Consider the following 52952-nt stretch of genomic DNA (forward strand, 5'->3'; position numbering starts at 1 on the left):
AAAGACACTAAACAGGTTCTCAAAGAAAGAACTAGGAGGTCCGGATGTCTGCTTTAGTTTCCACCATATCGAAGCCGGATGCGGCGATCCCCTTGCCGCATACGGTCTGGCGCGCCGATCAAATGGGTTCGTACCAGGCTGCGGCTACCTCTACCGGCCATCGCGCGCTCGATGCTGAATTGCCCAATGGCGGTTGGCCGAGCGCGGTCCTGATCGAATTGCTGTTGCAGCAAGCCGGAATTGGCGAGATGCACCTGCTGCGCCCCGCCTTGAATTCCATTGCGAAAACCCGCCGCATCGCGCTGGTGCAGCCGCCCCATCTGCCGCAAGTCGCTGCCTGGACATCGTGGGGGCTGCCCGCCGATCGCCTGCTGTGGGTCAGGACCACGCGCAGCGCCGATGCCTTGTGGTCGGCGGAACAGATCCTGCGCAACGGCAGTTGCGGCGCCTTGCTGTTCTGGCAATCGCATGTACGGACCGAATCGCTGCGGCGCCTGCATCTGGCCGCGCAAGGCACGGAAATCCTGTTCTGGATGATGCGCCCGATCGCCTGCGCACAGGATGCCTCGCCCGCGCCGCTGCGGCTGGCGCTGCGTCCTGCCAATGGCGGCATCGACGTCGAGATCGTCAAGCGGCGCGGCCCGCAGCGGGATGAAGCGCTGCACCTGCGGCTGGACGAGATGCCGTTTTTTTCCTCCTCCATTTTCGGCCCTGCTCCTCAGAGTCTGGTTGAAAACCGCAGCGAACAAGCTGAATTCCGGCCGGGGAGCGCACGCGCATCAATAGTGCGTCCGGCATCGGAGGTCGAAAATCAGGCTGTGCAGTAGTTTTCGAGCAGACACCCATGCGCACATGGATCGGCGTGCATCTGCCGCTGCTGCCTCTCGAAGCGGTTCGTCCGTGCTGGTCCGATCCGGGCAAGCATGTTGTCGTCGATCGCGAGCGCGTACTGGTGATGAGCGCGCAAGCCGTTGCCGAAGGCGTGCGTATCGGCATGCGGCGCGGCGGTGTGCAAGCCATCTGCCCCGATGCGATCCTGCATGAGCATGACCCCGTTCGCGAGCAGGACGCCTTGAACAGCATCGCGCTGGCGCTGTTGCAATACACGCCGGAAGTCACCTTCGCCGAAGAAGCCAGCCTGCTGCTCGACGTCACTGCCAGCCTGCGCGCATTCGGCGGACGGCTCAAGCTATACCGATTGGTGCGCGCCAGTGTCGGCGTGCTTGGTTTCACGCCGCGCATCGGCATGGCACCGACTGCACAAGGTGCATGGCTGCTCGCGCGCCATCACACGCGTTCGACATTGCGCCGCACGGTCCGCATGGAGAGCATGATGCGCTTGCTCGATGCCCTGCCCTGCATGCTGCTGCCGGCCCTCCGGCCGTATGACGAATGGCTGGAGGGGATCGGTTGCCGCACCCTGGGCGAACTGCGCAAGCTGCCGCGTGCGGGATTGCAGCGCCGTTGCGACAAGAACGTGCTCGATGCGCTCGACCGCGCCTATGGGCAAGCGCCGGAATTGTTCGAATGGGTGCAGGCGCCGAAAAGCTTCTCCGCCAATCTGGAACTGCCCGACCGCATCGAACATGCGGAGGCCGCTCTGTTTGCCGCGCGCCGCCTGCTGCAGCAAATGACCGGCTGGCTGGTGGCGCAGCAATTGGCGGTGGCGCGCTTCGTGCTGTGGCTGCAGCATGAACGCGGCCGCAGCGCCATTGCGCCCACGCCGATCGAGATCGCGCTGGCTGATCCGGTGTGGCATGAAGAACACCTGACCCGTTTGTTGAAGGAACGGCTCGGCCGGATTGAACTGTGCGCGCCGGTGATCGCGATACGTCTCGAAGCCGCGCAGGTATCGGCCATGCTGCCGCCCACCGAATCGCTGTTCCCCGATCCCGGCGGCACGCCTGCCGATTATCATCGTCTGCTGGAGTTGCTGACTGCGCGACTGGGCGACCAGAGCGTGCTTACGCCCTCGCCGCGCGCGGATCATCGGCCGGAAATATGCAACGCCTGGGTTCCCGCTGCGGCGGTGAACCGACCTGCGCCGTCCGTACAGCATCATGCCGAGCGCCCGTTCTGGATACTGGAAACGCCGATTGCGCTGATAGTGCGCGACCATCGCCCGTTTTACGGTTCGCCGCTGCGAATGATCAAGGGGCCGGAGCGGATTGAGTGCGGCTGGTGGGACGGGAAACTGGTAGTGCGCGATTATTTCATTGCGCAGGGGCAAACGGCGACCTGCTACTGGATTTACCGGGAGCGGACAGGCGAGGAAATCTGCTGGTTCCTGCACGGCTTGTTTGCGTGAGCAATGCCAGTCTTCGCAGTAATGTTCCTGCGGATTTTCCGCATGCCATGAAACGCCGTTTTCGCCAGAATAAAGTTGCAGCAGCTTGGTCGAACATCCTTTGTCTTTCGAAGAAAAAAACCCGGATTCTCGCCTTCGCGACAATGACAGGGATCCATGCCCCGCTGAGGCCATCCCCTCACGCTGGCCCCGGCGGCGCTTCCGGCAATGCGCTTCCCGGCATGGTCGTGGTCTGCGTCGGTGTATTGCCTTCCCGCTCGCCGAATACCATCTCGGTCATCCAGTTCACGAGCAAGGAGGTATAAGCGCGCTGGCTGCTTTCATCGGTCAGGCCATGGTCGGCTTCCTTGATGACACGGTAGGTGAGCGAGTGCGCGTGAATGCAGGCGTCGAGATAGCTGGAGATCACGGCGTGCGGTATCGTCTTGTCGAATTCCGATTCGATCACCAGCACGTCCCCCTTGAACGCCATGCAGGCCCGCAAGGCCCGGTTCTCGGCGGCAGGCACCAGGCTGCTGCGATAGGTCCCGAGATCCTGGTCCCTGTGCAACTGGCGCTTGGGTAATTCCCAACCGTTGTCCATGTACAGCGCCGGTACCCGCAAGGCCAGCCACTTCACCGAACGCATGGTCGTCAGAATCGCGGCAAGGTAGCCGCCGTAGCTGCTGCCGACGACAGCGATGGTCGATGGGTCCACGAAGCGATGGCTGGCCAGCACATCGTAGGCCGCCAGCACATCGCGCAGATTGCTCTCGCGCGATACCGTTTCATATTGCGGGCGAGTATTGCCATGCCCGCGCAGATCGAAGGTCAGGCAGACGCAACCCAGTGCCGCGATTTCCCGCGCCCGCGCCAGATACTGCTCCTGGCTGCCGCCCCAGCCATGCACAAACAGCACGCCCGGCAGGCGGGTCCTCGGCGAAACCATGGTTCCCGAAATATGTCCATCGTCGACAGCGATCTTGATTGCATCTTCAAGAGTTGGCATACGGTTCCAGCCTCGCATATTTCGTGATGGGGCCGACGCGTTCATCCACGCCCTGGAAATAGATGTCCGCATCGGCCGGCATCACACAGTCAGCCCCATAGATTTCCGTGGTCGATGCGCAGACTGTGTCCAGCGAGGGATCGTCCCGAAACGCCTCGAACGCCGCGACCTCGGCACCGCTCGCGCCGCCGATACGCCAGGATTGCTCCAGCACTCCGGACTGCCAGCGGCCATCTTCATCGATACCCTGGGCCACGTCATAATTACAACGCGAGGCGAACATCTCGGGAAAAGATTGCATGACCGCCGCATGGTATTGGCGTGCCTGCGAGATGGCCGTCAGCATCTGACTTTCCAGCTTCAACCCAAGCAGCGCATCGAAATCCCCGCGCGCCACGATCAGGCGCGAACCGCCGTACACCTCTTCGCCGGCATTGTTGACGGTCAGCTGCTGCGTGCCGCAATAGGTCACGAGCAAGTCGTCCACGCGGACCTGGCCCACACTCAGCGTCGACACCTCCGGCAGATTCCGTTCCAGCACCAGCCCGCAACGCGCCACTTCATCCGCATCGAGTGCCTGCAGCCGCGCGTCGAGTTCGCCCGCATCGGCAAGCACCCATTGCCCGAGTCCGCCGATCCCGCTCGCCACCTTCAGGCGCACCGCACCCTGCTCCAGCAGATGCCGGCCCGCGCTGCGCGCATCCTCCAGCGAAAAGGCGGAAAACCCTGGCAGCACCACCTCCTGCATGCGCCGCGACAGCTCACGCGACCAGCCATCCGGCGCCCGCGCATGCTCGCCATACAAGGGATGGGTAATCGTCTTGGTCGCGATGAACGGAAAAGGCACCACGCCGCCGAACAAATCCTGTTCGCCGCGAACGCCGAGCCGATGCGCATCATCAAGCGTGACAAAGGTGTCGCTTGGCACGAAATACAAGGCAGCGGAATAATCGCGCGAAGCATCGTACTCGCCGGCAAACACATACCCCTTGATGGCCGCGAGCCTTTGCGCCAGTGCATGGTAAGTCGCACACTCGTGATCGCACAAACTCCGCTGCGCATTGCCGGGATAAACGACGACCAGCCCGGCGCCGGATTGCGCGGCATTGCCCTGCCTGTCGAATGGATGCACCGAACCCATCATTTCACCTCTATTGGCGCCGAAGCAGTTTCATCACAAACAAGGCGCATGCTTGTCCGCCATTCCCGACCCGAAGCAAAAAACGCGCCGCGCGAAACCTGTGTTGGCTAGCTTGCCTTCTCGACATTGGCAGGTTGCAAGCTGTCGAATCGGCAAGTTGCGAAGCCGCCAGCGCTTCGTCATAATGCGTTACGGCATTGCCATCCATCCCAGGGAATCCAGCGTCCCTTCCCTCTTCCTGCACGCGAAAACGAGCTTGTCGAACGATCTTCAGATATCAGCCTGTAGCGATTTACCACGATGATCAAGACACTCGACGATCCTTTTTACTATCTGCAAAATTTTCACCAGGTGATCGCGTGGATCAGCGAGCGTTACAGCGACTTGCTGACCGATGAGGAGCGCAGCTTTGTCGACATTTTTCCCGGCTTGCCGCAGGCCTCGCGCGCGCTGCTTGTCAGGATGGTCATGCGCAAGGGGAACCTGTTCCGCGCCAGCAAATTGCGCTACGAGGAAATCGGCTGCACCCGCACCGCCGCGATGCCTCTTGCCGAGCTTGGCTGGATCGACGATCGTCCCTTGCTCACGCTCGACGAAGTTTTCCATTTGCTGAACAAGGTCGAGATCGCCACTGCCTTCGGCGCCGCCCTGCCCGGCTTGCAGGCACGCAAGGCGGAGCAGCTCGAAGCGCTGCGCGAGAAATATTCCGAAAGCCGTCATTTCGACACCTGGCATGCCGACATCGATGATTGCGCCTATCGCTTGCTGATCGGCCCGCTGTGCGACCGACTGCGCCTCATGTTCTTCGGCAACCTGCATCAGGGCTGGACCGAATTCGTGCTCGCGGACCTGGGCATCTATCGCTACGAGAAGGTCGAGATCTCGGCATCGTCACGCGGATTCCGCGCGCGGGAGGATGTCGATACCTACATGCACCTGTCCGCGTGCCGCGAACGCTTCGAACAAGGCGAAGCGCCGGAGGATATTCTCGGGCAGATTCCCGCCGCGATTGCGGCTAACGACTGGCTGGAGCGCCGGCGCGGAAAATTGCTGTTTCAGATTGCGCAGCATTACGAACGCAGCGGCGAACTGGCGCAGGCGCTCGAGATCTATTCCGCCTGCCCTTATCCCGGCGCCCGCCTGCGCGCGATCCGCGTGCTGGAGCGTTGCGAGCAATTCGACGCGGCTTTTTCCCTCGCGAGAACAGCCAAACAGATGCCGGAAGACGAAGCAGAAAGGCAGCAGCTCCTGCGCATTCTGCCGCGTCTGCATCGCAAGCTCGGGCTGCCGAAAATTCCTGCGACACCAGCCCGAGCCGTGACGCGCATCGACCTGGCCCTGGCGCCGCCCGAAGCTGAATATTCGGTCGAAATGCTGGCCGCCGCGCATCTCGCGCATCATGACGCACCGGTGTATTACGTGGAAAACACGCTGATCAATTCGCTCTTCGGCCTGCTCTGCTGGGAGGCCGTGTTCGCGGCCGTGCCGGGCGCTTTCTTCCATCCCTTCCATGCGGGGCCGGCCGATTTGCATAACTCGGATTTCCATCGCCGCCGCGAGAAGGAATTTGCAGCCTGTCTCGCGCAGCTGGATACCGGCGAATACGTTCAGACGATCAACCGGCACTTCGCGGAAAAGGCAGGCACGCTGTCGCCTTTCGTGTTCTGGGACATACTGGACGCGGAGTTGAAGGACTTGGCGCTGGCTTGCATTCCCGCGATGCATCTGAAGAAATCCTTCCAGCGCATGCTGCTCGACATCAAGGCCAATCGTGCCGGCTTTCCCGACCTGATCCAGTTCTGGCTGCGCGAAAACCACTATCGCATGATCGAGGTGAAAGGTCCGGGCGATCGCCTGCAGGACAACCAGATCCGCTGGCTGGACTACTGTGCGGAGCATGACATGCCGGTCGCCGTCTGCTACGTCCGGTGGGCGGATGAGGAAGCATGAAATACACCGTTGCCGTTCGCGAGCTGACCGAGTTCACTGCCAAGCAAGGCGATCTCGACCTGCGTTTCACGCCCTCGCCTTCGGCGCAGGAAGGCATCGCCGGCCATGCGGTCGTCACCGCGCGCCGCGCTGCCGGATACCAGACTGAAGTCAGCCTCAGCGGCGACTACCAGCATCTGACCGTGCGCGGCCGTGCAGATGGTTATGACCCGGCGCGGAATCGGCTTGAAGAGATCAAGACCTTCCGCGGCGATCTCGATCGCATGCCGGCCAATCATCGCCACCTGCACTGGGCACAGGTGAAGATGTACGGCTGGCTGATGTGCGACAAGCTCGGCCTGGAGGAAATGCATTTGGCATTGGTGTATTTCGACATCGCGAGCCAGAAGGAAACGGCCATTGAGGAAACGCATTCGGCCGCCGCCCTGAAGCAGTATTTCGAAGAACAATGCGGCCGGTTTCTTGCATGGGCCGAGCAGGAGCTGGCGCATCGCAGCGCGCGCAATCAGGCATTGACGGCGCTGCGTTTTCCGCACGCGTCATTTCGTCCCGGTCAGCGTCAACTGGCCGAAGCCGTGTACCGAGCGATGGCGACCGGCTGTTGCCTGATGGCCGAAGCGCCGACCGGCATCGGCAAGACCATCGGCACCTTGTTCCCGCTTCTGAAGGCCTGCCCCGGGCAGGAGCTGGACAAGGTCTTTTATCTGGCCGCAAAAACCTCGGGCCGCGGCCTGGCGCTCGATGCGCTGAGCCTGATCAGGAAAAGCGAACCGGCGCTGCCGCTGCGCGTGCTGGAACTGATTGCGCGCGACAAGGCCTGCGAATATCCCGACAAGGCTTGTCATGGCGAATCCTGCCCGCTGGCGAAAGGTTTCTACGATCGCCTTCCGCAGGCGCGTTCCGCCGCGCTTGTCCATGGCGCGATGGACAAGGAAGCGCTGCGCACGGTCGCGCTCGAACACCAGGTCTGCCCCTACTATCTGAGCCAGGAGCTGGCGCGCTGGAGCGACGTGGTGGTGGGCGACTACAACTATTATTTCGACACCAGCGCGATGCTGTACGGCCTGACGACAGCCAATCAGTGGCGCGTCGGCGTGCTGGTCGACGAGGCGCACAATCTGATCGATCGGGCGCGCAAGATGTACACCGCCGAACTGGATCAGACCGAGTTTCATTTTCTTCGGCAGTCCGCTCCCGCTGCGCTCAAGAAAAGCCTGGACCGCCTCAATCGCGCATGGAATGCATTGCACCGGGATCAGGAGGAACCGTACCGGGTTTATCCGGAAATCCCATTGAAATTCACGACAGCCATGCAGCAAGTCATCGCCGACATCACCGACTTCATGGCCGAGAATCCGACGCATGTGGACAGCAAGCTGCAGCGATTCTATTTCGACGCCTTGCAGTTCTCGCGCCTTGCCGAGACTTTCGATATGCACTCGCTGTTCGATATCACGCTGAAGGCAGACTCGCGGCGAGACGATTCGATGCTCTGCATCCGGAACATCATCCCGGCCCCCTTTCTCGGCCCGCGCTTTGAAGCGGCACGGTCGGTTACGCTGTTCTCCGCCACCTTGAGCCCCTGGCATTTCTATTGCGATACGCTGGGCCTGCCGGAGAACACCGTGTGCGTCGATGTCGAATCACCGTTTCGCGCGGAGCAATTGTCGGTTCGCGTGATCAGCAAGGTCTCCACGCGCTATCAGCACCGTGAAGAATCGCTGTCGCCCATCGCCGATTTGATGGCGCGGCAATACGAAGACAAGCCGGGCAATTACCTGGCCTTCTTCAGCAGCTTCGATTACCTGCAAAAAGTGCTTGAACTGTTCAAGGCGCGTTATCCGCAGATCACGACGTGGGAACAGTCACGACGCATGGAAGAAGCCGAGCGCGAGCAATTCCTCGCCCGCTTTACGCCGGCCAGTCAGGGCATCGGTTTCGCGGTGCTGGGCGGGCCGTTCGCCGAGGGCATCGACCTGCCCGGCGAGCGACTGGTCGGCGCGTTCATCGCGACGCTGGGCCTGCCGCAACTGAATCCCGTCAACGAACAGATCAAGGAGCGCATGGACGCGGTATTCGGCGCCGGCTATGACTATACCTATCTGTTCCCCGGCATCCAGAAAGTGGTGCAGGCCGCCGGGCGCGTCATCCGCACCCAGCAGGATCGCGGCGTGGTCTACCTGATCGACGACCGCTTTGGCCGGCCGAATGTGCGGCGCCTGCTGCCGCCGTGGTGGAAGGTGGACTAATCGTCCAGTGCCAGCCGCGCCATCTGCAGTGCGCCCTCAAAGGACCTGGCCGCCGCGATGAAGCGGCCGTTGTGGCAAAAGACGGCATCGGGCACGCTGGTCACGGCCGCAAGCTCCGCATCCTGCAAGCCCGCCCACGCTGCAGGCAGATCCTTGCGCGCCTCGAAGCTGTCCTGCGCTGCCGGAACGGTGTGGAGCATGTAACGCTGCTCCGCGATGCTGTAGCTGATCACGAACAAGACGTTCGGCATTTCATTGCGGACGATAGTGGCCCAGGGCATGGCGCTGTTCTGCAGGAAGAGCAGCCTGCCGTTTTCAAGCAGCTCCGCATTGCGCACCTGATTCGCCGCATAGAGCGCGCCAACCCGGTACTTGACCGCGTTGATCAGGATGTCGGTCATGAACTCCATGCCTCGTCGAAACTGTGCCTGCCGCAATGCTTCGGCCGCTTCCACGCTGCCGGCCTGCTGGTCATCGAGCCAGGTGGGATTGAAACCGGAAATCACTGCCGACAAGCCATAGCCGCCGGGTGCGTTTTTCGCCGCGCCGGTGTCCGACATGTCGAGGTATTGCACCAGGTCGCTGTCGATGGCGTAGGCCATCTCGCGCGCTTGCTCCTCGGTAATCGCATGGCCGGCATGGGTTTCCGCGATCAGGGCAACGCAACGCGGGCCATGCGTTTTCCACACGAGGCCGGCGCTGGCATACACCACGCCCGACTGACGCGCGCCGGCAAATCCTTTCTGGTGATGGTCGAAGCGTCCGGTTTGCGGATCCCAAATGCCGCCGACGTCGACAGCGAAATCCGCTTGCCGGATCAACTCGGGATCGCGCGTGCGAATGAGCGTGCAACCGGGAAAAACCAGCTCGAGTACGGCAACCGCCCATACGTCGTCGGCGTGAAACTTGCCTGAATGTGTCGCGATAATCATGGAAGGACCAAGGTTAGAAGTGTCGGCATTGTATTCCGATATGCCCGGCGCCTTCCCGATTTGATCCTTGCCGTCCAGATGGTTCCGCCTCAATCCTTTCCGGTTTGCGCATGCAGCAAGCGCACACGACCGGTGCTGCCGTCGACTTCCAGCATGTCGCCGTCCCGCACCTTGCCTAGAATGCCCGGCAGGTTGACCACCGCCGGCAGCGCGAATTCGCGCGCCACGATTGCGCCGTGCGAGAGGTAGCCGCCAGTTTCCATCACCAGTCCGCCGGCCTTGAGGAAGAGCGGCGTCCATGCCGGATCGGTCGAGGGCGCGACCAGGATTTCACCCGGCCTCAGACGCGTTCCCTCGGAGGGATGGAGAATGACGCGCGCAACTCCGCGTGCAATGCCGGCGCCAACGGCGACACCTGTCCATCCATCGCCCGCATGCGGCTTCGGCGTCTCGACGGGAGCGGCCATGCCGCCCTCGTAGATCACGTCCGGCGCATGATGCGTTTCCCAATGTGCACGGAGGGCAAGCCGATCGGCAACGCGCGCGCCAATGCCGGCAGGTGGAATATGCCCGGAAAGCGCACGGCCGGTTTCGCTCAAGGTCAATTCGCACACATGCTCGGCCTGCGAAAGCGCCCCCGCCTCGACCAGCTTGCGTCCGATTTGCAGGAACAGCGGGCGCAATCCGTCCGACAGCGCCATCAGCGAACTGCGCGCCAATTCACGTTGGCTGCCTTCGCGCGCGGCTGCCGCCACCAGCGACTTCAATCCGAGTCGCGCATACCACGGCAACGTCGCCCGAACCGTACGCCAGGCATCGGCTTGTGCCTGCTGCTGGCGCGCACGCACTGCCGCGATATCCATCTCCATGAGGCTGGCGATATTGTCGAGCAAATAACCCGGCGCCTCATGCCAGCGCCGCTGCCGCCAGTAGCTCTCGTAAACAGCTCGATGGCCGTATTTGTCGAGGAATTCCGCGAAGCGGCGCCGAAACGGATGTTCATGCGGCCATTGGCGCCACGCATCGTCGTCCCGCGCAGGATCGGTCAACCAGGCGCGCGTTGCCGGATCGGAAGAAGCGAGCTCCGCAATCGCCATCAGCTCGTAGCCCTGTTGTGCGGTAACGCTGGGCTCGCCGCCGGCCAGCAAGGCAGCCGCCAGTGCATGCGACTGCCCGGGAACATGCTTGTCGAGCTTTTGCGTCAGCATCGATATCGTGCCGCCGGGAGCTTGCAGCAGTGCCAGCTCACTCTGGGCGCCCATTATCCGGACGCGGGAGAAAAGCACATCGCGGCACACAGCGGCATCCTCTGGCAGCGGTGTTTGCTTCCAGCTGCGTGCATGCGCTCGCGCGGCATCGGCGAATTGCTGCGCATTGCGGTGAATGGCTATCGTATTACGCAGGTACCTGACGAAAAGCGGGATACGGCGCAGCTTGTTCCGCATGCGCTCGGGCGGCACACGAATTTCCGGCTGATGACCGCCCGCCATCTGGTTGACGAGCTTGGGTGCCACGCCGAAGCCGTCCCATGCCTCCCACATGATCAGCGACAGGTTCAGGTAGAGCCGGCCGTTGTACAAGGCGGCGCGCTGCGCTCCGGGCAGCAAGGGATAACCGGCGCGACGATAGCCCTGATCGAGAATCGCATTGACCAGCCGCCGTGTGGTGCTCCAGTCAAGTGCCGACTGCGGCAGCGGCATCACGTCGCGCGTATTGCCGTTCGACCAGATCGTCGGCTGATCGGCGATCGCGGCATAGGTATTGCGCGCCATGGCGGTGACCGGACGCGCCTGCACGATCCAGAAGCGCGCGCCATCCCAGACCCACTCGATGTCGTAGAAAGGCCGTCCGAAATCGAGCGCAAAGCCGGCGTCGCGCACCAGTTCGCCCAATTCCACCGCCTGCGCATCGCTCAGGACCGATTGCGACCGCTCCGCGAGAGCGGTATCCACGGTGTGCGTTCCACCCTCTTTCTTCAACATCGTGCGGCGCGCCTTGCCGCCGATGCGTCTCTCGACCAGCTTGAGTTGCGTGTCGAGCGGATCTTCCTGCAGGCGGTATTCATCGCCGTCCGCTTCACCGGCCACCAACGATTCACCCAGGCCCCAGTGCGCATGCAGGATGAGCTGGTCGTCGCGCCCGCTGCGCGGATCGCAGCTGAAGGCGATGCCCGCGGCTTTCGCGGGCAACAGCGGCATGATCACGACGGCCATCGCGGCCTCGTTCGCCGGAATGTCGAAGCGCCGCCGATAGGCATCGGCCTGTGGTGTCCACAGCGAAGCCCAGACCTCGCGCACTGCGGCTATCAGTGCATCCAATCCGCAAACGTTCAGGCGCGAAAGATGGATGCCGGCGAACGACGCCTTCTCGGAATCCTCGGTGGTGGCGGATGAGCGTACCGCGAGGGGTACGTCGCTCCAGCCGCGGTTCTCCAGTTCCTGCTGCAAGAGCACTCTCAGCTCTTTCGGAAAGGGGCATGCCTCGATCTCGGCACGGCATTGCGCAAGAATGCCTTCTGCAAGCGGCGCGTCGGCGACAACCGCAAGCCGCTCGGCGATGCCCGCAGCCTCCATCACTGCGCGGCAGATCGCTGCCGGGACTACAAAACCATCGGGCACCGGCAATCCATACCGTGCCAGCAAGCCGAGTTGCCAGCCTTTTCCACCGGCCTCCTGTCTGTTCGCGGCGGCGGCTTTCCAGTCCAGCATGACGGGGAGCTCGAAAGGCGCGTTCATGCTGCATCCTTCCCGGCACCGGTCAAAAATAGATCGAGCATGGTCATGAGTTCATCCTCCAGTTTGGTGTCCGGCATCCCCACCCAGCGCGTAATCGCCGCCAGATACAGATATTGAAAATAGTGGACCAGCGTCGCGGTATCGCGGTCGCCGCGCAGGCGTCCGGCCCGCTGTGCGTCGCCGATCAGCATGGTGAAAACAGCTTCCAGGCCGCTGCGTTCCTCCGGAGAGCGGCTCGACTGGCTGAGGCGGTAATGCAGATAGTGAGGCCAGTACTGGCGGTGTCGTTCCGCCCATGTTGCGGCATGCCGCAACACCAGCCTTATGCGCTCGATGACATCCGGCGTGCGGTTCAGCCTGGCTCCGATTTTCGGCGCACCGGCGGCAATCTGCTGATGGAAATAATGGCGAAGCAGCGCTTCCTTGACAGGAAAATGGTTGTACAGCGTACCCTTGGCCACATCCGCGGCTGCGGCGATCTGCTCCATGGTGACGGCTTCGTAGCCATGTGCTTCGAACAATTCGACTGCCTTTTCTGTCAGCAGATCAGCGGTTTGCTGGCGCTTTCGTTCACGTCGGCCGAGGGTCGTGTCCATCGCAGGTTTACTCATATTATTGAACGTCGTTCAATTTTAATCTTCGTTCAAAAATAGTGCAAGCGAGCCGATTTCGGCAGACCGGGCAACTTGCGATGGATCAAGGAAGCCGCCGGCCCCGTGTGCCAGCCTGTCAGTACACTCTTACGGGAGCAATCATGGGCAAACGCATTCTCCTGCTGCAAGGCCACCCCGATGCCGGCAAGCGTCATTTCTGCCATGCGCTTGAAGAAGCCTACGCCGACGGTGCCCGCTGGTCCGGCCACGAGCTTCAGCGCATTCATGTCGCCGCGCTCGACTTCCCTCTTTTGCGCAGCCAGGAGGAATGGGAGCACGGCAAGCTGCCAGCCGGCCTGACCGAGGCGCAGGCGGCTGTCAAATGGTGCGAGCACATGGTGCTGTTTTTCCCGCTGTGGCTGGGCGACATGCCGGCACTGCTCAAAGCTTTTCTGGAACAAGTCGCCCGCCCCGGTTTTGCCTTCGCGGGTGAAGGCAAGAATCCGTTGGCCCATAAGGGACTGACCGGGCGCTCCGCGCGCGTGGTGGTGACCATGGGCATGCCGGCCGCGGTGTACCGCTGGTATTTCCGTGCGCACAGCGTCAAGTCGCTTGAACGCAATATTCTCGGCTTTGTCGGCATTGCGCCGATCCGCGAAACCCTGATCGGCATGACCGGCGACCTGCACCCGGAAGCTGCCGCAAAATGGCTCAACCGGCTGCAGAAGCTCGGCCGCATGGCAGCATAGAGAGGATCATCATGGCTCAGCATCACATCATCACGACCGAGGACCGCAACATCCTTGTGCGCGGACTCTTCATGCTGCTACTGGCCTTTGTCTACCAGTTGTCCGGCACCGTGCTGTTCTGCGTCGCGGTCATCCAGTTCCTGTTTGCGGCCCTGAATGGTGCACCGAATGCGCGCCTGCTCGCATTCGGTCGCAATCTTTCCACCTACCTCAGACAGATTGCGCGCTTTCTGACGTTTTCCTCGGAAGACTTGCCGTTTCCGTTCAGCGATTGGCCGTCGGGCGATTGATGCCATTCAGGCGGGCACGAATCGCAGCGAATCCCTCGCGATAGCGTGCCGCCAGTTGAAGGGCCGCATTCCGAAGCTGTTCCCGGTCCGCGGCCAGCGCCACCTCCATTGCGCGCGCGATGTCGTTCACACCCACGGCGGACGGCATGCCGGGTACATCCCAGGTGGAGATGAACGCCTCCTGCTTGGAGGTCCCCGGCGCTTGCGCGACATGCCGAAGATTGATGCGCGGCAGAGCGAAAGCCATGGCCACAATTCTGCCGTGCAGGCTGCTGCCGGCATAGGCGGAACTGGCGGCGATCAGTGCGCAAATATCCCACAGCACAAGCGAGCCGAACAGATGGACCGCTGAAGCGCGCATGCGCTCCGCCACGCGCTGATAGCAGGACAAATCATCATGCCAGGGTGCGGCACCGGCACGGAAAAACACAATGCCCATTCCGCTTCGCTGTGCAAAGCGATCGAGCTGCTCAGCGATCGTCGTGAGCGTCTCGTCGTCGCCAAACTCGGCGCTGAACTGCACGGCAAGATAACCCTTCGGGAAGGCCGACCGAACGCGGGCAACTTCTCCCGCCTGCACATGCTCCCGGATTGTTTCGCCAAACAACTCGACCACCATCACCGCCGGATCGGGAATGAGCCGCGCGGCGATGCCCGTCTCGCACAAGCCGGCTTGTGTGCGCTTGTCGCGCACGCTGACTTCATCGGCCGCCCTGAGATTGGCCAGCACCTCCGCCCGCATCGCCGGATCGCGCTCCATCAGATCCACACCACCGACGGCGTTATAAATGACATGGGCTGCATGGGGAAACATTCCGCGCGATACGGTGTACGGCGCCAGTGCAGGCATGCCCAATTGCGCATGCGCCCATTCCAGCGCCTCGCGGGGATGACGGTCAAGGCGCTGGATGATGGCTTGCGCCTGATCCGGCGCCAGCAGCATCGCGGCCGCCTGCCACGCGTTGCAGGTCAGAAGCTCGCCACCAGCATGGACGATGTCGACCGGGCGTTCACGATAGACTGCGGCAAGTTGCGCGAGTGCCCGCACAGGATGTCCGCCATGACAGCGCAAGTCGCGCTCGGCCAGACCGGCGAATATCAGGCGCTTCCCATCCAGCAATTTCGCAGCGATATGCGGAAACAACAGGTCGCCAAAGTTATGGCGGTCGAACGCACCAAACAAAATCAGCGGAAGGCCGCTTGCCAAATCGTCGTTCATTCCTGCCTCGTCCGATTCAATGCCGCAGCAGTTCGATAATACGTAGCGGGAACGATCAGGCACAGAATTCGCATGCGCTACCCATCCGCGTGCCATAACAACAGCGCAAAAAAATAACATTTGGCGCGTTTCATTGTCTCATCAACTTGCGACCGATCGCATGAAAGATGACCACGACTTTGACACGTCTCCTCGCAGTTGCATTTCTTGCCTTGCCGATGCTGGCGCAAGCTGCGGTCCTGCGGGTGGTTACCGATGACAATTATCCGCCCTATCTGTATCGCAATTCCAATGGAGAAGAGGAAGGCTACGTCGCTGACATCTGGAAATTGTGGGAGGAAAAAACAGGCATCGAGGTGAAATTGACGGCGACCAACTGGGCGGACGCCCAGCGCCAATTGCTGGATGGGAAAGCCGATGTGATCGACATGATTTTCCGCACGCCGAAGCGGGAGCCCCTGTACGATTTTTCGGAACCCTACGCACGCTTGCCGGTGGCAATCTATGTCGATTCTTCCATATCCGGCATACACAATATCGCGGACCTGAAGGGCTTCGAAGTCGGCGTCCAGCGCGGCGACGCCTGTGTGGAAAAATTGCAGGCCGCCGGCATTTCAAACCTTCGACTGTTTGCCAATTACAGCATTCTGATCTCCGCCGCCTCCGCTCAGGAGATCAAGATATTCTGCCTCGATGAATACCCCGCCAACTACTATCTGTACCTCTTCGCAAAGCAAAAGCAGTTCGTCAAGGCATTCGACATGTACAAGGAGGAGTTTCGCTGGGCAGTCAGGAAGGGAAATGCCGAAACCTACAAACTTGTCGAGCAAGGCATGACGCGCATCAGCGCGGAAGAGAAAGAAGCGCTGAAAAAGAAGTGGCTGGGCCAACCGGCTCCGTTCTCGCAATACTCGGAATATGCCGGCATCTTTCGCAAGATCCTGGCAGCACTGTCCTTCGCCGTCGTCGGCCTGATCATCTGGCTCAAGTCGCTGCAGAAGGCTGTCGAAAGACGTACCAGGGAACTCGAACAGGAAAGAGCCCACTTGCATGCGCTGGTGGAAAACAGTCCCGACCTCATTTGGCTGAAAGACGCCAACGGAACCTATCTGACCTGCAATCCGAAAGTGGCCAGACTGTTTGGCAAGACATGTGAGGAGATTATCGGCAAGACAGACTTCGATTTTTTCAATCAGAAATCGGCGGAATTTTTTCGCACCAACGATCTCCTTGCGCTAAAAGCCGAACAACCCAGGGCTCATGAATCATGGGTGACCTACCCTGACAACGGCGAGACACGGCTGATCGAAATCCTCAAGACACCGGTGTTGAAGCCAAATGGCGAAGTGCTCGGCGTACTTGGCGTGGCGCGCGACATTACCGAGCGCAAGCGGGACGAAGAGAAACTCCGCGAGCAGGACGAACTGCTCAGGCAAATGAGCTCCATGGCCCGCATCGGCGCCTGGGATTTTGATCCAGCCACCGGGCAAGTCACCTGGACGGACGAAGTTGCGTCCATTCTTGATGCTGCCCCCAAAGCGGGAACCGATGAGTCCTATGGATTCAGCTTTTTTCACGGCGAGAATCGGACGCTGATCGAAGCCGCGTTCAAGGAGGCGGTCGCCCATGGCACCCCCTATGACCTCGAGTTGAAACTGGTCAGCGCTGCCGGCAAGCACAAATGGGTCCGTACGATTTGCCGCCCGATTCTGGTTGACGGAAAGGTGGTCAAGCTGCGCGGCGCCATTCAAGACATCACCGATCAGAAGCTAAAGGACGAATTGATCTGGAAACAGAACAACTTCGACGCGCTGACCGGGTTGCCGAACCGGGGTCTTTTCCGTGATCGGCTCGAACAGGAAATCAAGAAGGCGTTCCGAACCGGCAAATCGCTGGCCTTGTTGTTCATCGATCTGGACCGTTTCAAGGGAATCAACGATACCCTGGGACATGCCAAGGGCGATGCACTGCTGGTCGAGGCAACCCGGCGCATCACAAAGTGCGTACGCGAGACCGACACCGTGGCGCGCCTGGGTGGCGACGAGTTCACGATCATCATGAGTGAATTCGATAAGCGGCCGCAGCTTGAGAGAGTCGCACAGAATCTTATCCAGGTCTTGTCGACCCCGTTCGATCTCGGTGACGGCGACATGGGCTATGTATCCGGCAGCGTCGGCATCACCCTGTATCCGGGCGATGGCGACGACATCGAAGCCCTGATGAAAAATGCCGAGCAGGCCATGTACCTCGCCAAAAAGGAAGGACGCAGCCGCTTCAGCTATTTCACGCATTCATTGCAGCAGGAGGCGCAGAGCAAGCTGTTGCTGACCAATGAACTACGGCAGGCGCTGGCTCGCAATGAACTGCATGTCTATTACCAGCCTATCGTCGACACCAGGACCGGACGCATCACCAAGGCCGAGGCTTTGCTGCGCTGGAAACATCCCGTGAAAGGCATGATCGGTCCGGCCATCTTCATTCCCCTGGCCGAGGAATCGGGCCTGATCATGGAGATCGGAGAATGGGTTTTCAAGGAAGCGATTTCCAGCATCGAGCGATGGCACAAGAAATTCGCAAGCATCATTCAACTGAGCGTGAACAAGTCCCCTGTGCAATTCGAAAAAGCGGACCATCACGCGTGGCTGGACAGGCTCGTCCAATCCGGTCTTCCCGCCAGCTGCGTCACGGTCGAAATCACAGAGGGTTTGCTCATCAATGATTCGGCCAGGGTCAAGGCCCGCTTGAACGAATTCCAGGATAGAGGCGTGGAAGTGTCGATCGACGATTTCGGAACAGGATTTTCAGCGCTTTCCTATCTCAAGCTGTTCGATATCGATTATCTCAAGATCGACAAATCCTTCATCAGCAACCTCCCCGAAGATGAAAGCGACATGGCGCTGACCGAGGCCATCATCGTCATGGCGCACAAGCTGGGCATCAAGGCCATCGCGGAAGGCGTCGAGACCGAAGCGCAGCGCGACGTCCTGATCGCATTCGGCTGCGATTACATCCAGGGCTATTTGTATTCCCCGCCGGTTCCGCTGGAAGAATTCGAAGCGCTGCTGGAAAAACAGGGCCTCGGCGAGCGCTCGCACATCGAGCAAGGCTGCAAGTAGCCCGCAAATCAGGAACCGGCAGCCTGCAACTGCTGCGCCAGCGCTTCGATTTCGCTTGAGACTGGCGTCCCCAGCACGCTCAAGGCGATGCGCCGATAGCGCCGGTAGACCGCCAGCCCCTCGGCGTAACGCCCCATGTCCAGATTGATCCGCATCAGCGTCTCCGTCAAGGACTTGCAATACGGATCGGCTTCAATCGCATGCTCCAGCAACGTCGTGGCTGCGTTCATGTCGTCATTGTTCGCCAGCAGGCGACCGGCTGCGCCGAGCACACGCGCGATACGGCTGCGCCACAGTTCGCGCTGCGCCAGCATCCAGGTCGCGCTCTCCCCCGCCAGCATCTCGCCGCGATACAAGTCCAGCAGGCGATTCGCGGCGTCGGCGACATCGCCCGTTGTCGGATCAGCGCGTTCGATCGTCCGCTCAAGCAAGGACAATTGGTGCTCCAGCGCGGAGGTGTCGGTCCAGCAGATATCGCGATTGAAACTCAGCATGCCTTGCTCCAGGCGGATGGTATCGGCACCCAGCGTGCCGCGCAGTCGCGACAAGGTGGTTTCCAGCGCATGCCGCGCGCTGTCACCGTCGGAATCCGGCCACAAGGCTTCGGCGGCGCGATCAAAGGGCAGCGGCGCCGGCGCATGTGCAGCGAGCATGCGGACCACGTCAAGTTGCCGATGCTTCGACTTGCCCTGCGAGCGGATTGGCTCGCCATCGAGTTCCAGGCGAAAGCCGCCGAAGCAATGGATCCTTACCGGCCACGGCCAGGATTGCGGCGCGTCTTCAGGCGGCGTAAGGCGGAAGGCACGAATCAATGTGCAGGCCGTATCAGTTTCGATATCGTGACGCAGCGCGTGGACGCATAAGGGTTGCAGGATGCGCGGGATGGCGAACGACAGATAGCCGCCGCCCTGCCCTTTCAACTGACCGAACGCGCGCTGCACGAAACGCGAGGCGTCGCTGACGTCGTCGCACGACGCGCCGTCCGACAGCAGCAGCCAGGCGTCAAGCAGATCGGCATGGATTGCTGCGACCGGATAATTTGTCTGCTCGCCCAGGCGGCGCAGCGAGACAAGCTGTGCCCGGCATGCTTCGCGATCCAGCACCGCATGGGCAACGCACTCAGCCACGCTGGAGCACAACTCGTAGGGTACGCAGCCGAAGCGCCGGCCGGCCTCGCGTGCCAGGCGCGCATGCTCCAGCGCCGCACGCGCATCGCCCATCCAGCTTGATGCCCATGACCAGGTAAGGTGCACATGCCCGGCAAGATTGTGATGACCAGGCGGCGTCGAGGCAACTACCTTGTCGAGAATGGCCCGGACCTTGACGTGTTCACCGCGAAACAGCAGTCCGGTGGCATGGATCAGCGCGTAGTGGCTGTCCATGATGCGGATGCCGCTTTCTTCGGAGGAGCGACAGGATCCCGCGTAGCTGTCGATGAGGCGCGCATGGTCGAGCGAGACCAGGGCGTCGTACAGCCGGATCAGGTAAGCGAGATAACGCGCATAGGACGACCAGGATGCAGATTCCGGAAGCGCGCCGATCAGTGCGTGCACGGACCGGACCTGATGGTAACGTCCGGACAGAAAGTAGTGCTGCGTGAGCATCGTCGACAGACGCACCTTCAGCGTCGCATCAGCTGGCTGCCGCAAGGCGTCGAATGCGCGCTGCTCCCACAAGGGCATGTCGGCATGGCCGGGCTCGACGGTGAACAAGCCGCTCCAGACACTGTGCGTCAAATGCGCCTTGAGCGTCGGGTCCGGCAACAGCTCGTAGTCGCGATGCGGATCGACGTGGCGATTCAGGAAATCACGCAGCGGCTCCCGCGCCGCGCCGTTGAAGAAATACGAGCTGATGATGGCGCTCAGGGCCAGGAAGCGATATTTGTGATTGCTCTGTGCGGCAAACGCCTCGTGCGCCTTCAGCAGCGCTTCGCGGGCGCGCGCCGTGTCGGTCATGAATACAGCCAGCCCGAGCCAGTAGTAGTGCCATGGACCGCAATGCTGCGCCGGCAAGGCATCGATCCAGCGCGTCAGCGTCTGATGGCGCGCGGTCGCGAACAATTCCTCCGCGCGCAGCTCGATCAAGGGTGCAGCGCATTGCGGCAGTCCATGTTCCAGCGCCAGCTTGATCGCCGCATCGAGGTTGCCCGCCGCTTCCAGCAATGCGACGCTGCGCTCGACGCGCTGCAAGCGTTGTGCTGCATCGTGATGCGCCTCTGCCCAGTTGCGCAGAAAGCGCCGGAACAGCGGGTGCAGCATGTACTGCCGCCCCGGATATTCATAGATGAGCGCGCCGTGCGCCGCCAGCCGCGCCGCGACGTCGGCTGCGCCCGGCATGCCGGACAGGCTCACCGCCCACGCGCCGTTAAAGTATGGCAGCCAGCAGATCGCCAGCAGCGTTTCACGCTCGGCGTCGCTGAGCGCGGAAAACATTTCCTCCGCCAGATAACCCGCCACCGCTTCCGACATGATGTCTTCTGTTTTCAGCGCGGCTTGCGGTCGGCGTTTGAGCCAGGCGGCAATGAGCGCAATTCCCGCAGGCCATCCCCGGGTGATGCGGAATACCGCGTCGCGCAATTCGGTCGCGCGTTCGACCCGCAGCACATGCAGCAGCACTTCGGTCTCCTCGGGACTGAAAGCAAGCGCGCTGACCGGCACTTCCTGCATCATGCCGTGCGCCAGCAGACGTGCGCAATTGGCCGGCGCCGGTGCACGGCTGAGCACCAGCAGCCGTACGCCGGGCGGCAGCTCCTCGACCAGGATTTCCAGGAATTGCTTGAAGAATGGCGCTTGCTGGCAGCGATGCGCATCATCCATCACGATACAAGCTTCGGGCGCGATCGCGCCAGCGAGCGATCGAATGAAAAGCCGCAGATAGCCCTGCAAGGCCGGGAGGTGTTCACGCAGCAGCGCGGGCGGCTGCCAGCCCGGCGCGACCGAGCCCGTCACGATCGCTTGCTGGAAATACATGAGGAAGCTGGCCGGATCGGCATCCGCCTCGTCGAGCCTCAGCCACGCCGTCGGACCGGTACAAGCCTGACAGAATTCCAGGCCGAAACTGGTCTTGCCGGAACCGGCGGGCGCCACCACCCAGGTCAGCGGAACCGGCAACGGGCAAATGGCCTGTACCGCCGCCTGGCGGCCGATCAGTCGTGCAACCGGACGCGAAATTTTCGCGAGAGAGGCCATCGGTTTTTCTCCTCATGCTGAAGCGCCATGTGGCGCGATCGTCGTTTCCGCCCGCCGTTTAGCGCGCGGATTGCAAAAAATGCAACGACTGCAATCATCGCATAAATTGTCATTTGGACAACCGTTTGGAGAATTGGAATATGCTTCGATGCTACGAAAAAACGACACCGGGCGGCCATTGACCGACATGCCGTCAGAGCCAGCCGAGACCGCCCCCGAGCGCGAGCATGCCCGCCCCTGCAGTGCCGTACACCGCGCCGAGAACCTTCAGCTGCTGCTTTCTCGACTCGAGGTCATAGACGAAGTAACAGACCAGGAAAAAAGTGGAATAACCCAGCAGGACGATCAACCATGGCGTACCGCGATTCCACCAGCTATAGTCCCAGGTGAGCACGCCGATGGCATTCAACTGATATTCGACCAGGACGCAGACGATCGATCCGAGCAGGGCAAAGAACAGCCGGTTCGGCATGCCGAGTATGCGCAGGTTGCGCTCTTTCGGCAGCATCTTGCAGGCGACGATGCCGAGGATGGCGAACATGAAGCAGATCTCGATGTTCAGCCCCACCATCACCAGGTAAGCGGTCTTGCCGGGTGCGCCCCAGACGGGGGCGTAGCCGCTGATGTGCAAGATCGCCGAATTGATGATTTCATTAATCCAGTCCATGCCCCAAAATGCGAGGCCGGCGAGCACGAGGCTCCAGTTCCGGCGTTCCACTTCCACCGAATAGACGTACAAGACCAGTACCAGCAATGGCACCACGTACCATTGGTATTGATTGCCATCACGCAAGATGGAGAGCGCTTGCTGCGCAGCCTGAGTCAGCATCAAAATAGCTCCTTTTAATAAGAGAATGAACAGGCGAGGATTGTAGGCACGCAAACGCGCAACGCCGTTGTCGGGAACGGCCATGCGGCTGTTGTATCCGGCCATCTTTCGGTCGCCATCAACAACATGGGAAAGGAGATGCGGAAACCAGGCGCGTGCAGCGCCGCGACAGCAACAGGTTTCCCGCGGATGCAATGAAGCAAGCGATTGCAGAACACCAAAAAAGTAGAGAAGGCGGTCCGGAAGGCAGCGTTTCGTCAAGCTATGTGCGCACGCTACTCGATGTGGTGGAGCAGCGCGGCGGATGCGCGGCCGCGCTGATGCGCGAGGTCGGAATCTCCGACGACATCCGGCGCTCACCGGAAATGCGCCTGTGTGCGCCCAAGGCCATGCGCCTGTTCGAATGCGCGGCAGCCGCCACCGGCGACGCCGATTTCGGCTTGCACATGGGCGAATCGGTGCGCCCGGCGACATTCAGCGCCCTCGGCTATGCTGGCATGAGTTGCGACACCCTCGCGGAAGCACTGTCCCTGATCCCGCGCTTCGAGCGCCTGGTGACGGAACTGGGCACAACAGAATTGCGGCGCGAAGGCGACTGGGTGACGTTGGCCTGGCGTCCTGCCTTGGACGCAACCGCTGCTTCGCGGCCGGTACAGGATGCGATCGTTTCGGGCTGGCTGAGCTTTGGGCGATGGATCACCGGCATCGACGGCCACCTGCGGGAAGCGCGGTTCGCCCACCCTGCCCCGTCCGACGTCGAGGAATATGAACGAATCTTCCGCTGCCCGCTTCGTTTTGCCGCGCAGGAAAACGCCCTGGTGTTCCACCGCCGTTTCCTCGACCAGCCGCTGCTGGCCGCAGACCAGGGCTTCCACGCCCACCAGCGAGCGCGGGCACAGGCACTGCTGGTGCAACTCGACGCGCAGCCTGACTTCACACGGCGCGTGGCCGCCCTTATCCGACAGAGGCTGGTATACGGTGCGCCAAAGCTGAATGACATCGCAGAGGCCGTGCATGTCAGCGAGCGCACCTTGCGGCGCAGGCTACAGGCGGAAGGAAGCGGATTCCAGTCGCTGCTCGACACCATCCGTCATCAGCAGGCGCTGCTTTTTCTCGACGATCCGCAACTGACCATTCTCGATATCGCCCTGCTGCTCGGTTATTCCGAGCCGACCGCCTTTACCCACGCATTCAAGTCCTGGACGGGCGCGAGTCCGCAACATCACCGGCAAAACAGGCAGCAAGCGTAGCAGCCTGTCCAGGTCGCAAAAAACAAACCGCCGGAACATGCGTCCCGGCGGAAAGATCGGCGGGGGCCACGCCCGCCGTCAGGTGACGCCACGCGCAGTTCAGCTCTGGTCAACTTTGTTGGTGAGCGTGAAGTGCGCCTCGGCGTAGTTGTCGCCTTCGACCCACAGCCACCAGGTGCCGCTTTGCCCCGGCTTGAGGACAAAGGGATCGAGCTTCCATTCGTCGTAGTCGTCGGTGTCGTCGGTCGACGAGTCATAGCAGCGGATGGTCGCCTTGACCTGCACCACGTCCTTGTCGAGCAGGTCGAAGGTGAGGATCAGGCGGCCCATCGCATCGTCCGCCGTGCGGTCGAAATGCTTGACGACATGCGTCGACGAATCGGGACCGAGTTGCGCCACACCGTAGAAATCGCCGACGCTGTGCGGATAGGCCGCGGCAGCAAATTCGTAGTCGGTGGTGCTCATCCAGCCGTCGATCGTGATGCGGCGGAACAGATGCGACGGCAGCTGCAGATCTATCGTCACGCTTGATGTCTGGTTCGCCGCAACATTGGTGCTGACTTCGGCGGTCAGATTGTTGCCGCTGCCATCGACCTTCTGCGCGTCGATCAGCACCTTGCCGACAGGGACGCCGGTCAGCGTGAAGCTGCCGTCCGCCGCCGTGTGGGTGAACTGGTTCTCGGAGATCTGCACATTGACGCCGGCCATCGGCTTGCCCTGGAAGCGCACCACCCCCTTGATCGTGCCGGTCTGCACCACCTTCTTCCAGCGGTAGATCGTCACCTGCTCCCAGCGCGCCGGGCGATAGATCACCGGCTCCATGTAGCCATACAGCGGTGTATCGTAGAAGGTCAGGTTCTCCGGACTGACTGCATTCGCATCGCCGGTCTGGCGCCACTTGTCGGAATCCTTGGAGTCGGTATCGGCCCAGTCGGAGGCAAAGGTGTTCAGGATCTGATTGGCAAAATCGTCCGACACATCGGTCAGGAAATCCGCAAACGAGGATGTCGATTCCAGCACGATTTCCTTCACCCGGTCGAACAGCACTTCGCCGGCGGCAAGGCGTTCGTCCGCCTGGTACAAGTACAGGCCATCGGGCGTGGACGGCACGATCTGCGCGCCACGGGCCAGGTCGGATTGCTCCAGTGCGCCTTCGATCTGCGCGCCCGACTGGCGGATCGACATCCAGATCAGCGAGGAGCATACCGTCGGGAAGGTATTGGCTGCCCACTTGGCCTCGGCCGGCGCCTTGTCGATCAGGCCGACTTTCGGATCGGTATAGCAGAAGAAGCGGTAATGGCTCTTGCCGGCCTGCTGCGCGGCGAAGTCGGCAATGCCGTGCAGCTTCTGCCGGAGCTCCGGCGTTTCATTCAGCGGATCGGGCTTGACCACCATCATCGGCACCAGCTCGGAAGCGACGCCGCCCAGGTCCATCTTCGATTCGATCGTGCCGAACCCGCTCAGGTTGTAGGTCTTGCCGGTTTCCGGATCGACGAAATCCTCGCCGTTGACGGCATGCTCGATGGTTTGCGTGATGACGCCCGGCCACAGGTACTTCAAGACATCCGGCCGTGCGCCGTCGGCCCCGACGAAGCTCGACAAGCGGTCTTCCGATGCGGTCGAATGCGTGATCTCGTCACGATTGCGCGTCATGATGCCCGAATGCGAAAAGCGCTGCGGCGGGGTCACCGTCATCAGCACGCTCGAAATCAGGCTGCCGTTGCCGGGGCTGAGGATAAGGTCGCCCTTTTTCGCATTCATGAAACGGGCCGGCATCTGCACCCAGCGCTTTTCCTGCGTCGGCACGCAATACATGCCCTCGGGAATATGGTCCGGCAGGTTCCACGGATCGCACTCCTCGCCCTCCACCGGGAAAGGTGCCGGCATGTGCGCGTCGAGCGGCCTGGCGAGCGTCGGCTTGAGTGCCTGCAGCACGGAACTCGCGTTGAGATTCAGACGCGCGCCCGCGGTCGACGGCGATGCCTCCAGCATGTCGTGTCGCGCCAGTTGTGCCACTTCCGTGAAGCTGATCGATTTCGGATTGGCGACCAGGCCCTTGACGACCAGGTTATCCAGCACCGATTGCGCGGCAAGGTCGACCAGGAATTTCTTGTGCATATGCTGCGGCACGTCGAAATGCGCAGCGACACGAACCGGCAGATTGTTCGGTCCCTTCCCTTTGTAATGCACCGTGAACGCGGTCGCCTGCTTCGGCAACTGGTTGTTCGGAATCGCAACATTGATGCGCGTCTGCGTCTTCGCCTTCAGGACGACGCTGGTGGCAATTGGCAATTTCATTTCGAACTCGCGCGGTGCATCATCGTAATTCAGTTCCAGCTGCCAGCTTGTCAGCGTCATGTCCACCGGTTCCGGATTGAATACGGTGAAGCTGGCGCGATAGGCACCGTCAACGAAGAAGGCGCTCAAGTCGGAATCCACGACCGCCGGCTGCAGCACGCCGCGCTGCTTTGTCAGGTAATACGGATTGGTGACGGTGACGCTGCGCTGAATGATGCGCGGCGCTTCGCCCGGCGATTGCACCGTGGCCTTGACGTGAAACACGGAGTACGGGCGATTGGGGTCGAGCTGCGGGCCGAAATCGTGTTCAACGCTCGGGTTGGTGGTGCCGAGCAAGATGTTGGTGCCGAGGCTCCAGGAATACACCGGCTGCGTCAAGCCGCCGCCGAAGGAAACCGGGATGCGCGCGGGCTTGGGTGCTGCCGTCGCCACGTGCGCTGTTGCGGAGACGATGGTCTGTGCCCGGATGACCGGCTTGATGGCAGGTGCGGCGAGAGGCTTCACCACGGGCGCGCCCGGAACCTGAGAGAGGGGCCGCTTGCCCACCGGGCGTCCGGTCGTTTTCGGCGGCGCGGTATGCAACAGGGACAGACGCAGACGGGTTGGCTGGTCGGGCGACGTGCGCACCTGCAGCAGCGGTGGCTGCTTGCCGTCGACCGGCACGGTGATCTGCACCGACGCATTCATTTTTTCGATGTGGCCACGCGTTCCGGCGACCACCCGGATGTTCTTCATGCCGGCGCGGTTCCAGACGAGGTATTGCCTGGAGCCGGGCACGCCGTTGATGGAAATCGGCACGGTCTCCGTGTTGTCGTAGGCGTGCCCGTCAGGCGCGCGCACTTCAACGCATACGCTTTCGCCGATTGCCGCTGTCGGCGGCGTGCAAATGATTGATCCGAGCAGTTTCTGTCGAATTTCTGGCATGTCTTCTCCCTTGTCTGGAATGGTGTTTGAATGAATGGAGGATGCTGCCGCACCAGCGGCCCTGCCATGGGACGGCGTGGTGAAAGCGGGACGAATTATGGCAAGCGGGTCCGCACAAATTCCTCACAAATGCTTAACAGAAATGCATTTGTGCCAGGCATGGCGCGAACTGCATGCCATGGCGTGCCCGATTTCATGAACGTCGAAGTGCGCTTCGCTTTCCCATTTTCCGGAACGGGATTCGCAATTTCCGGGAAACCCGGAATGCCTCTCGACACGCTTTAAACCTGCGAAAGGCGGATCAATGCGGACTTGGGGCGTCGCTGCGTGTTGAAGACGGCTGTTTCCTGGCCAAGTTGGAAATTTGTGGGCGCTCCAGCCTGCCCGCAGGAACCTGGCCCGGGATTTGCTCAAGGTGTGGCATGTCTCCTCCATCCTCAACAAGGGAAGGATTTAGCCCGTGACTGGCAACGGTCACGGGCTTTTTTTTGCGCAGTTCGCGCCTCCCGGAAAGCGCATATCGGCAAGGTCGGCAATATAAAACCGGCCCCACCAACCAATCGTTGCACAAAGCCCACAACCAACTATCAATTTTCTTGATCCATGTTAAGTTAAAAGCGCTTACTCCAAAGCAACAATGCATGAGATCTTGTCGTCGTTGGATTTGCCGGTAATCGTCGCGCGCATAGACTGCTTCTGGCGAACAGCTTGCCCACGCCCGGCGGAAAACACCTCTCCAGGGAGCCCGCAGTGAAGATCGCAAACATGAAGATAGGAACGCGCCTGGCGCTGAGTTTCGGCGTCATGGGAGTATTCCTGGTTCTGGTTCTCGTTTTCAGCGTGTCGATGTTGAGCCGTGTCCATGATGGCACTGAGCTGATCGTCAACGATCGCATGCCGAAGATCGAGGCCGCGAGCGAGCTGCAGACGGAAATCGATGACATCGCCATTGCGCTTCGCAACATGATGCTCAATGAAGACAAGGCGGACCGGCAAAAGCAGATGGCCGACATCGAGGAATCCCGGCGCGTCGCCAAAGAACAACTTGAGTTGCTGCAGCGCTCGCTTCGTTTTGCGAAGGCGAAGGATTTGGCGCAGCGGATGAACGAGGCCAACGACAAATATCTGAAAGGCCAGGACGAACTGATCCGGCGAATCAACAGCGGTTCACCGGAGGACGCGAAAGCCTATTTGAGCAATGAGCTGCGCCCTGTCCTTGCCGCTTACAAGAAGCTGATTGGCGAGCAGCTCCAGTTGCAAAAACAATTTGCGCAGGAATTTGCCGAATCGGCTGCGCAGACCTATGCCAACACACGCAATCTGATGATCGGCCTGGGCGCCCTGATCCTCGCTTTTGCGGCGGCGCTTGCCTACATCATCACTGTCTCGATTACGCGTCCGCTTGCGAAGGCGCTCAAGGTGGCAAACACGGTCGCCTCGGGGGATCTGACCAGTCATATCGATGTCCGCTCGACCGACGAAATGGGGCAACTCTTGCACGCGCTCAAGCTGATGAATGAAAGCCTGGTCGATACCGTCGCCATGGTGCGGACCGGAACCGAAACGATTGCCACCGCCTCGTCCGAAGTGGCGTCCGGCAGTCTGGACCTGTCGAGCCGCACCGAGGAACAGGCCAGCTCGCTGGAGGAAACCGCGTCCTCCATGGAGGAACTGACATCAACGGTCAAGCAGAATGCGGACAATGCGCGTCAGGCCAATGCCATGGCGGAGACCGCATCGAACGTCGCGGCCAAGGGCGGCGAAGTCATCGCCAAAGTGGTTGTGACGATGGACGAGATCAACAGCTCTTCCACCAGGATCACCGACATCATCAGCGTCATCGACGGCATCGCGTTCCAGACCAATATCCTTGCCTTGAACGCCGCAGTGGAAGCGGCGCGCGCCGGCGAGCAAGGACGCGGCTTCGCGGTGGTGGCGGCAGAAGTGCGCAACCTCGCGCAGCGATCCGCAGCGGCCGCCAGGGAAATCAAGACGCTGATCGAAGATTCCACGGCAAAGGTCGAGAACGGCGGCAAGCTGGTGAATGAAGCCGGCGCCACGATGCAGGAAATCGTCAGGAGCGTCAAACATGTGACCGACATCATGGCAGAGATCACCGCCGCCAGCCTGGAACAGACGACCGGCATCGAACAGATCAACCAGGCCATCAATCAGATGGACGAGGTCACCCAGCAGAATGCCGCCTTGGTGGAGCAAGCATCGGCGGCATCCGAAGCCATGCAGGAACAGGCAGCGAAACTGGCGCAAACGGTCAGCATCTTCAAACTGGATCTCGGTGTGATGCAATCAAGGACGTCCGTTGTCATGCCCTCGCCTTCGCAGCCCATGCAGGCCAAGGCACCTGCATCGGTATTGCGGCCTGCGAAAAGAGCCAGCCAGGCAGCGCCGAAACACTTGCTGGCGGCGACTGCGGATTCCTCCGATGACTGAGAAGAATTTTAACGATCAAAGCGCGGCTTTCTCGTTTTCCGGAATACCTCTTTCAATTTCCGAGAGCCGCGGCAGCGATGCAAGGGAACCAATACGAGGCGAGAACCACATATCCGTCGAAATGACGGTTTTTGCCGCCCGAACCTCGAAGCTGGTTGGATTCCGGGACAGCCAAGGAGCCTGGCCCAGGACTTGCTTTAGTGAAGAGATGTCTCCTCCATCCTAAACAAAGGAAGGATTTAGCCCGCGTCCGGGAACGGTCGCGGGCTTTTTTTTCGCTGGTCGTTTTCGGCTTTTGTCCGAGTCACCTGCCGGCTGGGAAATGTTTCCATGACGAAAATTGAAATAGATCATATACTGTGTTTTTATACAGTATATGCTTCACTGCATGCCCCCGCGTTCCATCCCTCCGCAAGTCCTGCCCGCCTACGCCGAACTGCAATGCGTATCCAATTTCACGTTCCTGCGCGGCGCATCGCATGCGGAAGAACTGGCGGAGCGCGCCGCCAGGCTCGGCTACACGGCACTGGCGATCACGGACGAATGTTCATTGGCCGGCGTGGTGCGCGCGCATGTCGAGGCAAAGAAACTCGGACTGCACCTCATCATCGGCAGCCAGTTCCAGCTGGTGAATGAAGATGGCAGCCCGGCCTTCTCGCTGATCCTCCTTGCCGTCAATCGCGAAGGCTACGGCAATCTGTCCGAGCTGATCACGCTGGCGCGCACGCGTGCGCAGAAAGGCACGTACCGCCTGACGCCAACCGATTTCACCCAGCCGGAGCGTGGCTATGCGCATCTGCGCGGGCTACTGCATTGCCTCGCCATCCTGACACCCGCGCATGGCGTTGACGCCGATCGCTTGAAAACACAGGCCGCGTGGCTGGCGGATACTTTTCCGGATCGCGCATGGATGGCGATGACATTGTTGCATCGCGCCCGGGATGACCGGCATCGCGCCGTGGTCGAGCACATCGCGCAGGAAGCCGGATTGCCCATCGTCGCCACGGGCGATGTCTGCATGCATGTGCGTTCGCGCAAGCCGCTGCAGGACACGCTTGCCGCGATCCGGATCGGCAAGCCGATTGCGGAATGCGGCTACGATCTGGCGCCGAATGCGGAGCAGCACCTGCGCTCGCGCCTGCGGCTGGCGAACCTGTATTCGCCGGAGGCATTGGCGGAGTCGGTACGCATCGCGGGGCTGTGCACTTTCTCGCTCGACGAGCTGCGCTATGAATATCCGGACGAACTGGTGCCCGAGGGCGAGACCCCGACCAGTTATCTGCGCAAGGAAACCTACATCGGCGCGTCGCGGCGCTTCCCTGCCGGCATTCCCTTGAAAGTGCAGGAGCAGATCGAACATGAGCTGACGCTGATCGCCGAGATGGCCTACGAGCCTTACTTCCTGACGGTGTTCGACATCGTGCGCTTCGCGCGCAGCAAACACATCCTGTGCCAGGGGCGCGGCTCGGCGGCCAATTCCGCCGTCTGCTATTGCCTCGGCATCACCGAAGTCGATCCGGCGCGCAGCCATACCCTGTTCGAACGCTTCATCTCGAAGGAGCGCAACGAGCCGCCGGACATCGATGTGGACTTCGAACATCAGCGGCGCGAAGAAGTCATCCAGTATGTGTATGAAAAATACGGACGGCTGCGCGCCGCGCTGACAGCGGTGGTGATCAGCTACAGGCCACGCAGCGTGTTGCGCGATGTCGGCAAGGCATTGGGCGTCGATCTCGCCATCGTCGACCAGATCGCCAAATCGCATCGCTGGTGGGATGGCAAGACCGGCTTGTCGGCGCGCTTCACCGAATGCGGGATGGATCCGGAGTCCCCGATCGCGCAGCAGTGGGCGGACATCGCGGAAAGGCTGATGCGCTTTCCGCGCCACCTGTCGCAGCATCCCGGCGGTTTCGTGATCGCACGCGGCAAGCTGTCGCGCCTGGTGCCGATCGAAAATGCCGCGATGGCCGACCGCAGCGTGGTGCAATGGGACAAGGACGACCTCGATGCGCTCGGCCTGCTCAAGGTGGACATCCTCGCGCTCGGCATGCTCTCCATGATCCGCCGCGCGCTCGACCTGATCAGCGAACAGCGCGGCGAACCGTTCAGCATGCAGGACATTCCCGCAGAAGATCCGGCCACCTACGCGATGATCAGCGAGGCCGACACGGTTGGCGTGTTCCAGATCGAAAGCCGCGCGCAGATGACCATGCTGCCGCGCCTGCGGCCCGAGAAATTTTACGATCTCGTGATCCAGGTCGCGATCGTGCGGCCCGGGCCGATCCAGGGCGGCATGGTGCATCCTTATCTGCGACGCCGCCAGAGACTGGAGCCGGTGACCTATCCCAAGGATGCCATCCGGCCGGCGCTCGAGCGCACCTGCGGCGTACCGATCTTCCAGGAACAGGTGATGCAGATCGCGATGCTGGCGGCGGACTTCAGCGCGGGTGAAGCCGACCAGTTGCGCCGCTCGATGGCCGCGTGGCGGCGCAAGGGTGACCTCGGCAAGTTTCAGGAAAAGCTGAAGCTCGGCATGGAGAAGAACGGTTATGAAAAAGCCTTCATCGACGCCATCGTGCGCCAGATCGAAGGCTTTGCCGAGTACGGTTTTCCCGAAAGCCATGCCGCCAGTTTTGCGCTGCTGGCCTATGCCAGTTCCTGGATCAAGCGCCATGAACCGGCGGCCTTTCTCGCCGCGCTGCTCAACAGCCAGCCGATGGGTTTTTATGCACCATCGCAACTCGTGCAGGATGCGCGCCGCCATCGCGTCGAGGTGCGGCCTGTCGACGTCCGCGCCAGCGATTGGGAAAGCAGGCTCGAACCAACTGCGGGACAACAGCCCGCGGTGCGCCTCGGCTTGCACATGGTGCGCGGGCTGTCCTGCGAAGCAGGATGGCGGATCGAAGAAGCGCGTGCGATCCGCGCGTTTTCGGATACGACGGACCTCGCCCTGCGGGCGCAGCTGACACGTCACGACGTGCAGATGCTGGCCAACGCCAACGCGCTCGAAGCCCTGGCCGGAAATCGCCGCCAGGCGCTGTGGGAAGCGGCGGCCAGCGAGGCGGACAAGGGTTTGCTCAGGAAGGCGCCGGTGCGCGAAGAAGCGGTGCAACTGGCAGCGCCCACCGAAGGCGAAAACATCGTCGCCGATTATCACAGCCTTGGCCTGACGCTGGGCCGCCATCCGCTGGCGCTGCTGCGGCCCATGCTCACGAAAAAACGTTTCCTGCCGGCCGAGGTGCTCAACACCTTCGCCGATCGCCAGATCGCGCGCGGCTGCGGCATCGTCACCGTGCGCCAGCGTCCGCAAACCGCCAGCGGCACCATGTTCGTCACGATCGAAGATGAAACCGGATTTGTGAACGTGATCATCTGGCCTGCCCTCGTCGAACAATATCGCAAGGAATTGCTCGGCTCGCATCTGCTGGGCGTGTATGGCATCTGGCAATGCGAAGGCAAGGTGCGCCATCTGGTTGCGAAGCGGCTGGTGGATCTGACGCATCTGCTGGGCAGGCTGAGTACGCGCAGCCGGGATTTTGCATGAAGGGAAAGCATGCGCTGCGGAGGTCTCTTTCCATCGCATCATTTCTTTCGGCCAGCTGTGCATCCGGACAATTCTCCGACGCCTTTCTTGCCTTCGAACGGTGGTCAACGGCAGCAACTTGAGAAGCCTCAAGCAGCGCGCGGGCATCGTCAAAACCGAACGGCAGCTTGTAACTCCAAGTAGAAGCTCGCACGCGCTTTCCTTACTGGAGCAGAGATCATGTCACGCAGCTTGACCCGGCAGTTTCAGGCCATATCGATCATCGGCCTGCTGATGCTGATTACCGCATGCGGCGGCGGCGGAGATTCCAGCACAGCAAATTCCGGCTCGGTCACTCGCCTGCTTCCCACAATCTGGACTTCGGAAGGCAGGGCCGTCAACAGTTGCGTCCTCAGCCCGAGCTGCTCCGGCAATCCCTACGCGCCCTTCTTCGCAGCGGTATCGATGGCGCCGGCGAACGGTGCGGCACTGAGCGGCGTCGTGCGCCTCGAAGTGCAAGGCAACGAAATGGCCAACATCGAATTGTTGCCGGCCAACGGCTACACGCCCAGGCTGGGCGTCTTCAACATTACGGGAGACAGGACCTTCGCATGGCTGGACCTCGACACCACCACGGTGCCGAACGGCCCCTTGAGCCTGCGCATCAGCGCGTTCAATGTACCCGCCGGTCAGCCGGGCGCGAATGAAATCGTCGCCATGCCGGCCCGCACCTGGACCATCAACAACCCGTCCGTGCCACCGACTGCATTTGCCGCCACGCTCACTTCCGCACCCGCCGATAACGCCGTCGTCAGCGGCATCACCCGGCTTGAGGTCCACGGCAGCGGCATTGCCAATGCCGAACTGCTGCCGGCCTCCGGCTATGCGCCGCGCTTTGGCGTGTTCAATGTATCGGCGGACAAGACAATCGCCTGGCTGGACTTCGATTCCCGATCGCTGCCAGACGGCGTCACGGATGTCAGGATCAGTGCCTTCAATGTGCGGGAAGGACAACCGAACGCTACGGAGATCATCGCCATGCCGGTCAGGCGCTGGGATCTGAGGAACGGCACTGCGCCACCGCCTGCAACACCCTTCGTCGCATCGGTGACGATCGCGCCGCCGCACGGCGCCATCGTCAGCGGCCGCACGCGGCTTGAAGTGCGCGGCAGCGGCATCCGGAACGTCGAACTCCTGCCGGCCACCGGCTATACGCCGCTGCTCGGCACGTTCAATGTGTCATTTGACCAGACCTTCGCTTGGCTGGACCTCGACACGACAACGCTGCCGAACGGCATTCTGGAGGCACGCATCAGCGCATTCAATGTGCCGGCCGGACAGCCAGGTGCGGTCGAAATCATTGCGATGCCGACGCGACAGTGGGACTTGAGGCATTAGCACACGCGAGGCGTTCTTCTCCTGTCCATGCATCGTCGCGACCCGATGGACACGCCGGTCAAGAATGCATCAAGTCAACCTAGGTCGGGCTCTCGATCGGCACGTCATTTTATCTTCACGGATTATGAAGTAGATCATCAAATGCGTTCCTTGCAAGCTCTGCGGCGACGCCCCATTGCTATGATCAGTATTGTTTGGGCCCCTCGCCGGGGCCTATTCCCATCGTTCAATAAAGGGCGAGGCAGGAATGGCTAATACGACAAATGTATCGCTTACTCCAAGAGATCGCTCCGGCGCATTTTTGCAGGGAGATATCACTCCTGCGCAACGCGAGCAGATGATCCGGGAGGCCGCCTATTTTCAATCTGCACGACGTGGCTTTGCGCCAGGGCATGATCTTGACGATTGGCTTGCAGCCGAAACCGAACTCTTCGGAGAAGAGTTCAAGGAAGAGTTCAAGGCGCCGGAGCCGGTCGACGCAACGGAATTCGAAGTCCAGCAGGGCGGTCCCCGTGGCGCCCGCCAGGACGATGCCTTGAAGCAGATCGTCAGGCAGCATCCGCAACGAGGCATACCGCAGGTGGAAGGTATCGAGATCCAGGAAGCGCCGCCCAGGGAATAAGCCCGCCGGCGCGCCGCTGAATCGCTTTTATCAGGAATTCCCGGCAATTCAGCCGCGTGATCGCCGCGTGCCGCATCTGTTTGCGCAGGTCCGCATCCCACGCTTATCAGGAGGCAGAAATGAGCGATCACCTGGTCCAGGTCGGTGCCCCGGATCCCGTACTCAAGACATCCCCCATCTTCGACGAGTACGAGGAAGTTTCGCTCGACATGGAACTCGAGGCAGGCGCCTGCTATTTCAACAATGCGTCCTATCCCATTGGCCAATATGTGCTGAGCGGCAGCGAGTTGCTGCATTGCGAAGAGCGCGGCGTTTGGGTACGCCGCGGCGAAAAGCGGACCGATTAGCTCCGCAACTATCGCTTCGGAGCGGGGCTGCGGGCGGGCCCCGATTCGTCATGAAAATCGTGCATTCACTTCGCCCTGCTGTCCACTTCCGAAATCCACCGCGCGATCACCTCACCCGATAGCGACGGTGCCCCCATGTGGTTCGAATTCAATTCGACGAATTCGTTGAGCGGATGAGGAGGCAGCGTGTCAAAGGTCGGCTTTCGGAACTTGAGCAAGCCCGGGTAATCGTCCTTTGGCGAAATAAACAAAACCGGCGTCTGGGGACGCATGTTCCTGACCGAGGTTTTCATTGCCATGGCACCCTCGGGATCGAACCAGCTCAGATAGGCAGACGCTGTACAGACAACCGGAAACGTTCCCTTGGAACCCTCCGTATCGAAGAAACGTGCCGTTTCGCTCCCCTTCCCCTCGGAGATCATTTTGCGCGCCAGTTCAACCGACTCGCCAAGCTCTCTCCGGAATACCGTGCTACCAACGTCGCCGCCCGGCGCAATCGCAATCACGCCGTCGAGCGCATGCTTGCTGCCGAAGTAGAGCGCGAACACGCCGCCCTGACTGTGTCCCGCGACAAACAGTTTCCGGGCGCCCTTGCTGCGCAGCGCTTCGAGCGCCGATTCGACTTCTCGTTCGCCCGCGCCGACGTCCACGTCATACTGGCGTCGTCCCGACCACGGCATCTCTAGGTTCGCGACGAGATAGCCTTTTCCTTCCAAAGAGCGCTCGAGACTGCCCATGTGCTTCGACGGCGAACCGCTCTTGCCGTGCATGATCACTATGCCGATCGTCGACGGTGGCGTCTCGCCGATGCCGCGAAGCGGCAGGATCGCCGCGCCGAGCGCCATGGCAAGCGCGATGAACTGACGACGCATCGAAATCATGATTGTTCTCCTTCATGAGGGATGAATTTTCCTCTTGTTTCCGTACAGTATGCCTGTCGAGCAGCAGGCGTATCAACTCTTTCGGAAGCACGTATCATTGCTTATCGTTCCCCGCACGGAGCCCCCATGAAGCCCACGCCCGCCATCGCCATCCATCTGCTCCATCGTGCCGAGTCCGGTGCGCTCGCGACCCATGCTTCGCAAATGCCGGGTTATCCATTCGCCACGGCTCTGCCTTTTGTACCGGATGAACTCCATCGCCCGGTATTCCTGTTGAGCGCGCTGGCGGAGCACACCAGAAACCTGGTCGCCGATCCACGTGCCAGTTTCCTCGTTACCGATCCGACTGGTCAGGATGTGCTGGACGCAGCGCGCATGACCATCGTCGGCGATGCGATCGGTCTGGACCCAAGGCCGGAGCTGATCGCGCGCTTCGTGCGCTATCAGCCGCAGGCGGAGCAGTATCTCGCGCTGGGCGACTTTTCCTTCCATGCGCTCGTGCCGAAGCGTGTCCGCTATATCGGCGGTTTCGCGCAGATGGGCTGGATCGAGGAAAGCGACTGGACTGATGTGAAGACGCTATCGCTCTCGGAGGAAGCGAGCATCATTGCGGAGCTTGCCGATGCGCTGTCCCCGGACGTGCGTCTGCTTGGCATAGACCGCTACGGCGTCGATATTGCGCGTAATGGGGTGCGGGTGCGCATGAGCTTCCCTGACGCCGCCAGCACAACGGATCTCGGCGCGGCAACCCGATTGCTGCTTGGATCCGCGTGAGGCTGCCGACAAAATTGTGAAAAGAGATTGCAATTCCAGTCGAGATCCGCAATAATCGCAAATAAGAATCGTTCTCATTTAAGTGCATCGATGAACTTGTCGCACTCCCTATCGCCTTGACAGCGATTCGGAGCGTCGCGGGAACGATCGACGACGCAACCCAGCCAGCCATCCGAGCCTTCCTTTGCTCTCGGTAGCCAGCCAGAAAAACGCCTGACACCACAGGACTATTCATGGCTACCGATTGGATGATTCACCTATTGCCCGCTGCGAACCGCACGCCACTTTTCACACCGCGCGAACGGGAAATGACGGCCGCCGCAAGGCAGCTCAAGCGCCTCGCCCCGCTTGGCGTCATCCTGCTCCTGCATGTCGGCTTCTTTTATGCACTGCAGAGTGGATTGCTGAGGCAGGCTGCGGCAGTACTACCGAGGGAAGTCGTCGCCTCCTTCATCGCGCCAGAGCCGGCGCACCAGCCACCGAAGCCGCAAGCGGCGCCCAGGACGGTGCCGGTCGTGAAAAAGCCGGTCACCCGGCCGCGTCCGGACGTACCCGTGGTGAATACGACTCCCTCCCCGCAGGCGATTGCCGCGCCCGCGACTCCGCCCGCAGCGCCGGCACCCGCCGAACCAGCAGCACCCGCAATTACAGCGCCGCCTTCACCCGCAGCCCCTGCGATGCCAAGAACGATCACGACCGGCATCGAATACTTGCAAGCGCCGCAGCCCGAGTACCCGCCCATCGCGCGCCGCATGGGCGAGCAAGGCAAGACGATTCTTCGCGTGCTGGTCAATGAGAAAGGCCGCCCCGAGCGCGTCGAGGTGCAAAAGAGCTCCGGCTCGGCGCGTCTCGACGAGGCGGCGCGTCAGGCGGTCTTGCGCGCGCTGTTCAAGCCTTTCCTTGACGACGGCAAGGCCGTGGCGGCGTACGCCATCATTCCCATCAGATTTCAACTGGACAATTAAGAGGACCCCATCATGCAATCAAGCCCGTACGGCCTGGAAACCCTGTGGATGCAAGGTGACTTCGTTACCAAAGGCGTCGCCCTTCTCCTGATCTCCATGTCGATCGCGTCGTGGTATGTGATCGTCACCAAGGCACTGCAATTGTGGCGCTACGGTCGTGCCGGCAAGGCGGCAGGCCACCATTTCTGGGACACGACCAGTGTCAACGAAGGTCTGACGACACTTGGCAAGGACAACCCGTTTGCCGACATCGCGCAGGCCGGCGTCGGCGCCATGCGCCATCACACTGCGCACAAGGGACACCTGCACGATCAATTATCCGTCAGCGACTGGGTCACCCTGTCGCTGCGCCAGGCCATCGACGAAGCATCGGGCAAACTGCAGACCGGCATGGCCGTGCTGGCATCGGTCGGTTCGAGCGCGCCCTTCGTCGGCTTGTTCGGCACGGTATGGGGCATTTATCACGCATTGGTGTCGATCGGAACCATGGGCCAGGCCAGCATCGACAAAGTCGCAGGCCCGGTCGGCGAGGCATTGATCATGACCGCGCTCGGCCTGGCGGTCGCGATTCCCGCGACATTCGGCTATAACGCGCTGGTGCGCGGCAACAAGGCCGTCATCGCCAAGCTCAACAAATTCGGCTTCGACCTGCATGCGCTGTTCGTCACCGGCGCGCGCACCGAGCTCGCCAACCAGGAAAGCGCCGGGAGCAGCAAGCTCGTGGCGGTCAGGGGTGCATGATGGCAATGGGATCCCTTTCCGATTCGGAAGACGACTTCAATCCGGAGATCAACACCACGCCGCTGGTCGATGTGATGCTGGTGCTGCTGATCATCTTCATCATCACCATTCCCGTGATGAACCATAGCGTGAAGATCGATTTGCCGCGCGCGGTGAATCAGCCCGACGAAGCGAAACCCGACAACTTCAACCTCGCCATCGATGCGGACGGCAAGGTCTACTGGAATGCGGACTTGGTCAATGCAGGCCAGCTGAAAACGCGCATCGCCGACGCCGCGCAAAAGACGCCGCAACCAGAGTTGCATCTGCGCGCGGAACGCACGACGCCCTATGAAAAAGTGGCGCAGGTGATGGCTGCGGCGCAATCGGGCGGCCTCGGCAAAATCGGCTTCATCACCGATCCCCAGGACAACTAATTTTTCCAACCCTTCGCCAGCCACGCATCGCGCAATACGACAGCCAGCCAGCCTTTTACATTCTTTCAAGATCATGTCTCTCAAAAAAACCAAGCTGGCGCTCCTGGTTGCGCTCGCAGTACAACAATTTTCCATGCCGGCCTTCGCGCAAACCAGCGCCGCCCAACCCGACGCCGACCTGCCGGAGGTGAGCGTCAAGAGCAGCCGCGAACTACCGCCGACCTACAATCCGCCCACAACGTCCACCGCGACCAAGATCGAAGCGCCGCTGCGCGACATTCCGCAAACGGTGAACGTCGTGCCACAAACCCTGCTGCGCGACCAGGGCGTGCGCTCGATGCAGGATGTGATGAAGTCGGTGCCGGGCATCGGCCTGTCGCATGGCGATGGTCAGCGCGATCAAGTGACGATCCGCGGCTTCAGCGCAATCGGCGACCAGTTCATCGACGGCCTGCGTGACGATGCGCTGTATTTCCGCGACCTGTCGAATATCGAGCAAGTGGAAGTAATCAAGGGGCCGGCCTCGGTGCTCTACGGGCGCGGATCATCCGGCGGCCTGATCAACCGGATTTCGAAGAAGCCCGGCATCGACAAGAATGAAGTCAGCCTCACTTTCGGCAGCTGGGCGCAACGCCGCGGCGAATTCGATCTCGCGCGCAAGTACGACGACCAGGGCGCGGCATTTCGCGTGACCGGTGCCATCGAGCGTGCCGACAGCTATCGCAGCCAGCAGTTCCTCGACCGCGAGGCGCTCTCGCCTTCTCTCTTGGTCAAGCTGGGCAGGGACACGAAATTGCTGGTCCAGGGCGAATACCTGTCCGACCGGCGCGTCACCGACTTCGGCGTGCCGGCCTATCGCGGCCGCCCGGTCGACGTGCCTGCCAGCGCCTACTACGGCAGCGCCAATGCGAAGGATCTCGACTACTCGCAAGCGCAAGTCACCGCTCTTGGCTTTACGCTCGACCACCGCTTCAGCGATTCGCTGTCGCTGCGCAACGCATTCCGTCACTATGAATATTCACTCGACCGCAACAACACGCTGGTCGGGTCGGTGAACGAAGCGGCATTGACGGCGTCTCTCAACCGCAGCAATGTGCGGCGCGATGAAGACGGCTATTTCAATCAGACCGAACTGGTGCAGAAAGCGAACATCGCCGGCATGCCGCACCAGATCCTGTACGGCGTGGAATTCGGCAAGCAGAACAAGGATCAGCTGTTTCGTTCGCAGAACAATATCGCGACCGTCGACCTGTTCAATCCGGTCTTGCCGGTTCTGCCGTTCAATGTGACCGCCGCGCCATCGACCGACAATCTCGGCATCATGACCACCGCGAGCGCGTATGTGCAGGATCTTGCAAGCCTGTCGGAAAAGTGGAAAGCGCTGGTGGGTGTGCGTTACGACAACTTCGAACAGGAAACCCGCGAACGCCGCGCCGGCCAGCCGAACCTGAGTCGTACGGACCGCGCGTGGAGCCCGCGCGCCGGCCTGGTATTCCAGCCGACGGAAGCGCAGTCGTATTACGTATCGTTCAGCAAGTCATTTCAACCTTCCGGAGAGAGCTTCGCGCTAGCGGCGAACAATGCCCAGATCGCGCCCGAAGAAACCACCAACAAGGAAATCGGCGCGAAGTTCGATTTCCTTGATGGCAAGGCATCCGCGACCGCGTCGCTGTTCCGCCTGGAGCGGACCAACATCAAGGCAACCGACCCGGCCACCAACACGCTGGTACCGCTCGGCGTGCAGCGCACGGACGGACTGGAGCTGACCTTCACCGGCGAGCTGCCGCATGGCTGGCAAATCTGGTCCGGCTACGCCTACCTCGATGCACGCATGACCTCCTCGCCGGCGCGCGATGCCGGACAGACGGTGCAGGGCAAGCGGCCAACGCTCACCCCGACGCATAGCGCCAACCTGTGGCTCACCAAGGCATTGGGCAGCGGCTTCGGCGCCGGCGCCGGCGTGAATTACGTCGCCGACCGCTTCGCCAATCCGGGCAACACCGTCACCCTGCCGGCCTACACCACGGTCGATGCGATGGGCTATTACCGCGCGGGCAAAGTCGATCTGACGCTGAATCTCACGAACCTGTTCGACCGCAAGTACATCGTCGCGGGACACGGCAGCAGCGCGAATCTGAACCTGCCCGGTGCGCCGCGTGCGGTGCAACTGACCGCGCGCTACAAATTCTGAACGGAGCGCGTCGATGAGCACGGAAGCCTTTGCCCGTACACTGGATACCGCGCCTTCGCTCCGGACCTCCGCTGTCCGCAAGCGTAGCCGCCGCGCGGTATTTCTCACCTGGCTGCGCAAGACCCATCTGTATGTCGGGCTGTGGGGCGCGGCGCTCGGCCTGATGTTCGGTGTCACCGGAATCGTGATGAATCATCGCGCGATCCTGAAACTGCCCGTGGCGAAAGTCGTGCAGCACACGGTGCATTTCCCGGTGCCGGAGAATGCCTTTGCCAGTCCGGAAGAAATGTCGGTGTGGCTGCAAGCGGAACTCGGATTCGCGCCGGTCGCACCGGCCATTCTGAAGACACAGGCAGCCGCCACGGTGAGCTGGGCAGACCGTGAGCTGATGCAGCCCGAACGCTGGACGGTCATGCTCAACCGGCCCGAGCGCGGCATCAGCGCGGAGTATTACCTCGGCAATCGCTTCGTCAAGCTCGATCAGATCGATGCGACGCCGATCGGCACGCTGACACGGCTGCATATGTCGGTCGGCGTGAATGTGTTCTGGGTGGTGCTGATGGATACCATCGCGGGCAGCCTGATCCTGTTGTCGCTGACCGGCCTGTTGCTGTGGACGCAATTGCACACGATGCGAACGGCTGCGGTGATGAGCAGCGTCGGTGCACTGCTAGCGGGGATGTGGTTTATGTGGAGTATCTAGAGCGGCTTTCATATTAGTGCAGGGGGCGCGCAGCCCCGCGAACCGGTCGAGTGCAAGGCGCGGCGACGCGACGTAGCGGTGCTACGGCAAGGAGACGCAACACCGCAGGCGGCCGGTTCCCGGGGCTGCCCGAAGGGTTCGAGCCGGAAGGGCGCATCGCGGCGTTGCGTCGCTTGCTCAGGGGCTCACCCTGAGCGGCGCGCCGCGCCTTGCGCTGCATCCCTTCTGGCTCGAACGCGCCCCCTGCACTAATATGAAAGCCGCTCTAGCTCAGCTTGTCTTCATGCCACGGCGGATTCGGGACAGCGCCACATTGGTGATGCCGAGATAGCTCGCGACATGGTGCAAGGGAATGCGTTGCGCAAGCTGCCCGTAATAGTCGAGGAACGCCGAATAGCGTGAGGTCGCGTCAAGCAGCAGCAATTCGGCCTCGCGCTGGCTTTGGCGCAGGAAGATTTTTGCCAGCACGTCCTGTATCGCAGGGCTCACGGCCGGATGCTCGCGGCCCCACATCTCCAATGCGGTGTACGCCACTTCAACTACCATGGCAGGTTCCAGCGCTTCGATTGCATAGGGACTGTCGGTCTCGCCGGGAGGAACGCCTGCACCCAGCCACTTTCCCTCCGCATGGAAGGAACGATTGCGCTCCCGTCCGTCCGGCGAGAGGTAATACAAGCGGAACAATCCGGATTCGACGCGCCAGACCTGCCTTACCCGCTGCCCGATTGTCACCAGCGCCTGGCCGGGCTTGAGCGCGCGCCGTGGTGCGCGCTCCCAGCCCGCCGCGAGCGCGGGCGACTGCGAGAGCAGCATGTCGAATTCAGGCATGCAGGCGGCGCAGGCCCCGCCCTCATCGTCACCTGCCGGATTTGAACCTAGGTTAATGCGCTCTTCCATCCGCTTTGCCAATCTATCCGCACCCTGATAACCGGAGTGCCCGATGCCCCCGAAGAAACACCATGATACAACGCGCATGCGACGCTGGATCCTCCTTGCGCTGGTGCCCGTATTCCTGCTGCTCGCAGCGGTGATTTTCAACACCGTGAGCAAGGAATCCAGGCAGCTGCAGGTCAATCCGATCGCACCGCTGCGGATAGACGAAAACGCTGCCGCTGCCCGGCTTGCCGCCGCAGTCCGCATGCGGACCGTCTCGAATGACCTGGCGCCGGACCAGAATGCCGAGGAATTCCGCAAGCTCCATGAACACCTCCAGCACAGCTATCCGCATGCGCATTCCGTGCTCAAGCGCGAAATCATCGCTGGGTACAGCTTGCTGTACACGTGGCAAGGTACCGATCCGAATGCACTGCCTGTCATGCTGATGGCGCATCAGGACGTGGTGCCGATTGCGCCCGATACCGAGGGCGACTGGCAGGTCGAACCGTTTTCCGGAGAGGTGAAAGACGGCTTCATCTGGGGACGCGGCGCCTGGGATGACAAGGGGAATCTGTTCTCGATCATGGAAGCGGTCGAGACGCTCGCGGCGCAGGGATTCCGGCCGAAACGAACGATTTACCTGTCCTTCGGCCATGACGAGGAAGCGCGCGGAGAACGCGGCGCCAAGGCGATTGCCGCACTGCTGAAGGCGCGTGGCGTGCGGCTGGATTACATACTGGACGAAGGCCTGGTGATCACACAAGGTCTGACCAAGGGCCTGGACAAACCGCTCGCCCTGATCGGTATTGCTGAAAAAGGCTATACCACCGTGCTGCTGAACCTGTCGGCCAAGCCCGGGCACTCCTCCATGCCGCCGGACAAAACCGCCATCGGCATGATGAGCGCCGCTTTGGCCAGGATCGAAGACAGGCAGATGCCGGCGGGCATTCGCGGCGCAGCGCAGGAGATGTTCGATACGCTGGCGCCGGAAATGTCCGGCATTCAGCGCGTACTGTTGTCGAACTTGTGGCTCTTCAAGCCACTCGTGCAGCATGAGCTGGAGAAAAAAGCGAGCACCAATGCGATGATCCGCACGACCACGGCGTTGACGATCGTCCATGCAGGCAACAAGGAAAACGTCTTGCCGGGCGTCGCCAGCGCGGCGGTGAACTTCCGACTGCTGCAAGGCGATTCGATCGCCGACATCGTCGCGCATGTGAAGCAAGCGATCGTCAACGATGACATCAAGCTGCAAACGGTTCCGGAAAGTTCGGAACCCTCGCGTCTGTCGAAGACCGAAGCACCGGCCTACAAGGCCATTCATCGCACCGTGCGCCAGATCTTTCCGGAAACCGTAGTCGCGCCCGGCCTGATGATCGGCGCCACCGACGCGCGGTATTTTGAAGAGATCAGCAACAACATCTACCGTTTCTCGCCGATACGCGCGATGCCGGAGGACCTGGCGCGTTTTCACGGCACGAACGAGCGCGTCTCGGTCAAAAACTATGCTGAGATGATTCGCTTCTATCATCAGTTATTGATGAACAGCGCGGCTCCGTCTTCCTGACAAGGACCGGCTCGGGGAGCCGGAGCCCGGCGCCCTAGCAAATACATCACATTGTGATATACTTGCGAATTGCCTATTTCCGGCAATGCAATGTCATCGCTGATGAACCCGTCTCTACAGATTCAGGGAAGCCGCTTGCAGCACACGGCACATCCGTGACCCAGCGTCCCTTACCCAGGGACGCACAAGCTCCACCACCACAACCACTACCCCGTCGAGCGTCTTCAGCCCGATGCGGGTGAATACATGCCGACATCTCCGGCAGCACCGCTTATTCGACCAGAGGAATGAAAATGCAATGGATGGAAGAACGACGAGATTTTGCTGCTGACAACCGCATGCTGCATCTTGCCGTACTGGCAATGTTCATCGGGGCCGTGAGCACGCTTGCCGCATTCCTGCTGCTTTATCTGATTCGGTTCTTCACGAATCTCTTCTTCTTCCAGACTTTCTCGGCTTCCTTTCGCTCGCCCGCGGAGCATACCCTTGGCCTCTGGGTGATCGCGGTGCCTGTGGTCGGCGGCCTGATCATCGGCCTGATTGCCCGTTTCGGCTCGGAAAAAATCCGCGGCCATGGCATACCGGAGGCGATCGAGACGATCCTGTTCGGCAAGAGCAACATGTCGGCGAAGGTGGCCGTACTCAAGCCGTTGTCATCCGGCATCGCGATCGGCAGTGGCGGACCTTTCGGTGCCGAGGGTCCGATCATCATGACCGGTGGTGCGATCGGTTCTCTCATCGCGCAGTATTTTCATCTGACCAGTGCGGAGCGGAAAACCTTGCTGGTGGCCGGCGCAACCGCCGGCATGACCGCCGTCTTTGATACGCCTGTGGCAGCCGTCTTGCTGGCGATCGAATTGCTGCTGTTTGAATTGCGCCCGCGCAGCCTGCTGCCGGTCACCATCGCGTGCGCCGTCGCAGGTTTTCTGCGTCCGCTGGCGATGGACAGCGGCCCGTTGTTCCCGCTGCAGACACTTCCTGCAGCACCCCTGACGCTCGTCTCCTGCGCACTGGCCGGGATCATGGCGGGGCTGCTCTCGTGGGCCTTGTCCGTCAGCTTGTACAAGGTCGAAGACCTGTTTGCGAAATTGCCGCTGCACTGGATGTGGTGGCCGGCATTGGGCGGCCTTGCCGTCGGCATCGGCGGATATCTCGAGCCGCGGGCTCTGGGGGTCGGCTATGACGTCATCGGCGATCTGTTGCAGAACCATCTGGCGCTGCGCTTCGTGCTCGGTTTCCTGGCATGCAAGGCCCTGATGTGGGTCATCGCCCTGGGATCCGGCACTTCGGGCGGCGTGCTGGCGCCGCTGCTGATGATGGGTGCCGGTCTGGGCAGCTTGATGGCTCCCATCATGCCGGGCGGCGAGCCGCTGATGTGGCCGCTGGTATTCATGGCCGCGACGCTGGGCGGCATGATGCGCGCTCCTGTCATGGCGACGGTGTTCGCCTTTGAACTGACACATGACGTCAATGCGCTACTGCCTCTGCTGGCCGCGTCCGGGGTTGCTTACGGGTTTACCGTGCTTGTGATGCGGCGTTCCATCCTGACGGAAAAGATTGCCCGGCGCGGATTCCACATCTATCGCGAGTATGGTATCGATCCGCTGGAACGGCACCATGTCGGCGAGGTCATGACGACGCAGCTGGAAACGGTCGATGCGGATACGCCGGTGGCGGAGGTGCTGGAAAGGCACTTCGGCGCGCATCAAACGCATCGCGCCTTCCCGGTCGTGCGAGCGGATGCGGTGCTGGGGATGGTCAATCGGACGGTTTTGGCAAAGGGTCTGGAAAAACCGGGCATTCAAACGGCGGCCGATCTCTTCGGCGCCAATCCCTTGATCGTTGCGCGACCGGAGGAAACCTGCCGGGAAATCGCCAGCAGGCTTGCGGTACATGAACTGGAATGCATCCCAGTCGTCACGGATGCCCGCTCGCACCGGCTGGTCGGTGTCGTCAGCCGAAGCGACCTGGTCAAACCTTCGATTGCCGTATTCGAGGAAGAACAACGCCGCGAACTGCCGAAAGGCCCTGTGGTTCAGGCTTTGGTGCGCCGGGTCACATCCGTGTTCACGGGCAAAGCGCTCAAGGAAAGGCGCTGATCTCGCGCATTAGAGCGGCTTTCCTATTAGTGCAGGAGGCGCGCAGCCCCGCGAACCGGTCGAGTGCAAGGCGCGGCGACGCGACGTAGCGGTGCTACGGCAAGGAGACGCAACACCGCAGGCGGCCGGTTCCCGGGGCTGCCCGAAGGGTTCGAGCCGGAAGGGCGCATCGCGGCGTTGCGTCGCTTGCTCAGGGGCTCACCCTGAGCAAGCGCCGCGCCTTGCGCTGCATCCCTTCTGGCTCGAACGCGCCCCCTGCACTAATAGGAAAGCCGCTCTAACGCGAAGCGGTACGCTTCAATGCTTCCGGCGTGATCGCGAACTTGGTTTGCGCCGGACCTTTGCCCTTGGGGCCACACCCGCCGCAGCTTCCGCATCCGTCAGCACACGATGCCGCTGCAGCTTCCGCACGCCTTTCGATCCGGTCCGCCGCCTTCTTCAATCCGCATCGTTTCATGAGTCCGACGAGGGCGACACGCAGCACGCGCTTGGCCGATTTCGGCAGGTAGCGCCGCAGGACCATCCAGGCAGCGAAAACGACAATCGCGGCGACAATCACTTCCTGCATCATCCACCTCCCAGCATGGCGCGGCTGATCTGATAGGTCGCGAACGATGCCAGATAGGCCAGCGCAAACATGTACCCGGCCATGGCCAGCACCGGTGTCCACGAGTTGGTCTCGCGCTTGACGGCGGACAGCGTGGAGATGCATTGCGGGGCGAATACATACCATGCCAGCAGCGACAGCGCAGTTGGCAGGCTCCAGGTGGCGGCGATCATCGGCGTCAATGCGGTCGCGAGCTCTTCGCCGCTGGCGGACAACGCATAGACGGTTCCCAGTGCGCCAACCGCAACCTCGCGTGCAGCAAGGCCGGGAATCAAGGCGATCGCGATCTGCCAGTTGAAGCCGATCGGCGCAAACAGAACCTGCAGCGACTGTCCGAGTTTCCCGGCGAGGCTGTACTGGATGGCCGGCCCAACTGCTCCCTCCGGCGGCGCGGGGAAGCTGGACAGGAACCAGAGCAGGATCATGATGGCAAGAATGATGGTGCCGACACGCGTAACGAAGATTTTCGCGCGCTCCCACAGGCCGATCGCGAGATTGCGCAGGTTCGGCCAGTGATAGTTCGGCAGTTCCAGCATCAGCGGCGTGTAGCGCCCCTTGCCGAAGGTGCTCTTAAACACATAGGCAACCGCCATCGCGGACACGATGCCGGCGAGGTAGAGCGCAAACAGCACCAGTCCTTGCAGGTTGAAGATGCCGATGGTGCGATTGGGGATAAAGGCGCCGATGATCAGCGCGTAGACCGGCAGGCGCGCCGAGCATGTCATCAACGGCGCGATCATGATGGTGGCAAGCCGGTCGCGTGGATTCTGGATGGTGCGGGTCGCCATGATGCCGGGAACCGCGCACGCGAAGCTGGACAGCAAGGGAATGAAGGCGCGTCCCGACAAGCCGACGCTGCCCATCAGGCGATCCAGCAGGAAGGCCGCGCGCGGCAGATAGCCGGAATCTTCCAGCACCAGGATGAAGAAGAACAGGATCAGGATCTGCGGCAGGAAGACCAGCACGCTGCCCACGCCGGAGAAAACGCCGTCGACGATCAGGCTGCGCAGGACGCCCTCGGGCATCGCGGCGTACACGGCTTTGCCGAACGTCTCGACGCCGGCCTTGATCCATTCCATCGGCAGAGCCGACCAACTGAAGACCGCCTGGAAGACCAGGAACAGCAAGATCGCCAGAATCGGATAGCCGAGCACCGGGTGCAGCACCACCGCGTCGATGCGGTCGCCTGCATTGTGTGCTTCGCCATGATGGGTGATCACGGCATCGAGGATGCGGCGCACTTCGCGCTGCGTCTCTTCCAGCGAGTCGCCATTGTCGGAATTGAAGGCAGATGCGGCAACGCCGGCGGCATTCTCCGATTTCGCGGCGAGGCTGTCGAGTTGCGCCACCAAGGCTTCGGCGCCGCCGGGTTTGACGGCAACGGTTTCAATGACGGGAATGCCGAGTTCCTGCTGCAGTCTTCCGGTGTCGATCTCCACGCCGCGCTTCTTCGCGACATCCATCATGTTCAGCGCGAGAACCGTCGGACGCCGCAGGCGCAGCACTTCCAGCACCAGGCGCAGATTCAGGCGCAGGTTGGTCGCATCGACCACCAGCACGATCACATCGGGCAGCTTTTCATCCGCCTGCTTGCCGAACAGGACATCACGCGTGATGGCCTCGTCCGGCGTCATGGCATTCAGGCTGTAGGCGCCGGGAAGATCGATGACCTTGTAGGAACGGCCGCTCGTCGATGTGAACTGCCCTTCCTTCCGTTCGACCGTGACACCGGCGTAGTTGGCGACTTTCTGCCGGGCGCCGGTCATGCGATTGAACAGCGCCGTCTTGCCGCAGTTCGGATTGCCGACCAGCGCGAGATGCAAAGGTTTGGAACTTGTCATGATCTCGGTGCTTCAGCGTGGGTGTTGTTTGGTGCGCACCACGTGAACCAGCGAGGCTTCATGACGCCGCAAGGCGAAAGTGGTATTGCCAAGGCGGACGGCAATCGGGTCGCGGCGAGGAAATGATTCCGCAACGATACGCAGCGGCTCTCCGGGAACGAATCCAAGTTCGATGAGGCGGCGCTTCATGGCCGCATGCTCGGCGCCGTCTTTGTCAGTCAGGCCGATCACATTCGCGTGATCGCCTTTCTTCAACTGGCCGAGGTGAACCACCTCGTGATGCATCGGATGGTCGTTATTTGGCATGTCTGGCTTTCAAAAGGGTCGGTTCGCGTAACCGCTTGCCCTACGCGACAAATGATAATGATTCTTAATAAGCTTTGCAATCATTCTGACGAATAAATGTGACTAGTCAATAGTGTCATGTCAAACAAGCAAACAATATCCCCACGTCAATTCACATCAATTCGACGAAACATAGAAAGCAGCGCCTTCGGTCACCCGCACCCGCTCGTCGTCGAGCGCGACAAGCTCAAACCGGATCCTGCCGGCTCCCGCCCCTGCCGTCCTGCGCTCGGCGCGTACGCTCACCGCGACACTGCGCGACGTTGCGCTGTCGACTTCGACCTGCGCGGGGGAAGCGATCTCGATGGAATCGATGCCGCCCACCTTGATGCGATAGGCATGCGGGCGCTCATCCGTATTCATGATCTGCAGCCGGTACACGTGTTCGACCATGCCGGCACCAACATCGCGCCCGATTGCGGCACGGTCGAGCATGACATCGACTTTCAGCGGCACCCGTCGCGCCAGCGATGCAACCACCACGCAAAAGCCAAGCAAGAGCATGCCGAGATAGATCAGCACGCGCGGGCGCGCAATGCGCCGCCGGATTTCTTGCGCCGACAGGCCGCCCTGCATCGCATTTTCGGTCGAATAGCGGATCAGCCCGCGCGGGGCACCGATCTTGTCCATGACAGAATCACAGGCATCGATACAGGATGCGCAGTCGATGCATTCGAACGGCAAGCCCTTGCGAATGTCGCTGCCGGTCGGGCACACCTGCAGGCACAGCGAGCAGTCGATGCAATCGCCGAGCGCACTCACCGCCCCGCGTCGCCAGCTGCGGCGCACGCCCCGCGGCTCGCCTCGGGCGGCATCATAGGTGATGAGCAGTGTGTCCTTGTCGAACATCACGCTCTGGAAACGCGCATAGGCGCACATGAACTTGCATATCTGCTCACGCAGCCAGCCGGCGTTGAGATAGGCGAATGCAGCGTAGAACAGGATCCAGAACGCCTGCCATGGGCCCACGGATAAGCGCGCCAGCTCGCTCAGCAGCACCGACATCGGCGTGAAATAGCCAACCAGCGTAATGCCGGTCCACAAGGCCACTGCTGTCCATGCCAGGTGCTTCAAGCCTTTCTTTGCGATCTTGTCGAATGAAATTGCCTGCTTGTCGAGCCGGATGCGTGCGCTGCGGCTGCCTTCGATCTTGCGTTCGATCCACATGAAGACTTCGGCATAGACCGTATGCGGGCAGGCGAAGCTGCACCACACGCGCCCGCCAACGGCGCTGAGCAGGAACAGCAACGCAGCGCAGAGGATGAGCAGGCCGGCGAGATAAATGAAATCCTGCGGCCACAGGACGAGGCCGAAGACAAAGAACTTGCGCGCGGCCAGATCGAACAGCACTGCCGGGCGGCCGTTCCAGCTCAGCCACGGCAGGCCGTAATACACCAGTTGCGTCAGCCACACGCAGGCCCAGCGCCAGCTGGCATAACGACCGGACACCTCGCGCGTATAGATCTTCTTGCGAGGAGCGTACAGGTCGATGATGGAAAAGCCCGGGCCGTTCGTTTGCATTGCGTGTTGCCGTTGTTATGCTCGTGCGCCGACGCCGTACTTTACTCCGCTGTGCGGATGCAGGCGAATAAAAACGGCATTCAGGCCCGTCTCAATCACCAAGCGCATGATTTCCCCGGTCCCCGATGATGCGCAAATGCGCGGCAGCGGCTTTGCGCTCCTCGGCCGATTCCGGCAAGCGATCGGACAAGTGCCGCACCGAGTAACGGATCCTGCGCAGGCGCAAGGCTTCGGAGCGCTGCCACCTCAGGGCCTGGTCCAGCACCGCGTGCGTCCGCTTCACGCCCGCTTGCGGCTTCAGGTCAAGCGTGCTTGCAGCATGCATGACCGCATCCAGGCCGCGCAGAATGCCGTGCACATAGAATGCCCAGATACGATCGGCGAGAATGAGCGCGCTCAGGTTCACGACGCCCGTTCCAGCGAGGATGATCGCGCCGTCGATCAGGAAGGAGCGCAGCATGTTGTCGGCCGATGAGAAATGGACCCGGTACATGTTCTCGTCGATGATATTGCCTAGCGACCGGTACAGGCCCCAGATCGCGAGCGCCGTCAGGGTCGTTTCCAGGATCACAAGCGCAATCAGCATCCATTTTTGCAGGATGTGGTCAACGTAAAGGATGCGGCGCCGGTCTTTCGGAAGAGGAGCGTTCATAGGTCGTGACATTCATAACACAGCCGTGATTGGGCGGTCGTGACCACCAGCTTGCCATGGTCTTTCTTGTATCCCTGATGGCAGGAAACACAGCTCACCATGCCATCTGGCAGCAGCAGTTTTTGTTCGACCACACGGCGCGGACGATAGCCGCCAAATGCAGCGGCTTTCTGGTAGTTCGCGCCGACCGGATGGTTGACGCGGCTGCCGGCATGGCGCGCGATACCGTTGCGGTCGATGCTGGTGAGGATGCGCGGATCGACGTTTCTGTTGTGGCAATCCATGCACTGGCGGGAGTAGGCATCGAGCACGACGGCCCCGGCATCGGCGCCGCGGCTCAGATGTCCGACCATCAAGGACGCCCCGCCATCCCGCATCTTCCTGAAGAAATCCGCCTCATGACAGGCAAAGCAGAGATCCTTGCCGGTCTTGTTCCCGCGCATCAGTCCCGCGCTGCTGCCGTGCACATCGTGACAAGTGCTGCAGGTCAGATCGCCTTTCCAGTCGAGCGGATAGGCGTCGGCAGGTTTGTTGCGCGGCTGGAAACCGCTCGGGTGGCTGACCTTGATCGCAGTGGGATGGCAGCGGCCGCACAAGGCTTCCTGGCTGCCGGCCAGCATGCCGGCCTGTTGCGCGCTCACGTTCTTGCCTCCCAAGTGGCAGCTTGCACAGTCCTCCTTCTGCAAATGCGTATGGCCGCTACCCGCGAGCGTCGCATGCAGCCAGTTGACGCTTGCCAGGACGGCCACCATCCCAAGTGCGAGCAGCAGCTTAAACACTGGCTTTTTCATCCAGTGCCTTGAGTCGCGCCACGGCTTCCGCATAGCCTTGAGCATCACCCTGTTCGAGCGCGGCGGACGCATCCTTTGCCGCTTGTTCGACGGCGGCATAATGCTCTCGCAAGGTGTTCACCGCGTGCTTGATGTGCCCCGCCTGTTCACGCAGCCTGTCGCCTTTGCGCAGCTCGATCAGATGGGCGGAATCGCTGGTGCTGGCCAGCTTGAGGTTGCGTGAAAAGCGATACAGCGGCCCGGCTATGCGGAAGCTGCTGTACAAGGCAATCATCCATGTAATCACGCCGGCGACAGCGACCAGCATCAAGCCGATCACCAGCATCGTCGGACCGAGGTTGGCGCGCGTGATGCTGTTGCTGCGGATGATCGCGGCATACGATTCGGTTTCCTGGCCCGAAATCAGCGCGAGCGAAAGCAGGAGCGAGAGTACGGCGACCGCACCGACGCCAAGACTGATTTTTGCAACCAGCTTGAGATGAAAGAAAATCAGTGGTTCATTTCGCAACGCAGACGCCTCCTTGTCAGGCCTGTACCTCGCCGGCGCCTTGATGATTGCAGGTGGCGCGGCTACGACCCTTGCGACGCGAGCCGTTCTCGCATCGCAGACGTCATCATCACGTTTTTATTGGCATCAATCAACATGACATCCTTCATGCCCTGCCTCCCTGCTCTGCGGTCCGGCAATGACGCAAGAAAAGAACGTGTCCAGGCAAGGCACTGTAGACACGAATCCTTCCGTGTTGTCCGTGGAACTTCTTCTTCCCGGATCCTGCCACCACGCATTTCTCAAGCAGCATCGCTGCGCATCGCGCGGCTCACCTCATGCACGGTCTCCACCAGCACCGTCACCGCTTCCGGCGGCGTGTACTGCGAAATGCC

39 protein-coding genes are annotated in these 52952 nt (G+C 61.3%); 21 read left to right on the forward strand and 18 right to left on the reverse strand.

The genetic code is table 11. From position 1 onward, the window contains the following. Positions 1–44: 44 nt before the first annotated feature. Complete coding sequence (imuA, locus tag E6W33_RS22295) at positions 45–827, forward strand: translesion DNA synthesis-associated protein ImuA (RefSeq protein ID WP_136419569.1); 783 nt, start codon at positions 45–47, stop codon at positions 825–827. Positions 828–844: 17 nt separating this feature from the next. Then, entirely contained in the window at positions 845–2308 is a 1464-nt protein-coding gene (locus E6W33_RS22300) for a DNA polymerase Y family protein (RefSeq protein WP_136419570.1), read from the forward strand. Positions 2309–2486: 178 nt separating this feature from the next. On the opposite strand, the gene E6W33_RS22305 is transcribed toward E6W33_RS22300, so the two are convergent. Both E6W33_RS22305 and E6W33_RS22310 read right to left on the reverse strand, forming a co-directional pair. Further along, positions 2487–3296: an alpha/beta fold hydrolase gene (locus E6W33_RS22305; RefSeq protein ID WP_136419571.1), complete on the reverse strand. Its 810-nt coding sequence runs from the start codon at positions 3294–3296 to the stop codon at positions 2487–2489. Further along, positions 3283–4440, reverse strand: a complete 1158-nt coding sequence (locus tag E6W33_RS22310; RefSeq protein ID WP_247869740.1) for a DUF3182 family protein — start codon at positions 4438–4440, stop codon at positions 3283–3285. Before E6W33_RS22310 ends, E6W33_RS22305 begins: the two co-directional genes overlap by 14 nt. 297 nt (positions 4441–4737) lie before the next feature. Here E6W33_RS22310 and E6W33_RS22315 point away from each other — a divergent pair, with 297 nt between their 5' ends. Together E6W33_RS22315 and E6W33_RS22320 are read left to right on the forward strand one after the other, a co-directional pair. After that, a complete protein-coding gene (locus E6W33_RS22315) occupies positions 4738–6387 on the forward strand; it encodes a VRR-NUC domain-containing protein (RefSeq protein ID WP_136419572.1) in 1650 nt (549 codons plus the stop codon). Next, entirely contained in the window at positions 6384–8636 is a 2253-nt protein-coding gene (locus E6W33_RS22320; protein ID WP_136419573.1) for an ATP-dependent DNA helicase, read from the forward strand. Before E6W33_RS22315 ends, E6W33_RS22320 begins: the two co-directional genes overlap by 4 nt. Here the strand turns inward: E6W33_RS22320 and E6W33_RS22325 are convergent. The 3 genes from E6W33_RS22325 to E6W33_RS22335 all read right to left on the reverse strand — a co-directional run bounded on the left by E6W33_RS22325 (position 8633) and on the right by E6W33_RS22335 (position 12899). Then, positions 8633–9568, reverse strand: coding sequence for an MYG1 family protein (locus E6W33_RS22325; protein ID WP_136419574.1), 936 nt, complete (start codon positions 9566–9568; stop codon positions 8633–8635). The two genes, E6W33_RS22320 and E6W33_RS22325, sit on opposite strands and share 4 nt — an antisense overlap. An 89-nt stretch (positions 9569–9657) precedes the next feature. Continuing rightward, positions 9658–12303: a PEP/pyruvate-binding domain-containing protein gene (locus E6W33_RS22330; RefSeq protein ID WP_136419575.1), complete on the reverse strand. Its 2646-nt coding sequence runs from the start codon at positions 12301–12303 to the stop codon at positions 9658–9660. Further along, positions 12300–12899 carry a TetR/AcrR family transcriptional regulator gene (locus E6W33_RS22335; RefSeq protein ID WP_247869741.1) on the reverse strand — a complete coding sequence of 200 codons (600 nt, stop codon included), beginning with the start codon at positions 12897–12899 and terminating at the stop codon, positions 12300–12302. Before E6W33_RS22335 ends, E6W33_RS22330 begins: the two co-directional genes overlap by 4 nt. 155 nt (positions 12900–13054) lie before the next feature. Between E6W33_RS22335 and E6W33_RS22340 the strand changes: the two genes are divergently transcribed. After that, on the forward strand, positions 13055–13645 hold the full coding sequence (locus E6W33_RS22340; RefSeq protein WP_136419610.1) for an NAD(P)H-dependent oxidoreductase: 591 nt from the start codon (positions 13055–13057) through the stop codon (positions 13643–13645). Positions 13646–13656: 11 nt separating this feature from the next. Further along, complete coding sequence (locus tag E6W33_RS22345) at positions 13657–13935, forward strand: DUF4389 domain-containing protein (protein ID WP_136419577.1); 279 nt, start codon at positions 13657–13659, stop codon at positions 13933–13935. Here the strand turns inward: E6W33_RS22345 and E6W33_RS22350 are convergent. After that, positions 13910–15154: a polysaccharide pyruvyl transferase family protein gene (locus E6W33_RS22350; RefSeq protein WP_136419578.1), complete on the reverse strand. Its 1245-nt coding sequence runs from the start codon at positions 15152–15154 to the stop codon at positions 13910–13912. The two genes, E6W33_RS22345 and E6W33_RS22350, sit on opposite strands and share 26 nt — an antisense overlap. A 167-nt stretch (positions 15155–15321) precedes the next feature. On the opposite strand from E6W33_RS22350, the gene E6W33_RS22355 reads away from it, so the two are divergent. After that, entirely contained in the window at positions 15322–18270 is a 2949-nt protein-coding gene (locus E6W33_RS22355) for an EAL domain-containing protein (RefSeq protein ID WP_136419579.1), read from the forward strand. Between the two features lie 8 nt (positions 18271–18278). Here E6W33_RS22355 and E6W33_RS22360 read toward each other — a convergent pair whose 3' ends face one another. Next, positions 18279–21458, reverse strand: a complete 3180-nt coding sequence (locus E6W33_RS22360; RefSeq protein ID WP_136419580.1) for a BTAD domain-containing putative transcriptional regulator — start codon at positions 21456–21458, stop codon at positions 18279–18281. 193 nt (positions 21459–21651) lie between these two features. Then, complete coding sequence (locus tag E6W33_RS22365) at positions 21652–22287, reverse strand: hypothetical protein (RefSeq protein ID WP_211097405.1); 636 nt, start codon at positions 22285–22287, stop codon at positions 21652–21654. A gap of 194 nt (positions 22288–22481) precedes the next feature. Between E6W33_RS22365 and E6W33_RS22370 the strand changes: the two genes are divergently transcribed. After that, positions 22482–23537, forward strand: coding sequence for an AraC family transcriptional regulator (locus E6W33_RS22370; RefSeq protein WP_136419581.1), 1056 nt, complete (start codon positions 22482–22484; stop codon positions 23535–23537). Positions 23538–23636: 99 nt separating this feature from the next. On the opposite strand, the gene E6W33_RS22375 is transcribed toward E6W33_RS22370, so the two are convergent. Continuing rightward, positions 23637–26759 carry a carboxypeptidase-like regulatory domain-containing protein gene (locus E6W33_RS22375; protein WP_136419582.1) on the reverse strand — a complete coding sequence of 1041 codons (3123 nt, stop codon included), beginning with the start codon at positions 26757–26759 and terminating at the stop codon, positions 23637–23639. A gap of 750 nt (positions 26760–27509) precedes the next feature. On the opposite strand from E6W33_RS22375, the gene E6W33_RS22380 reads away from it, so the two are divergent. The 5 genes from E6W33_RS22380 to E6W33_RS22400 all read left to right on the forward strand — a co-directional run bounded on the left by E6W33_RS22380 (position 27510) and on the right by E6W33_RS22400 (position 35100). Further along, entirely contained in the window at positions 27510–29210 is a 1701-nt protein-coding gene (locus E6W33_RS22380; RefSeq protein ID WP_136419583.1) for a methyl-accepting chemotaxis protein, read from the forward strand. A 388-nt stretch (positions 29211–29598) separates the two neighbouring features. Beyond that, a complete protein-coding gene (locus E6W33_RS22385) occupies positions 29599–32754 on the forward strand; it encodes an error-prone DNA polymerase (protein WP_136419584.1) in 3156 nt (1051 codons plus the stop codon). Between the two features lie 219 nt (positions 32755–32973). Continuing rightward, positions 32974–34131, forward strand: a complete 1158-nt coding sequence (locus E6W33_RS22390) for a hypothetical protein (protein ID WP_136419585.1) — start codon at positions 32974–32976, stop codon at positions 34129–34131. Positions 34132–34378: 247 nt separating this feature from the next. Then, positions 34379–34753 (forward strand): DUF2934 domain-containing protein, encoded by a 375-nt coding sequence (locus tag E6W33_RS22395; RefSeq protein WP_136419586.1) that lies wholly within the window; start codon positions 34379–34381, stop codon positions 34751–34753. A 119-nt stretch (positions 34754–34872) separates the two neighbouring features. Beyond that, positions 34873–35100: a hypothetical protein gene (locus E6W33_RS22400; protein WP_136419587.1), complete on the forward strand. Its 228-nt coding sequence runs from the start codon at positions 34873–34875 to the stop codon at positions 35098–35100. A 65-nt stretch (positions 35101–35165) separates the two neighbouring features. Here E6W33_RS22400 and E6W33_RS22405 read toward each other — a convergent pair whose 3' ends face one another. Next, positions 35166–35981: an alpha/beta hydrolase gene (locus tag E6W33_RS22405; RefSeq protein ID WP_136419588.1), complete on the reverse strand. Its 816-nt coding sequence runs from the start codon at positions 35979–35981 to the stop codon at positions 35166–35168. 126 nt (positions 35982–36107) lie between these two features. On the opposite strand from E6W33_RS22405, the gene E6W33_RS22410 reads away from it, so the two are divergent. The 6 genes from E6W33_RS22410 to E6W33_RS22435 all read left to right on the forward strand — a co-directional run bounded on the left by E6W33_RS22410 (position 36108) and on the right by E6W33_RS22435 (position 41771). Continuing rightward, positions 36108–36755 carry a pyridoxamine 5'-phosphate oxidase family protein gene (locus E6W33_RS22410; RefSeq protein ID WP_136419589.1) on the forward strand — a complete coding sequence of 216 codons (648 nt, stop codon included), beginning with the start codon at positions 36108–36110 and terminating at the stop codon, positions 36753–36755. 233 nt (positions 36756–36988) lie between these two features. Next, positions 36989–37720: a TonB family protein gene (locus E6W33_RS22415; RefSeq protein WP_348983172.1), complete on the forward strand. Its 732-nt coding sequence runs from the start codon at positions 36989–36991 to the stop codon at positions 37718–37720. Positions 37721–37732: 12 nt separating this feature from the next. Then, the gene (locus tag E6W33_RS22420) at positions 37733–38461 is read left to right on the forward strand and encodes a MotA/TolQ/ExbB proton channel family protein (RefSeq protein WP_136419590.1); all 729 of its coding nucleotides are present in this window, start codon (positions 37733–37735) and stop codon (positions 38459–38461) included. Next, the gene (locus E6W33_RS22425; RefSeq protein WP_136419613.1) at positions 38461–38877 is read left to right on the forward strand and encodes a biopolymer transporter ExbD; all 417 of its coding nucleotides are present in this window, start codon (positions 38461–38463) and stop codon (positions 38875–38877) included. Before E6W33_RS22420 ends, E6W33_RS22425 begins: the two co-directional genes overlap by 1 nt. A gap of 73 nt (positions 38878–38950) precedes the next feature. Continuing rightward, a complete protein-coding gene (locus tag E6W33_RS22430) occupies positions 38951–41068 on the forward strand; it encodes a TonB-dependent siderophore receptor (RefSeq protein ID WP_136419591.1) in 2118 nt (705 codons plus the stop codon). A gap of 13 nt (positions 41069–41081) precedes the next feature. Beyond that, positions 41082–41771 (forward strand): PepSY-associated TM helix domain-containing protein, encoded by a 690-nt coding sequence (locus E6W33_RS22435; protein WP_136419592.1) that lies wholly within the window; start codon positions 41082–41084, stop codon positions 41769–41771. 270 nt (positions 41772–42041) lie between these two features. Here E6W33_RS22435 and E6W33_RS22440 read toward each other — a convergent pair whose 3' ends face one another. Beyond that, positions 42042–42599: a Crp/Fnr family transcriptional regulator gene (locus tag E6W33_RS22440; protein WP_168798720.1), complete on the reverse strand. Its 558-nt coding sequence runs from the start codon at positions 42597–42599 to the stop codon at positions 42042–42044. A 145-nt stretch (positions 42600–42744) separates the two neighbouring features. Here E6W33_RS22440 and E6W33_RS22445 point away from each other — a divergent pair, with 145 nt between their 5' ends. After that, positions 42745–44214 carry a M20 family peptidase gene (locus E6W33_RS22445; protein WP_136419594.1) on the forward strand — a complete coding sequence of 490 codons (1470 nt, stop codon included), beginning with the start codon at positions 42745–42747 and terminating at the stop codon, positions 44212–44214. Positions 44215–44507: 293 nt separating this feature from the next. Then, positions 44508–46313: a chloride channel protein gene (locus E6W33_RS22450; protein ID WP_136419595.1), complete on the forward strand. Its 1806-nt coding sequence runs from the start codon at positions 44508–44510 to the stop codon at positions 46311–46313. 277 nt (positions 46314–46590) lie between these two features. Here the strand turns inward: E6W33_RS22450 and E6W33_RS22455 are convergent, their stop codons facing one another. The 7 genes from E6W33_RS22455 to E6W33_RS22485 form a co-directional block, all read right to left on the reverse strand. Then, complete coding sequence (locus E6W33_RS22455; protein WP_136419596.1) at positions 46591–46884, reverse strand: DUF6587 family protein; 294 nt, start codon at positions 46882–46884, stop codon at positions 46591–46593. Then, the gene (gene feoB, locus E6W33_RS22460; RefSeq protein ID WP_136419597.1) at positions 46881–48761 is read right to left on the reverse strand and encodes a ferrous iron transport protein B; all 1881 of its coding nucleotides are present in this window, start codon (positions 48759–48761) and stop codon (positions 46881–46883) included. Before feoB ends, E6W33_RS22455 begins: the two co-directional genes overlap by 4 nt. 12 nt (positions 48762–48773) lie before the next feature. Beyond that, positions 48774–49067, reverse strand: coding sequence for a FeoA family protein (locus E6W33_RS22465; RefSeq protein WP_136419598.1), 294 nt, complete (start codon positions 49065–49067; stop codon positions 48774–48776). 156 nt (positions 49068–49223) lie between these two features. Beyond that, a complete protein-coding gene (gene ccoG, locus E6W33_RS22470; protein WP_136419599.1) occupies positions 49224–50627 on the reverse strand; it encodes a cytochrome c oxidase accessory protein CcoG in 1404 nt (467 codons plus the stop codon). Positions 50628–50718: 91 nt separating this feature from the next. After that, a complete protein-coding gene (locus tag E6W33_RS22475) occupies positions 50719–51279 on the reverse strand; it encodes a hypothetical protein (RefSeq protein WP_136419600.1) in 561 nt (186 codons plus the stop codon). Next, positions 51276–52058: a cytochrome c3 family protein gene (locus E6W33_RS22480; protein WP_168798721.1), complete on the reverse strand. Its 783-nt coding sequence runs from the start codon at positions 52056–52058 to the stop codon at positions 51276–51278. Before E6W33_RS22480 ends, E6W33_RS22475 begins: the two co-directional genes overlap by 4 nt. Then, positions 52051–52578, reverse strand: a complete 528-nt coding sequence (locus tag E6W33_RS22485) for a hypothetical protein (protein ID WP_136419601.1) — start codon at positions 52576–52578, stop codon at positions 52051–52053. Before E6W33_RS22485 ends, E6W33_RS22480 begins: the two co-directional genes overlap by 8 nt. Positions 52579–52952 lie beyond the last annotated feature (374 nt).

The sequence above is a fragment of the Herbaspirillum sp. ST 5-3 genome (assembly GCF_004804275.1).
GTDB lineage: Bacteria > Pseudomonadota > Gammaproteobacteria > Burkholderiales > Burkholderiaceae_D > Noviherbaspirillum.

Excerpts from the sequence above, each read along its gene's own strand:
- E6W33_RS22360 (WP_136419580.1), bottom strand. The coding sequence starts at position 21,458 with ATGGCCTCTCTCGCGAAAATTTCGCGTCCGGTTGCACGACTGATCGGC.
- ccoG (WP_136419599.1), bottom strand. The coding sequence starts at position 50,627 with ATGCAAACGAACGGCCCGGGCTTTTCCATCATCGACCTGTACGCTCCT.
- E6W33_RS22425 (WP_136419613.1), top strand. The coding sequence starts at position 38,461 with ATGGCAATGGGATCCCTTTCCGATTCGGAAGACGACTTCAATCCGGAG.
- E6W33_RS22430 (WP_136419591.1), top strand. The coding sequence starts at position 38,951 with ATGTCTCTCAAAAAAACCAAGCTGGCGCTCCTGGTTGCGCTCGCAGTA.
- E6W33_RS22385 (WP_136419584.1), top strand. The coding sequence starts at position 29,599 with ATGCCCCCGCGTTCCATCCCTCCGCAAGTCCTGCCCGCCTACGCCGAA.
- E6W33_RS22330 (WP_136419575.1), bottom strand. The coding sequence starts at position 12,303 with ATGAACGCGCCTTTCGAGCTCCCCGTCATGCTGGACTGGAAAGCCGCC.
- E6W33_RS22445 (WP_136419594.1), top strand. The coding sequence starts at position 42,745 with ATGCGACGCTGGATCCTCCTTGCGCTGGTGCCCGTATTCCTGCTGCTC.
- E6W33_RS22400 (WP_136419587.1), top strand. The coding sequence starts at position 34,873 with ATGAGCGATCACCTGGTCCAGGTCGGTGCCCCGGATCCCGTACTCAAG.
- E6W33_RS22350 (WP_136419578.1), bottom strand. The coding sequence starts at position 15,154 with ATGAACGACGATTTGGCAAGCGGCCTTCCGCTGATTTTGTTTGGTGCG.
- E6W33_RS22475 (WP_136419600.1), bottom strand. The coding sequence starts at position 51,279 with ATGAACGCTCCTCTTCCGAAAGACCGGCGCCGCATCCTTTACGTTGAC.
- E6W33_RS22390 (WP_136419585.1), top strand. The coding sequence starts at position 32,974 with ATGTCACGCAGCTTGACCCGGCAGTTTCAGGCCATATCGATCATCGGC.
- E6W33_RS22365 (WP_211097405.1), bottom strand. The coding sequence starts at position 22,287 with ATGCTGACTCAGGCTGCGCAGCAAGCGCTCTCCATCTTGCGTGATGGC.
- E6W33_RS22305 (WP_136419571.1), bottom strand. The coding sequence starts at position 3,296 with ATGCCAACTCTTGAAGATGCAATCAAGATCGCTGTCGACGATGGACAT.
- E6W33_RS22440 (WP_168798720.1), bottom strand. The coding sequence starts at position 42,599 with ATGCCTGAATTCGACATGCTGCTCTCGCAGTCGCCCGCGCTCGCGGCG.
- E6W33_RS22310 (WP_247869740.1), bottom strand. The coding sequence starts at position 4,440 with ATGATGGGTTCGGTGCATCCATTCGACAGGCAGGGCAATGCCGCGCAA.
- E6W33_RS22375 (WP_136419582.1), bottom strand. The coding sequence starts at position 26,759 with ATGCCAGAAATTCGACAGAAACTGCTCGGATCAATCATTTGCACGCCG.
- E6W33_RS22335 (WP_247869741.1), bottom strand. The coding sequence starts at position 12,899 with ATGGACACGACCCTCGGCCGACGTGAACGAAAGCGCCAGCAAACCGCT.
- E6W33_RS22465 (WP_136419598.1), bottom strand. The coding sequence starts at position 49,067 with ATGCCAAATAACGACCATCCGATGCATCACGAGGTGGTTCACCTCGGC.
- E6W33_RS22435 (WP_136419592.1), top strand. The coding sequence starts at position 41,082 with ATGAGCACGGAAGCCTTTGCCCGTACACTGGATACCGCGCCTTCGCTC.
- E6W33_RS22420 (WP_136419590.1), top strand. The coding sequence starts at position 37,733 with ATGCAATCAAGCCCGTACGGCCTGGAAACCCTGTGGATGCAAGGTGAC.
- E6W33_RS22410 (WP_136419589.1), top strand. The coding sequence starts at position 36,108 with ATGAAGCCCACGCCCGCCATCGCCATCCATCTGCTCCATCGTGCCGAG.
- E6W33_RS22415 (WP_348983172.1), top strand. The coding sequence starts at position 36,989 with ATGGCTACCGATTGGATGATTCACCTATTGCCCGCTGCGAACCGCACG.
- E6W33_RS22300 (WP_136419570.1), top strand. The coding sequence starts at position 845 with ATGCGCACATGGATCGGCGTGCATCTGCCGCTGCTGCCTCTCGAAGCG.
- E6W33_RS22355 (WP_136419579.1), top strand. The coding sequence starts at position 15,322 with ATGACCACGACTTTGACACGTCTCCTCGCAGTTGCATTTCTTGCCTTG.
- E6W33_RS22405 (WP_136419588.1), bottom strand. The coding sequence starts at position 35,981 with ATGATTTCGATGCGTCGTCAGTTCATCGCGCTTGCCATGGCGCTCGGC.
- E6W33_RS22370 (WP_136419581.1), top strand. The coding sequence starts at position 22,482 with ATGAAGCAAGCGATTGCAGAACACCAAAAAAGTAGAGAAGGCGGTCCG.
- E6W33_RS22320 (WP_136419573.1), top strand. The coding sequence starts at position 6,384 with ATGAAATACACCGTTGCCGTTCGCGAGCTGACCGAGTTCACTGCCAAG.
- E6W33_RS22325 (WP_136419574.1), bottom strand. The coding sequence starts at position 9,568 with ATGATTATCGCGACACATTCAGGCAAGTTTCACGCCGACGACGTATGG.
- E6W33_RS22395 (WP_136419586.1), top strand. The coding sequence starts at position 34,379 with ATGGCTAATACGACAAATGTATCGCTTACTCCAAGAGATCGCTCCGGC.
- feoB (WP_136419597.1), bottom strand. The coding sequence starts at position 48,761 with ATGACAAGTTCCAAACCTTTGCATCTCGCGCTGGTCGGCAATCCGAAC.
- E6W33_RS22450 (WP_136419595.1), top strand. The coding sequence starts at position 44,508 with ATGCAATGGATGGAAGAACGACGAGATTTTGCTGCTGACAACCGCATG.
- E6W33_RS22455 (WP_136419596.1), bottom strand. The coding sequence starts at position 46,884 with ATGATGCAGGAAGTGATTGTCGCCGCGATTGTCGTTTTCGCTGCCTGG.
- E6W33_RS22345 (WP_136419577.1), top strand. The coding sequence starts at position 13,657 with ATGGCTCAGCATCACATCATCACGACCGAGGACCGCAACATCCTTGTG.
- E6W33_RS22315 (WP_136419572.1), top strand. The coding sequence starts at position 4,738 with ATGATCAAGACACTCGACGATCCTTTTTACTATCTGCAAAATTTTCAC.
- imuA (WP_136419569.1), top strand. The coding sequence starts at position 45 with ATGTCTGCTTTAGTTTCCACCATATCGAAGCCGGATGCGGCGATCCCC.